57 protein-coding genes and 1 riboswitch (1 of these 58 cut by a window edge) are annotated in these 56335 nt (G+C 64.3%); of the genes, 36 read left to right on the top strand and 21 right to left on the bottom strand.

Annotated elements, in window-relative coordinates; all coding sequences use genetic code 11:
* A protein-coding gene (locus LCM4577_RS18935) for an RNA degradosome polyphosphate kinase (RefSeq protein WP_071072827.1) crosses the window boundary here: on the top strand, nucleotides 1-931 show its end. It extends 1265 nt beyond the left edge of the window; 931 of the gene's 2196 nt are visible here — the last part of the coding sequence; the start codon falls outside the window, past its left edge; the stop codon is at nucleotides 929-931.
* A complete protein-coding gene (gene ppx / locus LCM4577_RS18930; protein ID WP_071072825.1) occupies nucleotides 928-2463 on the top strand; it encodes an exopolyphosphatase in 1536 nt (511 codons plus the stop codon). The genes LCM4577_RS18935 and ppx overlap by 4 nt, the downstream gene beginning before the upstream one ends.
* Before the next feature lie 27 nt (nucleotides 2464-2490).
* On the opposite strand, the gene LCM4577_RS18925 is transcribed toward ppx, so the two are convergent.
* The 4 genes from LCM4577_RS18925 to betI all read right to left on the bottom strand — a co-directional run bounded on the left by LCM4577_RS18925 (nucleotide 2491) and on the right by betI (nucleotide 6177).
* The gene (locus LCM4577_RS18925) at nucleotides 2491-2913 is read right to left on the bottom strand and encodes a DoxX family protein (protein WP_071034991.1); all 423 of its coding nucleotides are present in this window, start codon (nucleotides 2911-2913) and stop codon (nucleotides 2491-2493) included.
* A gap of 122 nt (nucleotides 2914-3035) precedes the next feature.
* Nucleotides 3036-3458 (bottom strand): DoxX family protein, encoded by a 423-nt coding sequence (locus LCM4577_RS18920; protein ID WP_040980879.1) that lies wholly within the window; start codon nucleotides 3456-3458, stop codon nucleotides 3036-3038.
* Between the two features lie 405 nt (nucleotides 3459-3863).
* Nucleotides 3864-5261: a class II fumarate hydratase gene (fumC, locus tag LCM4577_RS18915; RefSeq protein ID WP_041012471.1), complete on the bottom strand. Its 1398-nt coding sequence runs from the start codon at nucleotides 5259-5261 to the stop codon at nucleotides 3864-3866.
* Nucleotides 5262-5526: 265 nt separating this feature from the next.
* The gene (betI, locus tag LCM4577_RS18910) at nucleotides 5527-6177 is read right to left on the bottom strand and encodes a choline-responsive transcriptional repressor BetI (protein ID WP_116390103.1); all 651 of its coding nucleotides are present in this window, start codon (nucleotides 6175-6177) and stop codon (nucleotides 5527-5529) included.
* Nucleotides 6178-6258: 81 nt separating this feature from the next.
* Here betI and choX point away from each other — a divergent pair, with 81 nt between their 5' ends.
* Nucleotides 6259-7197, top strand: a complete 939-nt coding sequence (choX, locus tag LCM4577_RS18905; RefSeq protein WP_071072823.1) for a choline ABC transporter substrate-binding protein — start codon at nucleotides 6259-6261, stop codon at nucleotides 7195-7197.
* Complete coding sequence (locus LCM4577_RS18900; RefSeq protein WP_244508372.1) at nucleotides 7194-8030, top strand: alpha/beta fold hydrolase; 837 nt, start codon at nucleotides 7194-7196, stop codon at nucleotides 8028-8030. Before choX ends, LCM4577_RS18900 begins: the two co-directional genes overlap by 4 nt.
* Here the strand turns inward: LCM4577_RS18900 and LCM4577_RS18895 are convergent, their stop codons facing one another.
* A complete protein-coding gene (locus tag LCM4577_RS18895; RefSeq protein WP_071034987.1) occupies nucleotides 8031-8789 on the bottom strand; it encodes an NIPSNAP family protein in 759 nt (252 codons plus the stop codon). It abuts the gene before it with no gap.
* Nucleotides 8790-8905: 116 nt separating this feature from the next.
* On the opposite strand from LCM4577_RS18895, the gene LCM4577_RS18890 reads away from it, so the two are divergent.
* Nucleotides 8906-9568: a TetR/AcrR family transcriptional regulator gene (locus tag LCM4577_RS18890; RefSeq protein ID WP_116390102.1), complete on the top strand. Its 663-nt coding sequence runs from the start codon at nucleotides 8906-8908 to the stop codon at nucleotides 9566-9568.
* Nucleotides 9569-9591: 23 nt separating this feature from the next.
* On the opposite strand, the gene LCM4577_RS18885 is transcribed toward LCM4577_RS18890, so the two are convergent.
* On the bottom strand, nucleotides 9592-10179 hold the full coding sequence (locus LCM4577_RS18885) for a hypothetical protein (protein ID WP_041012476.1): 588 nt from the start codon (nucleotides 10177-10179) through the stop codon (nucleotides 9592-9594).
* 140 nt (nucleotides 10180-10319) lie between these two features.
* Here LCM4577_RS18885 and LCM4577_RS18880 point away from each other — a divergent pair, with 140 nt between their 5' ends.
* Nucleotides 10320-11450: a metallophosphoesterase gene (locus tag LCM4577_RS18880; RefSeq protein ID WP_083354771.1), complete on the top strand. Its 1131-nt coding sequence runs from the start codon at nucleotides 10320-10322 to the stop codon at nucleotides 11448-11450.
* A 51-nt stretch (nucleotides 11451-11501) separates the two neighbouring features.
* Here the strand turns inward: LCM4577_RS18880 and LCM4577_RS18875 are convergent, their stop codons facing one another.
* On the bottom strand, nucleotides 11502-11681 hold the full coding sequence (locus tag LCM4577_RS18875; RefSeq protein WP_041012477.1) for a CsbD family protein: 180 nt from the start codon (nucleotides 11679-11681) through the stop codon (nucleotides 11502-11504).
* A gap of 216 nt (nucleotides 11682-11897) precedes the next feature.
* Between LCM4577_RS18875 and LCM4577_RS18870 the strand changes: the two genes are divergently transcribed.
* From LCM4577_RS18870 to LCM4577_RS18850, 5 genes are all read left to right on the top strand, one after another.
* A complete protein-coding gene (locus LCM4577_RS18870) occupies nucleotides 11898-13301 on the top strand; it encodes a patatin-like phospholipase family protein (protein ID WP_071072849.1) in 1404 nt (467 codons plus the stop codon).
* An 18-nt stretch (nucleotides 13302-13319) separates the two neighbouring features.
* Nucleotides 13320-13979: a glutathione S-transferase family protein gene (locus LCM4577_RS18865; protein WP_071072820.1), complete on the top strand. Its 660-nt coding sequence runs from the start codon at nucleotides 13320-13322 to the stop codon at nucleotides 13977-13979.
* Nucleotides 13980-14083: 104 nt separating this feature from the next.
* Complete coding sequence (locus LCM4577_RS18860; protein WP_071034985.1) at nucleotides 14084-14839, top strand: SDR family NAD(P)-dependent oxidoreductase; 756 nt, start codon at nucleotides 14084-14086, stop codon at nucleotides 14837-14839.
* Between the two features lie 238 nt (nucleotides 14840-15077).
* Nucleotides 15078-15482: a YkgJ family cysteine cluster protein gene (locus LCM4577_RS18855; RefSeq protein ID WP_083354774.1), complete on the top strand. Its 405-nt coding sequence runs from the start codon at nucleotides 15078-15080 to the stop codon at nucleotides 15480-15482.
* 160 nt (nucleotides 15483-15642) lie between these two features.
* Complete coding sequence (locus tag LCM4577_RS18850; RefSeq protein WP_071072818.1) at nucleotides 15643-16254, top strand: LysE family translocator; 612 nt, start codon at nucleotides 15643-15645, stop codon at nucleotides 16252-16254.
* Here the strand turns inward: LCM4577_RS18850 and LCM4577_RS18845 are convergent.
* Nucleotides 16251-17270, bottom strand: a complete 1020-nt coding sequence (locus LCM4577_RS18845) for an AraC family transcriptional regulator (RefSeq protein ID WP_071072817.1) — start codon at nucleotides 17268-17270, stop codon at nucleotides 16251-16253. The genes LCM4577_RS18850 and LCM4577_RS18845 overlap by 4 nt on opposite strands.
* Nucleotides 17271-17451: 181 nt before the next feature.
* Here LCM4577_RS18845 and LCM4577_RS18840 point away from each other — a divergent pair, with 181 nt between their 5' ends.
* Complete coding sequence (locus LCM4577_RS18840) at nucleotides 17452-17877, top strand: GFA family protein (RefSeq protein ID WP_041012482.1); 426 nt, start codon at nucleotides 17452-17454, stop codon at nucleotides 17875-17877.
* 56 nt (nucleotides 17878-17933) lie between these two features.
* On the top strand, nucleotides 17934-18449 hold the full coding sequence (locus LCM4577_RS18835) for an OsmC family protein (protein ID WP_071072815.1): 516 nt from the start codon (nucleotides 17934-17936) through the stop codon (nucleotides 18447-18449).
* 72 nt (nucleotides 18450-18521) lie between these two features.
* On the opposite strand, the gene LCM4577_RS18830 is transcribed toward LCM4577_RS18835, so the two are convergent.
* The 3 genes from LCM4577_RS18830 to LCM4577_RS18820 are packed head-to-tail and all read right to left on the bottom strand — an operon-like array spanning nucleotide 18522 to nucleotide 20411.
* Complete coding sequence (locus LCM4577_RS18830) at nucleotides 18522-18908, bottom strand: nuclear transport factor 2 family protein (RefSeq protein ID WP_071072813.1); 387 nt, start codon at nucleotides 18906-18908, stop codon at nucleotides 18522-18524.
* A gap of 18 nt (nucleotides 18909-18926) precedes the next feature.
* Entirely contained in the window at nucleotides 18927-19361 is a 435-nt protein-coding gene (locus LCM4577_RS18825) for an OsmC family protein (RefSeq protein WP_071072811.1), read from the bottom strand.
* A gap of 39 nt (nucleotides 19362-19400) precedes the next feature.
* Nucleotides 19401-20411: an NAD(P)-dependent alcohol dehydrogenase gene (locus tag LCM4577_RS18820; protein WP_071072810.1), complete on the bottom strand. Its 1011-nt coding sequence runs from the start codon at nucleotides 20409-20411 to the stop codon at nucleotides 19401-19403.
* A gap of 115 nt (nucleotides 20412-20526) precedes the next feature.
* On the opposite strand from LCM4577_RS18820, the gene LCM4577_RS18815 reads away from it, so the two are divergent.
* The 6 genes from LCM4577_RS18815 (at nucleotide 20527) to alc (ending at nucleotide 27278) form a co-directional block, all read left to right on the top strand.
* The gene (locus tag LCM4577_RS18815) at nucleotides 20527-21135 is read left to right on the top strand and encodes a TetR/AcrR family transcriptional regulator (protein WP_071072808.1); all 609 of its coding nucleotides are present in this window, start codon (nucleotides 20527-20529) and stop codon (nucleotides 21133-21135) included.
* Between the two features lie 93 nt (nucleotides 21136-21228).
* Nucleotides 21229-22179 carry a LysR family transcriptional regulator gene (locus LCM4577_RS18810; protein ID WP_071072807.1) on the top strand — a complete coding sequence of 317 codons (951 nt, stop codon included), beginning with the start codon at nucleotides 21229-21231 and terminating at the stop codon, nucleotides 22177-22179.
* 161 nt (nucleotides 22180-22340) lie between these two features.
* Nucleotides 22341-23795 carry a hypothetical protein gene (locus LCM4577_RS18805; protein ID WP_131803474.1) on the top strand — a complete coding sequence of 485 codons (1455 nt, stop codon included), beginning with the start codon at nucleotides 22341-22343 and terminating at the stop codon, nucleotides 23793-23795.
* A 90-nt stretch (nucleotides 23796-23885) separates the two neighbouring features.
* Nucleotides 23886-25268, top strand: a complete 1383-nt coding sequence (gene allB, locus LCM4577_RS18800; protein WP_071072803.1) for an allantoinase AllB — start codon at nucleotides 23886-23888, stop codon at nucleotides 25266-25268.
* A 1-nt stretch (nucleotide 25269) separates the two neighbouring features.
* Nucleotides 25270-26049, top strand: coding sequence for an aspartate/glutamate racemase family protein (locus LCM4577_RS18795; RefSeq protein WP_052457674.1), 780 nt, complete (start codon nucleotides 25270-25272; stop codon nucleotides 26047-26049).
* Complete coding sequence (gene alc / locus LCM4577_RS18790) at nucleotides 26046-27278, top strand: allantoicase (RefSeq protein WP_071034972.1); 1233 nt, start codon at nucleotides 26046-26048, stop codon at nucleotides 27276-27278. The genes LCM4577_RS18795 and alc overlap by 4 nt, the downstream gene beginning before the upstream one ends.
* A 298-nt stretch (nucleotides 27279-27576) precedes the next feature.
* On the opposite strand, the gene groL is transcribed toward alc, so the two are convergent.
* The 3 genes from groL to LCM4577_RS18775 all read right to left on the bottom strand — a co-directional run bounded on the left by groL (nucleotide 27577) and on the right by LCM4577_RS18775 (nucleotide 30618).
* Complete coding sequence (gene groL, locus LCM4577_RS18785; RefSeq protein WP_071034971.1) at nucleotides 27577-29229, bottom strand: chaperonin GroEL; 1653 nt, start codon at nucleotides 29227-29229, stop codon at nucleotides 27577-27579.
* Nucleotides 29230-29291: 62 nt separating this feature from the next.
* A complete protein-coding gene (groES, locus tag LCM4577_RS18780; protein ID WP_010915433.1) occupies nucleotides 29292-29588 on the bottom strand; it encodes a co-chaperone GroES in 297 nt (98 codons plus the stop codon).
* Nucleotides 29589-29817: 229 nt separating this feature from the next.
* Nucleotides 29818-30618, bottom strand: coding sequence for a methyltransferase type 11 (locus LCM4577_RS18775; RefSeq protein ID WP_071072848.1), 801 nt, complete (start codon nucleotides 30616-30618; stop codon nucleotides 29818-29820).
* Nucleotides 30619-30692: 74 nt separating this feature from the next.
* Here LCM4577_RS18775 and LCM4577_RS18770 point away from each other — a divergent pair, with 74 nt between their 5' ends.
* Nucleotides 30693-31544 carry a hypothetical protein gene (locus LCM4577_RS18770; RefSeq protein ID WP_071072801.1) on the top strand — a complete coding sequence of 284 codons (852 nt, stop codon included), beginning with the start codon at nucleotides 30693-30695 and terminating at the stop codon, nucleotides 31542-31544.
* Nucleotides 31545-31653: 109 nt separating this feature from the next.
* On the opposite strand, the gene LCM4577_RS18765 is transcribed toward LCM4577_RS18770, so the two are convergent.
* Entirely contained in the window at nucleotides 31654-32415 is a 762-nt protein-coding gene (locus tag LCM4577_RS18765; protein WP_071072799.1) for an SDR family NAD(P)-dependent oxidoreductase, read from the bottom strand.
* Nucleotides 32416-32521: 106 nt separating this feature from the next.
* On the opposite strand from LCM4577_RS18765, the gene LCM4577_RS18760 reads away from it, so the two are divergent.
* Nucleotides 32522-33418, top strand: a complete 897-nt coding sequence (locus LCM4577_RS18760; RefSeq protein ID WP_071034968.1) for a LysR family transcriptional regulator — start codon at nucleotides 32522-32524, stop codon at nucleotides 33416-33418.
* A gap of 6 nt (nucleotides 33419-33424) precedes the next feature.
* Here the strand turns inward: LCM4577_RS18760 and LCM4577_RS18755 are convergent, their stop codons facing one another.
* Entirely contained in the window at nucleotides 33425-34051 is a 627-nt protein-coding gene (locus LCM4577_RS18755; protein ID WP_071072797.1) for a TetR/AcrR family transcriptional regulator, read from the bottom strand.
* Nucleotides 34052-34165: 114 nt separating this feature from the next.
* Here LCM4577_RS18755 and LCM4577_RS18750 point away from each other — a divergent pair, with 114 nt between their 5' ends.
* The 12 genes from LCM4577_RS18750 (at nucleotide 34166) to LCM4577_RS18695 (ending at nucleotide 47302) form a co-directional block, all read left to right on the top strand.
* Entirely contained in the window at nucleotides 34166-35350 is a 1185-nt protein-coding gene (locus tag LCM4577_RS18750) for an MFS transporter (protein ID WP_071072795.1), read from the top strand.
* Nucleotides 35351-35363: 13 nt separating this feature from the next.
* Nucleotides 35364-36644, top strand: coding sequence for a D-arabinono-1,4-lactone oxidase (locus LCM4577_RS18745; protein ID WP_071035014.1), 1281 nt, complete (start codon nucleotides 35364-35366; stop codon nucleotides 36642-36644).
* Complete coding sequence (locus LCM4577_RS18740; RefSeq protein ID WP_071072793.1) at nucleotides 36641-37777, top strand: alanine racemase; 1137 nt, start codon at nucleotides 36641-36643, stop codon at nucleotides 37775-37777. Before LCM4577_RS18745 ends, LCM4577_RS18740 begins: the two co-directional genes overlap by 4 nt.
* An 80-nt stretch (nucleotides 37778-37857) precedes the next feature.
* Nucleotides 37858-38793: a helix-turn-helix domain-containing GNAT family N-acetyltransferase gene (locus LCM4577_RS18735; protein ID WP_071072791.1), complete on the top strand. Its 936-nt coding sequence runs from the start codon at nucleotides 37858-37860 to the stop codon at nucleotides 38791-38793.
* 335 nt (nucleotides 38794-39128) lie between these two features.
* Nucleotides 39129-39334, top strand: a riboswitch (cobalamin riboswitch).
* Between the two features lie 89 nt (nucleotides 39335-39423).
* The gene (locus LCM4577_RS18730; RefSeq protein WP_071072786.1) at nucleotides 39424-39804 is read left to right on the top strand and encodes a DUF1636 family protein; all 381 of its coding nucleotides are present in this window, start codon (nucleotides 39424-39426) and stop codon (nucleotides 39802-39804) included.
* On the top strand, nucleotides 39801-40589 hold the full coding sequence (locus LCM4577_RS18725; RefSeq protein ID WP_071034962.1) for an ABC transporter ATP-binding protein: 789 nt from the start codon (nucleotides 39801-39803) through the stop codon (nucleotides 40587-40589). The genes LCM4577_RS18730 and LCM4577_RS18725 overlap by 4 nt, the downstream gene beginning before the upstream one ends.
* A 31-nt stretch (nucleotides 40590-40620) precedes the next feature.
* Nucleotides 40621-41568 (top strand): ABC transporter substrate-binding protein, encoded by a 948-nt coding sequence (locus tag LCM4577_RS18720; RefSeq protein WP_071034961.1) that lies wholly within the window; start codon nucleotides 40621-40623, stop codon nucleotides 41566-41568.
* A 29-nt stretch (nucleotides 41569-41597) separates the two neighbouring features.
* Entirely contained in the window at nucleotides 41598-42584 is a 987-nt protein-coding gene (locus LCM4577_RS18715; protein WP_083354772.1) for an iron ABC transporter permease, read from the top strand.
* A 155-nt stretch (nucleotides 42585-42739) separates the two neighbouring features.
* Nucleotides 42740-43219, top strand: a complete 480-nt coding sequence (locus tag LCM4577_RS18710) for a MarR family winged helix-turn-helix transcriptional regulator (RefSeq protein WP_071034959.1) — start codon at nucleotides 42740-42742, stop codon at nucleotides 43217-43219.
* Entirely contained in the window at nucleotides 43216-44415 is a 1200-nt protein-coding gene (locus tag LCM4577_RS18705) for an HlyD family secretion protein (RefSeq protein WP_071072782.1), read from the top strand. The genes LCM4577_RS18710 and LCM4577_RS18705 overlap by 4 nt, the downstream gene beginning before the upstream one ends.
* A gap of 298 nt (nucleotides 44416-44713) precedes the next feature.
* Nucleotides 44714-46246, top strand: coding sequence for a DHA2 family efflux MFS transporter permease subunit (locus LCM4577_RS18700; RefSeq protein ID WP_071072780.1), 1533 nt, complete (start codon nucleotides 44714-44716; stop codon nucleotides 46244-46246).
* Nucleotides 46247-46324: 78 nt separating this feature from the next.
* The gene (locus tag LCM4577_RS18695; protein ID WP_198541060.1) at nucleotides 46325-47302 is read left to right on the top strand and encodes an isopenicillin N synthase family oxygenase; all 978 of its coding nucleotides are present in this window, start codon (nucleotides 46325-46327) and stop codon (nucleotides 47300-47302) included.
* A 15-nt stretch (nucleotides 47303-47317) separates the two neighbouring features.
* Here the strand turns inward: LCM4577_RS18695 and LCM4577_RS18690 are convergent, their stop codons facing one another.
* Entirely contained in the window at nucleotides 47318-47824 is a 507-nt protein-coding gene (locus tag LCM4577_RS18690) for a CAP domain-containing protein (RefSeq protein ID WP_071072777.1), read from the bottom strand.
* A gap of 238 nt (nucleotides 47825-48062) precedes the next feature.
* Between LCM4577_RS18690 and LCM4577_RS18685 the strand changes: the two genes are divergently transcribed.
* The gene (locus LCM4577_RS18685; RefSeq protein ID WP_040980935.1) at nucleotides 48063-48887 is read left to right on the top strand and encodes a DUF2189 domain-containing protein; all 825 of its coding nucleotides are present in this window, start codon (nucleotides 48063-48065) and stop codon (nucleotides 48885-48887) included.
* 22 nt (nucleotides 48888-48909) lie between these two features.
* On the opposite strand, the gene LCM4577_RS18680 is transcribed toward LCM4577_RS18685, so the two are convergent.
* The 3 genes from LCM4577_RS18680 to LCM4577_RS18670 all read right to left on the bottom strand — a co-directional run bounded on the left by LCM4577_RS18680 (nucleotide 48910) and on the right by LCM4577_RS18670 (nucleotide 53773).
* Nucleotides 48910-49542, bottom strand: a complete 633-nt coding sequence (locus LCM4577_RS18680; protein WP_041009656.1) for a LysE family translocator — start codon at nucleotides 49540-49542, stop codon at nucleotides 48910-48912.
* 157 nt (nucleotides 49543-49699) lie between these two features.
* Nucleotides 49700-51673 carry a pilus assembly protein gene (locus tag LCM4577_RS18675; protein WP_071072775.1) on the bottom strand — a complete coding sequence of 658 codons (1974 nt, stop codon included), beginning with the start codon at nucleotides 51671-51673 and terminating at the stop codon, nucleotides 49700-49702.
* A gap of 201 nt (nucleotides 51674-51874) precedes the next feature.
* Nucleotides 51875-53773, bottom strand: a complete 1899-nt coding sequence (locus LCM4577_RS18670; RefSeq protein WP_052469047.1) for a pilus assembly protein — start codon at nucleotides 53771-53773, stop codon at nucleotides 51875-51877.
* A gap of 293 nt (nucleotides 53774-54066) precedes the next feature.
* Here LCM4577_RS18670 and LCM4577_RS18665 point away from each other — a divergent pair, with 293 nt between their 5' ends.
* Nucleotides 54067-54927, top strand: coding sequence for a TIGR01459 family HAD-type hydrolase (locus LCM4577_RS18665; RefSeq protein WP_071034951.1), 861 nt, complete (start codon nucleotides 54067-54069; stop codon nucleotides 54925-54927).
* Nucleotides 54928-54959: 32 nt separating this feature from the next.
* Nucleotides 54960-55943, top strand: coding sequence for a bifunctional riboflavin kinase/FAD synthetase (locus tag LCM4577_RS18660; RefSeq protein ID WP_071034950.1), 984 nt, complete (start codon nucleotides 54960-54962; stop codon nucleotides 55941-55943).
* 105 nt (nucleotides 55944-56048) lie between these two features.
* Here the strand turns inward: LCM4577_RS18660 and LCM4577_RS18655 are convergent.
* On the bottom strand, nucleotides 56049-56335 hold a 287-nt coding region (locus tag LCM4577_RS18655; protein ID WP_131803473.1), incomplete at its 5' end, for a transposase.

Genomic DNA, 56335 nt, shown 5'->3' with positions numbered 1-56335 from the left:
GGAGGCCAACATCCGCTGGGCGCGCGACCTCGAACGCGCCGGCGTGCAGGTCGTGTTCGGCTTCCTCGAATTGAAGACGCACGCCAAGATGTCGCTGGTGGTGCGCCGCGAGGATGGCAAGCTGCGCAATTACGTGCACCTCGGCACCGGCAACTACCACCCGGTCACCGCCCGCATCTACACCGATCTGTCCTTCTTCACCACCGATCCCGCGATCGCGCGCGATGTCGCGCAAATCTTCAACTTCATCACCGGTTATGCCGAACCGGCCGAGGAGATGCGGCTTGCCGTGTCGCCTTTCACGCTGCGCAAGCGCATCCTCAAGCACATCGCCGAGGAAATCGTCCACGCGCGCGAAGGCCGGCCGGCGCGCATCTGGATGAAGATGAATGCGCTGGTCGATCCGATCGTCATCGATGCGCTTTACGACGCCAGCCGCGCAGGCGTCGAGATTGACCTCGTCGTGCGCGGCATCTGCTGCCTGAGGCCGCAGGTGCCGGGCCTTTCCGAGAACATAAGGGTCAAATCGATCGTCGGCCGTTTCCTCGAGCACAGCCGCATCTTCTGCTTCGGCAACGGCCACGGCCTGCCGTCGGACGAGGCGATCGTCTACATCTCGTCCGCCGACATGATGCCGCGCAATCTCGACCGCCGCGTCGAGACCCTGGTGCCGATCACCAATCCAACTGTGCATGAACAGGTGCTTGGTCAGATCATGCTGGGCAATGTCATGGACAACCAGCAAAGTTTCGACGTATTGGCTGACGGCACCTCCCGGCGCGTTGTGCTGGAAGAGGGTGAGGAACCGTTCAACGCGCAGGAATATTTCATGACCAATCCGAGCCTCTCCGGACGGGGCGACGCGCTGAAATCGCATGCGCCCAAGCGCATCGCCCAGTTCAAGCGCCGCAAGAAGAACGGCGCCGCGTGATCGCAGTTTCCCAGGGCCGGCTTCAGGACCGGCGACCGCTGTCGATCATCGATATCGGATCGAACTCGATCCGCCTTGTCGTCTATGAGGGGCTGGCGCGCTCGCCCACGCTTCTGTTCAACGAGAAGATGCTGGCCGGCCTCGGCCGCGGCATCGTTTCGACGGGCAAGCTCGACCCCGAGGCGGTGACGCGCTCGATGGAGGAATTCCGCCGGTTCCGCGCGCTGTCGGATCAAGCGGGCGCGGAGCACATCTATGTTCTGGCCACCGCCGCGGCGCGCGAGGCCGGCAACGGCCCCGATTTCATCCATCGCGCCGAGGATGTGCTGAAGACCGAGATCCGCGTGCTCACTGGCCGCCAGGAGGCTTATTATTCGGCACTCGGCGTCATTTCCGGCTTCCATCCGGCAAACGGCATCGCCGGCGACCTTGGCGGCGGCAGCCTTGAGCTGATCGACATCAATCGCGAGGCGATCGGCGACGGCATCACGCTGCCGCTCGGCGGTCTGCGCCTGCAGGACATGGCGAAGAACTCGCTGGCGCAGGCCCAGAAGATCGCGCGCCAGGAACTGGCGCGGGCAAAGCTGCTCAAGGGCGGGCAGGGCAGGGTCTTCTATGCCGTCGGCGGCACCTGGCGAAACCTCGCCAGGCTGCATATGGAGATGACCAACTATCCGCTCGGYGTCATGCATCACTACGAGATTTCGGCCGACAGCGCGCAGGCGTTCCTGAAGCAGGTGGCCAAGGGCGAGGTCGAGAAGGTGCGCGGCATCGAGGGCGTCTCCAAGAACCGCCGTTCGCTTCTGCCCTATGGCGCGGTGGTGCTCCAGGAGATCATGGCGGCGATGCAGCCCTCGAAGATCGTCGTTTCGGCGCAGGGCGTGCGCGAGGGCTTCCTCTATTCGCTGCTCGACGCCGAGGAGCAGAAAGCCGACCCGCTGATCTCGGCCGCCGAGGAACTGGCGCTGTTGCGCTCGCGCTCGGTACACCATGCGCACGATCTGGTCGAATGGACCGGAACGGCGTTCAAGGCCTTCGGCATCGACGAGACAGAGGACGAGGCGCGCTATCGCCATGCCGCCTGCCTGCTCGCCGATATCGGCTGGCGCGCGCACCCGGAATACCGTGGCAGGCAGTCGCTCAATATCATCGCGCATGCCTCCTTCATCGGCGTCGATCACCCCGGCCGCGCCTATCTGGCCCTGGCCAACGCCTATCGCCATGACGGCATCTTCAACGACGGCATCGCGCCGGAGATCAAGGCGCTGGCGCCGCCGCGTCTGCTCGAGCGCGCCCGCGTGCTGGCGGCGATGATGCGTGTGGTCTATCTCCTCACCGCTGCAATGCCGGGCGTCATGCCGAGGCTGAAATGGGAAAGCCGCGGCAACGGTGCGCTGGCGCTGGTGCTGCCTGCCTCGCTCGCCGACCTCTATGGCGAGCGGCCTGGGGGCCGGCTGGCGCAGCTCGCGCGCATCACCAACCGCCGCCTGGTGCTGGCGGTGGAGGGCGGACCAAGTGTCTCGGTAAAATAGGCGTTTCGGCGAAATAGGGCCGGCGCTTCAAGTCACCTCGGCGCCGATCCCGAAGCCACGCCCGTCAGCCGACCATGCGCCGGCGCCGGCCATGGCGAGCGCCAGGAAGCCGCCGGCAATGGCGATATCCTTCATCAGCATCTGCTGGTGCAGGAAGGCAAGCGTGGCGTCGTCGCCGCCCTGGCCATAATGGCCGATGAAACCCGCAACCACACAGAAAGCGGCAAGCAGCAGCGCCACGATCCGCGTCTGGAAACCGACGAGGATCAACAGCCCGGCAATCAGCTCGAACAGCCCTGTGCCCCAGGCTGCCAAAGCCGGCAGCGGCAGGCCGAGGCCGGCGAAATAGTTGATCGTGCCGCCGATATTGGTAAGCGCCTGGAAGCCCGATGGCACGAAGAGCGCGGCAAGAAGGAGCCGCGAGACCAGAAGCAACGCGTTGCGAAACATGGCCACCTCCCTTGCCGGCGCCCGGTCGGCATGACGCCGGCTGCCGGTGCAGTCTACGCCTGCAACGAAAAAGCGGCGCGAAAAATTCCGCGCCGCTTGCGTTCAGGGCTGGGAGGGAAGACTTAGGCGCGCTTGGCGTCGATCGAATAGGAGCCGGCGCCGGACGAGGCGAGCAGGATGAAGCCGCCGGTGATGGCGAGGTTCTTGAGGAACTGGATCATCTGCATCTGATCGGCCCAGCCGGTGTGCGCGACCAGCCCGGTGGCGATCGTGAAGATGGCCAGCACCCAGGCGGCGATGCGGGTCTGGAAGCCGAGGAGGATGGCAAGGCCGCCGAGCAGTTCGATCAGGCCGACGACGACGGCGGTTACGGTCGGCACCGGCAGGCCGAGAGCCCCGAAATAACCGGCGGTGCCGGAAATGGCGGTGAGCTTGCCGAAGCCGGAAAGCAGGAAGATGACGGCAAGCAGAATGCGGCCGAGCAGGATCGTGGTGGAGTTGTTGGATGCTGCGCCGTTGCCGGCGACGGAAGAGTTGATGGACATGGCGGTTCTCCGAACGGGGTTGAATGGCCCGTTAGATAAACGATGGAGACTGTTCACAAAAAGCCGCCTATGCGGCAACACATTGTTCACAGGACGTATGTTTTCGGGATTCGCGGGCAGGCGCGAAAATCATGTCGGTAGATGAGGTGAAGGAGGTAAATTGTACTGCCGCAAAATCCCGATCGCTTCTTCATCCACGGGCGGAGCAAGGAGCGAAGCGACGCGGCGCAGACCCGAGGATCCATGCCGTGACGTCAAAACAGCCGCTGCGGTGCAGGTTTTTGCTCCGTCGTGCTCCACGCCCGAAGTAACGGCATGGATTCCAGGGTCTCGGCGACGGAGCTTCGCTCCTGCTTCGCCCTGGAATGACGATCTCGCGAGGGTCTTGCCCTGCGTCGGGTCCTTTTACCCCGGATGCGTCATGTCCTCCGGGCGCACCAGGCGGTCGTAATCGGCTTCGCTGACCAGCCCGGTGGCGAGCGCTTCCTCGCGCAAGGTCGTGCCGTTCTTGTGCGCGGTCTTGGCGATTTTGGCGGCGTTGTCGTAGCCGATGGTCGGCGCCAGCGCCGTCACCAGCATCAGCGAGCGCTCGAGCGCGGCCTTGATGTTGTCTTCCCGCGCCTCGATGCCCACCACGCAATTGTCGGTGAAGGACACGGAAGCGTCGGCCAGCAACTGCACCGACTGCAGGAAGTTGTAGGCCATCAGCGGGTTGTAGACATTGAGCTCGAAATGGCCTTGGCTGCCGGCGAAGGTGAGCGCGGCATTGTTGCCGAACACCTGCACGCAGACCTGCGTCAGCGCCTCGCACTGGGTAGGATTGACCTTGCCGGGCATGATCGAGGAGCCGGGCTCGTTTTCCGGCAGCGACAGCTCGCCGAGGCCGGAGCGCGGGCCTGAGCCGAGCAGGCGGATGTCGTTGGCGATCTTGAAGAGGGCCGCGGCCGCGGCGTTGATCGCGCCATGCGAGAACACCATGGAGTCGTGTGCGGCGAGCGCCTCGAACTTGTTCGGCGCGGTGACGAAGGCGATGCCGGTGATCGAAGCGATGCGATCCGCCACCTTTTCCGCGAAGCCGACCGGCGCATTGAGGCCGGTGCCGACGGCGGTGCCGCCCTGCGCCAGCTCCTGCAAACCGGGCAGCGTCTGCTCGATACGCTTGATCGACGAGGCGACCTGCGCGGCATAGCCGGAAAATTCCTGGCCGAGCGTCAGCGGGGTGGCGTCCTGCGTGTGCGTGCGGCCGATCTTGATGATGTGGTTGAACGCGCGGGCCTTGGCGTCGAGCGCCTTGTGCAGATGATGCAGGGCCGGGATCAGATGGTTGACGACCCGCTCGGCGCAGGCGATGTGCATGGCCGTCGGATAGGTGTCGTTGGACGACTGGCTCATATTGACGTGGTCGTTCGGGTGCACCGGCTTCTTCGAGCCCATGATGCCGCCGAGCATCTCGATCGCCCGGTTGGAGATCACCTCATTGGCGTTCATGTTGGACTGCGTGCCCGAGCCCGTCTGCCACACCACCAGCGGGAAGTGATCGTTAAGCTTGCCGTCGATGACTTCCTGCGCGGCGTCCACGATCGCCTTTCCGATGGCGGGATCGAGCCGCTTCATCTCCATGTTCACTTCGGCAGCGGCGCGCTTGACTATGCCGAGCGCACGCACGATCGAAGCCGGCTGCTTCTCCCAGCCGATCTTGAAATTGCCCAGCGAACGCTGTGCCTGCGCGCCCCAATAGCGGTCGGCCGCCACTTCGATCGGGCCGAACGTATCGGTTTCTGTTCTGGTCTTCTCAGCGCTCACGGCAACTCTCCGATCTGTCGATTTGGGCAAGGGCGTATCGCGTTGCACAAACGGCATCAAGCGGAGATTGCGGGCAGGAAAGATGCAAATCGGTTGAAGAGAAGGCTCACCCCAGCGGCGGCCCGACAATGTCGATGCCGTTCTCGGCGCACAGTCTCGTCAGCCTCTCAAAGCTTGGGTTCAAGGACTGAGACAGCCTATTGAGCGGTCAATCTCACCCCGCCTAGCCGCCATCCACCCGGCGGGCTATCGCTCGATATGATCTTTATCCCGCCGAGGCCAGCCCGACGGGAGCGGGATGGCGTAGCGCCAGCCGCCCCGCGACGAAGTCCTTGACCTGACGCACCGCCTGCTCGCGCGTGACGCTGCCCGGCTGCAGGCCGAGCCTGAGCCACAGCCCGTCGATCAAAGCGGTGACGCCAAGCACGATCTCGTCGGCCAGTTCGGGCGAAGCGAGGCCGCGCAGGCCGGACAAGAGGTTCGAGCGCATGCGCGCGTGGATCACCTTCTGGATGCGCGCCAGCTTCTCGTCGCGCGGCACCTCGGCGCAGAGCGACAGCCAGGCATGGCAGAGTGGCGGCAGGAACAGGTGCTCCTCGAAATTGCCCTCGATCACGGCATCCAGCCGCTCCATCGGCGTGCGCGCCCGCTGCAGCCTGGCGACCACGGCGTGACAGAGCACGGCGTTGGCTTCGCGCATGGCGTGCTCGAACAGCTCCTGCTTGTTGCGGAAATAATGCAGCACGATGCCCTTCGAGGCGCCGGCCTGGGCCGCGACCTTTTCCAGCGTCGCGCCGGCGATGCCTTCGCGCTCCAGAACGGCGAACGCCGCCTGCCGCAACTCCTTGCGGCGTATGTCGCTGAGGCGCGTGAGTTTCAACGGACCGATCCATGCATGGCGAATCCATGTTGACATTTTCGTCCGATCAGATCAACGATTGACCAGTGGGACAATAAATCGACCAAAAGGTCAATTTCGACGATGAGGAGAACCGGAATGTTGCGCATGCTTGCGAATGGCGTCTGTCTCGCGGCCCTGATCATGGCTTCCCAGGCGGCCCGGGCCGCCGAGGCCGAAAGCTGTAAAGCGGTCCGCATGGCCGAGCCAGGCTGGAACGATCTCGCCTTCACCACCGGCGTGGCCAAGGTGTTGCTCCAGGCGCTCGGCTACGAGCCGCAGAGCGAGGTGCTCGGCATCAACGTCATCTACGAAGGGATGAAGAACAAAGACCTCGATCTGTTCCTCGGCTACTGGGACCCGGCGATGGTCACTTACTATGAGCCCTACAAGAAGGACGGCTCGATCGAGAATGTGAGGGTCAATCTGGTCGGCGCCAAATACACCTTCGCCGTGCCGACCTATGTCTGGGAGGCCGGAGTCAAGGATCTTTCCGACCTGCATAAGTTTGCCGACAAGTTCGGCAAGAAGATGTACGGCATCGAGCCCGGCTCCAACCAGCTGATGATGGACGCCATTGCCGATCCGCAGTTCCAGCTCGATGGCTGGCAGGTTGTCGAGTCGAGCGAGGCGGGCATGCTCTCGGAGGTCGGCTACGAGATCAAGGAGAAGCAGTTCATCATCTTCCAGGGCTGGGCGCCGCATCCGATGAACACGATGTACGACTTCAAGTACCTGACCGGCGGCGACAAGTTCTTCGGTCCGAATTTCGGCGCCGCCACCGTGACGACGCAGGTGCGCAAGGGTTTTCTGCAGGAATGCCCGAACGTGGCGCAATTCCTGAAGAACCTCGCCTTCGACATCGACATGGAAAATGTCGGCATGGGCTACCTCATCAATGACGGCATGAAGCCGGAGGACGGGGCGTTGAAGTCGATCACCTTGCACAAGGACCGCCTCGATACGTGGCTCGCCGGCGTCACCACCTTCGACGGCAAGCCCGGCCTTGCAGCGGTCAAGCAAAAGCTCGGACTGTGAGGCCGGCAGCTTTTGAGCTGGCGGATCAGGAGGCCGAGCAGGACGCCTGGGCCGGCCACAAGCGAAGCGTCGACGTCGGCGGTCTCGACCTTGCCTATGTCGAGGTCGCCGGCTCGGAGCCGCCGCTGCTCCTGGTTCATGGCTTCACCGACACCAGCCGCAGTTTCTCGCTGCTGACCCCGCATCTTCCGGGGCGCTGGCTGATCATGCCGGACCTGCGCGGCCACGGTGGCTCGCCAGCGGGCCAGGGTTTTGCTGTCGCCAGTTTCGCCGACGACATTGCTGGGCTGATCCGGCGCCTGCGACTAGACCGGCCGGTCGTTGTCGGGCATTCGCTGGGTGGCATGGTCTCGATCGCGCTGGCCGCCCGGTATCCAGAGCTGATCGGCGGGTTGGTGATCCTGGCCAGCACACTGAAGCCCGATTTCGGATCGGATCACCCGTTGATCGATGGCGTCACGGCTCTGCGGGATCCGATCTCGCCGTCCGATCCGTTCTATGACTGGTGGCATGCCTGCCAGCCGGTCGTGCCGCGGGCTTTTCTGGCAGGTCTGGCGAAGGACGCTTCGGCGATTCCCACAGCGCGCTGGCGCGCCATTCTCGAGGAAGTCCGCAGCACCGATCTGACCGCCGCGGCGCGGACCGTGCAGGTCCCGACGCTGATCATCGCCGGCGGGCGCGACCCGCTTTTCGGCCCCGCGCACCAGCAGTCGATGGCGGAGGCGATCGCCGGGTCGCGTCTGGTGTGGGCGCAGGATTGCGGCCATAACCCGCATTGGGAAGACCCGGCCTTTGTCGCCAACGCAACAGCGGGCATGTTTCCGGCCGCGTGACTACCGCAACAGCGACCGGCTCGTCGGTATCAGGCGCAACGTCTCGACCGGCTTTGTGGAAACAGCCGTCATGGTTTCGTGGGCCGCCTGCCATGCCGGCGAAGCGGCGAGGGCGGCTTGATGGCCGGCATGGACATCGACATCATCGAAACCGGTGACGATGACAAAGACATTTTCCGCGGCACGCACCGGCAGCCGCGGAAACGTGTTTTCGGCATGCTCGCTGATGAAGGCGCCGAGCAGCCGGGCGCCGTTTGCCGCAAGCAGCGGAGCCGCCTCCGCCCGGAAGCGCTCGGCAAAGCCAGCCTCGATGCCTGGCTGCAAATGATGAATCGAAATCTCAACAAAGCCTGACAAGCGGCTCTCATCGTTCGTAGTTTCAGCCTCGGTATCTGTCGGCCGAAGCAACCCCGAGAGGTTGAACGCCGCACCCGGCCAGGCCGGCTTCAGCAGCAGCACGTCGTCGGAATCGATCATCGTCGCATTGGCGGCATCGCGATGCGCGGCCCAGACTGGCCTGCAATAGAAAGCGCTCAGCGCGTCCTTCCTTGCCTCCATGTCCTCGAAGCCGCGCAGCCAGACGAACATGTCGGGACGGTCGAGGTCGCGGAACTGGCCGATGACGGTCATGCCCGTCGCTTCCTGCGTCTCGACGAACTCGCGGTCGAACAGCGCGATCAGCGTTTCGCGCTGCCCCGGCTTCAGCGCGTATTGCCGCAGGTCCACGACAGGCGAGGCAAGGCGGAAAGGCCGGTTCATGGTCGGAATCTCAAAACAGGGTGATCGTCCTGTTTTATAAACAGACCGGTTGTCCTGTTTTGTCAATCTGATATTTTCTTTTCCTTCTCCCACAACGCGAGAAGGGAAGGTCGCATATGGCTCGCAAAAAGCGCACCAACGATCCGGAAGGCATGCGCCGGCGAGTCCTCGACGTGGCGGAAGACGCCTTCCAGGCGCGCGGCTATCACGCCTCGAGCCTCGGCGATCTGATGGCGGCGGCCGGCGTCACGGGCGGCGCGCTGCACCACCATTTCCCGACCAAGAAGGCGCTGGCGCTGGCGGTGATCGAGGAACGGGTGGCGGCCGCGGTCCGGGAAACCTGGATCGACCCGGTGCTGGCGGCGCCGTCGGCCCGCCAAGGGGTGCGGGCCGTGTTCGAGGCGGTGGCCGCGGAGCTCGAACAGCAGGGCTATGTGCGCGGCTGCCCGCTCAACAACCTCGCGCATGAACTGTCGCTGGCCGACGATGAATTTCGCCTGGCGCTGGCCATGATCCTTGCCGATTGGCGCCAGGCGATCGCCGACAAGATCCGGGCCGACCAGCTGGGCGACGGGGAGGGTGGGACCGATCCGGAGCGTTTTGCGGCGCTCACCGTCGCTACCTATTCCGGCGCCATGTCGATGGCCAAGACATCCCAGGACGCCCGGGTGTTGCGGGAGTGCTTGCAGGGGTTGGAAAGTTTCGAGCTCTTGCCATCGCAGGGCGGATTGACGGCAAAGCACCGTCGTCGTGTGTTGCCACGGCCGAAAATCGGATAGTGCCTGCAGTCGACAATTACGCCTTACTCCTTCAGCGGCTTGATCGTCTCGAACCCCACCTCGCTCTGCGCGCTCGTTCCTTCGTCATAGCGCCGCGCCAGCACCGCCTGCAGGTCCGGCGAATACAGCGCGGTGAAGCTGTCGATGACCGCACCGGAATCCCCGGTGATCGTTTCGCCGACCACGAGCACATTGTATTTGCAGTCACCGAGCTTGTAGCTGTCCTTGCCCTTGACGGCCAAGGCCAAGGTCTCGGTGCCCTTCGGCGCCTTTTTCGAAGACAGGCGCACGAATTCGGTCTTGCTCTTGGCGCCGGCCTTCAGCGGGAACAGCTTCTTCAAGTCGCCGAGCGGGATCATCGACAGCCGCCCAGTGTCGCTGTCGCGGAACACTTCGATCAACCCGGCATAGAGATACTGCGTCTGCGGTGAATCCGATTCGTACTTGTTGGCGACCGCGATCATGCCGCCGGGCGCCGGCCGGAACTCGCTGCGGATACCGGGCTTTTCGAGCACGAAGCCGGCTTTCGCGGATTTGCCGTCGACGCAGTCGGCAGCCTGCGCGGTGCCGGCGAGCATGGCGAGCGTCATGCCGATTGTGAGGATTTTCATGCCTTCCTCCCCTGGATGCATGTTCCAAAGCAATGACAGACCACCGCTGTGCTGTCGACCAGGAGTCATTCACGATTGCACCGCGCGCGAAACGTCTTCACGGTGGACGAGCCGGCTCGAGGATGTTTAATCGAGTGACGATGAATCGCTCTTCGCCAGCACTCGTTTCGCGCCGCACCTTCATCGCCCGGATGGGAGGTCTCGCTGCCACCTGCGCCTTGCCTCGCGCGGCCGTCGGCCAGACCGGCAAGCGCATCCAGCCGATCGACGCCACCTTCCTCTTCATCGCCGATATCCATGCTTGCCGCATGGCGAGCGGGCTCAGCCCCAACTGCCGGCAGGAAGGCAAGACCGATGCAGCGCTTTTGCGCAATGTCGCGGCGCTAAACGCGATTGCAGACAAAAGGTGGCCGGCCGAGATCAACGGCGTCTCCACCGGCCTGCATTCGGCCGGCACCCGTATCGGCACGCCGCTCGGCCTCGTCACCGGCGGCGACATCACCGACGATGGCGGCGGCCAGGTCACCGAGCCCAGCGAAGGCACGCAGCTTCTGCAGTTCTCGCAGCGCTACCAGGAGGGCGTCGGGCCGGATCGCGTCCACATCCCGGTCTATGTCGGGCTCGGCAATCACGATCTCGACCAGAACGGCTCGCCGCCGCATGTCGACTGGTATCGCCGCGAATTGCGCGACTATGTCGAGGTCAATCATCGCCCAGGCGTGTTTTTCAAGCCGCCGGTGCCCGCAACCGAATATGATGTCGACACCGACTGCTATTCCTGGGACTGGGGCGGCCTGCATCTTATCCAGACGCACCGCTTCGCCGGGGACACCGGCCACGGCGTGCCGAGCAGCCTGCCCTGGCTGAAGCAGGACCTCGCCACCTATGCCGGCGACGGCCGTCCGGTCGTGCTGTTCCAGCATTATGGCTGGGACAGTTTCTCGACCGAGCGTTGGGACCCGGTGAAACGCACCTTTGACGACGATGGCACGGGCCGCCCGCATTGGTGGGGCGAGGCCGACCGCCAGGCGCTGCTGGCCGCGATCAGGGGTTACAACGTCATTGCCGTCTTCCACGGCCACCAGCATGAAGTGCCGATGATCTACCAGCGCGACGGGCTCGATATTCTCAAGCCGAAGGCGGCCTATATGGGCGGCTTCGCGCTGGCCAGGGTGACGGCCGACAACATGGATGTGGTGCTAGGCGAAGCAACTGGCGATCACGGCGAGATCGTCTTCACCAACGCCTTGGCCAAGCAATTCCAGACATGAAAAGGCCGCCCCACGGCGGCCTCCAAAGCCTTGTCGTCAACGGCTAAGAGATCAGAAAGTCTTCTTGACCTTGTCCTTCACGTCGCCATAGGCCTTCTGCACCTTGCCGGCGATCTTGTCGGCAACGCCTTCGACCTCTGTCCGCCGGTTGCCGGTGGCCTTGCCAGCCGCCTGCTTGACCGAACCCTTCATTTGCTTGGCAATGCCGGCGACCTGATCCCTGTTCACCATACGCGCATCTCCTGGGGTCTCGATGGGAGTTGGATGCGAGAACCGCATCCGGGTCTCATAACGTGCCGGAGCGGTTCAGGTTCCCGACCATGGCGACGTCTTTGTACCGGTGGTTGCATCGGGCAATACAATCCGGTTAGGTTCGCGGCGGCTGCGGGAGAGGCAGCCCTGGGGGAACCGGGTTTGCGTCTTCGTGTGGCTTTTGTCGCTATCCTGATGGCCCTGGCCGGCTGCGTTGCCGACGATGTCGGGCCGATCAATGTGCTGACCACGCAAGTCGGCCACCCGTCGCCCACCTACATCCCCGATCCCGCCGATGACGGCTCGACCGTCGTCGGGCTGGCCTTTTCCGGCGGGGGCACCCGCGCCGCGGCCTTTTCCTATGGCGTCTTGCGCGCGCTGGACGATATCGTCGTTGACCAGCAGCCGCGCCGGCGCACATTGGTCGACAACATCAGGATGATTTCCGGCGCCTCGGGCGGCGCGGTCGCTGCCGCTTATTTCGGTTATCGCGGCAGGGAAGGCTATGGCGATTTTCGCGAACGCTTTCTCATCCAGGACGCCGAGGCCGACCTCAGGACATCGCTGTCGCCGGTCAATTTCATCCGCGCCTATTATGGCGGCGTCAACGACCGCAGCGGTTTCGCCAGATGGCTGAACGACCATCTGTTCGACGGCGCCACATTCAAGGCCTTCCATCGGCCGAAGGGGCCGATCGTCTGGATCAATGCCTCCGACATCTACAATCGCACGCCGTTCCTCTTCACCTACGACACCTTCGCCGCATTGTGCAGCGACCTCGACAAGGTGCGGATTGCCGATGCGGTCGCGGCGTCGGCCGCCGTGCCGATCGTCTTCGCGCCGATCGTGGTCTCGGCGACCAGTCCCCATTGCGGTTACCGCAGGCCGCAATGGCTGAGCCTTGCGCTCGCGGATCGCAATGCCTCGCTGCGGCTCAAGGCCTATGCCAGCGCATTGGATTCCTACCAGAACGCCGACCCGCTCGACTATGTGAAGCTGCTCGATGGCGGCCTGACCGACAATATCGGCGTCACCGGCTTCACGCTCGAGCGCTCCGCCGCGGGCACGCCTTACGGGCCGCTGTCGCCCTCAGCGGCGGTGCGTCTGAACACGCTGATCTTCGTTGTCGCCGATGCCGGGAGCGACAGCGACGTGAGCTGGGCGAAGTCCCTGCACGGGCCAAAGGCTGCCGAACTCCTCGATGCGGTGACCAGCACCACGCTCGCCGCCTCGGTGCGCGACGAGTTCGATGCGCTGAAACTCGCCGTCTCGCAATGGAAGGGTGAGCTGGTGCGCTATCGTTGCGGGCTGCCGGCTTCCACCGTTTCCGCCTATCGCGGATCGGCGGCCGGCTGGAACTGCCGTGATGTCCGCCTTGTGGTCCAGCACCTGTCCTTCGCCGATGTCGATCCGGCGATGCAAGCGAAGCTCAACGAAATTCCGACCAGGCTGCGGCTGTCTGTCGATCAGGTGGACCTGACGATCGAGGCCGGCCGCAAGGCGATCGAGGTCAACCCCGACATAAAGGCGGCGGTCGCCGCGATCCAGGCCCGCGCTGGCGTCAGGCCATCGGCGATAACGACGGCCGAAGCGGATTGACATCATCGGGAGACGGTCTTGGCGGAGTTCACCCTCTACATCGGCAACAAGTGCTTTTCCTCCTGGTCGCTCCGGCCATGGGTGGCGATGAAGCACCTGGATATCCCTTTCGAGGAAGGGTTCGTGCGGCTGCGCACGCCGGAAACGGCGGCCAACCTTGCCAAGGTGTCGCCGACCGGGCTGGTGCCGGTGCTGATTCATAACGGCAGGATCGTCTGGGAAACCCTCGCAATCCTTGAATATCTGGCCGATCTCTACCCCGAGAAAAAGCTCTGGCCGGAGGACCTCGGCGCCCGTCAGTTGGCGCGTTCGGTGGCGACCGAGATGCACTCCGGCTTCCGTGAGGTTCGCTACGGCTGGCCGATGAATCTGCGCCGGCCGAAATCGCACAAGCCGCTCGATGCCGAGGGCGAGGCGCAGCGGGCGAGGATCGAGGCGATCTGGCGCCAGTGCCGCGAGCAATATGGCGAGGGCGGTCCCTTCCTGTTCGGCCATTTCACCGCGGCCGATGCCATGTATGCGCCGGTCGTCACGCGCTTCGACACTTATGGCGGCGAGCTGGCGCCCGTCACCCGCGCCTATGTCGATGCGGTGTTGGCGACACCAGCGATGCGTTGCTGGTACGCCGAAGCGGCGAAGGAACCGTGGCCCGAGCCGGGGCCACACGAACAGGATTGAGCGCGGGACGGCTCCCAAATCGCGTCAACTGGTCCGATGGCGGGCTTCACGCTTCGGCCGCGCGGCCTATGTGAAGGAACGGGCCGGGCATCTGGAGATTTCTCATGACATCCGCAAATTCAGCACTCACGGGCAAGGTAGCGCTCGTCACCGGCGCCTCGTCGGGCATCGGCGAGGCCACCGCCGCAGTTCTTGCCGCGGCCGGGGCGAAAGTCGCGGTCGCCGCCCGTCGCGCCGATCGCCTCGAAGCACTGGTTGCCCGCATCGAGAAGGCGGGTGGCGTCGCTCTCGCCATTGAAGCCGATATTGCCAAGGCCAGCGACATTGTCGCGATGGTCGACAAGGTCGTATCCGAATGGGGGCGACTCGACATCCTCGTCAACAATGCCGGCGTCATGCTGCTTGCCCCCGCGGCCGAAGCCGATCTCGACGACTGGCGACGAATGATCGAGCTCAACCTGATCGGCCTGATGGCCACCACCAAAGCGGCGCTGCCGCATCTCAAGGCCTCGAAGGGCCATATCGTCAACGTCTCCTCGGTCGCCGGCCGCGTTGCCAATCCGGGCGCGACTGGCTACGCGGCGACCAAGTTCGGGGTGGTGGCTTTTTCGGAATCGCTGCGCCGGGAGGTCTATGCCGACAAGGTGCGCGTCACCGTCATCGAGCCAGGCCTGGTGCGCACCGAGCTCGGCGACCACATCACCAACGCGCAATCGAAGGCCGGGCTTGAACATCGCCTCGCCACGATGGAAGCGCTGACCGCCGAGGATATCGCGAACGCTATTTTCTATGCCGTCAGCCAGCCGCCCAGGGTCAACGTCAACGAGATACTTATCCGCCCGACCGATCAAGAACGCTGAACAACGAAAAACGCCTCTCGCGCTTTTACACGCGGGAGGCGTCTTTTTGCCGTCAACCTTTCTCGATTGCTCTCGAACTGCTGACAGCAAGGATAAAACCGGTAGCCGGCGAAAGAGTTCCCCGCAAAAGCGAAAAAATCGTGCTGCCGAAAAAATTGCGTTGAAGGATGGACGAACGTCCCGATCCTGCGTCAAGACAAGGGACGCATGAGGAATTGCCTTGCCGCTCGACCCCGCCATCACCTTATCGCTTTCGCAAAGCGCCGCCTTCGATTGTCAGAGCTGCGGCGCCTGCTGTTCCTACGCGGCCGACTGGCCACGCTTTTCGACCGAGGAGGATGAGCAACTCGACCGCATTCCGGCGGAGCTGGTCGCGGCCGACCAGTCAGGAATGCGCTGCGAGGGCGCGCGGTGCGCGGCGCTCACCGGCGAGGTCGGCAAGCATACGGCCTGCGGCATCTATGATCTCCGTCCCGATGTCTGCCGCGCCTGCATGCCCGGCGGCGCCGACTGCCTTATGGCGCGGGCGGCGCACGGGCTGCAACTGCCAATCTCCCCCCTTGTGGGGGAGATGCCCGGCAGGGCAGAGGGGGGCGCTGTCCCGCCGGCGGTTCAGGCGAGCTTCGATCGGACATCCGAGTAGATTTCAAAAAGAGGAAACTGAGAGGCCGCATTCCTTCGCGCCCCCCTCTGGCCTGCCGGCCATCTCCCCCACAAGGGGGGAGATCACGCTCTCCCCCCGCTTGCCTCAACCCACGCCTCCCGATACCTTCCCCGGCCGGCAAGGGCCGCGGAGGAAATCCATGAGCATCGAATTCCTGTTGACGTCGCTGATCATCGTGGCCTCGCCCGGCACCGGCGTCCTCTACACGCTGAGCGCCGGCCTTTCGCGCGGCGCGCGCGCCTCGATCGTCGCCGCCTTCGCCTGCACGCTGGGCATCATCCCGCATATGGCGGCCGCCATCACCGGCCTCGCCGCTGTGCTGCACACAAGCGCCGTCGCCTTCGAGACGCTGAAATATCTCGGCGTCGCCTACCTGCTCTACATGGCCTGGAACACGCTGAAGGAGAAGGGCGGCTTGAGCATCGACGAGGATGCCGCGCCGCGCTCAACCGCAAGGACCATCACCACCGGGATCCTGGTCAACGTGCTCAACCCGAAACTGTCGATCTTCTTTTTCGCCTTCCTGCCGCAATTCGTCAGCACAACCGAGCCGCACGCGCTGCCCAAGATGCTGGAGCTCTCCGGCGTCTTCATGCTGATGACCTTTGTCATCTTCGCCGTCTACGGCGTGTTCGCGGCTTCGGTGCGCAGCCATATCGTGACGCGGCCGAAGGTGCTGACCTGGATGCGCCGCAGCTTCGCTGCCGCCTTCGTCATGCTCGGCGCCAAGCTGGCGCTGGCGGATCGCTAGATCTCTGATCCGGTTCCGGAAAGCTGATCGCTTCCAGAGCCGGCCGCGGCCCGGACGCCGAGCCGCCAGGCCGAAGGTGGGACGCCGATCATCTTCTTGAAGGCGCGGCTGAACGCGGCTTCGGACTCATAGCCGATGTCCGCCGCGATGCTGGCGACGTTGCTGTTGCCGGCGCTCAGCAGTTCCGAGGCGATTTGCATCCGCCATTTGGCGAGATAGTGCATCGGCGGCATGCCGACGATTTTGGTGAATCGCTCCGCCAGCACCGTGCGCGACAGCGCGGACTCCCTGGCCAGCGCCTCCACCGTCCAATTGTGGGCCGGACGGTCGTGGATCAGCGCCAGCGCCTTCGCCAGATGCGGATCGCGCAGGCCCGCCAGCCAGCCGGTTTGTTGCGGGGGTAGTGACTCCACATAGCGGCGCAGCACGTCGACGAACATCAGTTCGCTGAGCTTGGTCAGCACCGTTTCGCTGCCGGCCCGCTTCTCGGCCACTTCCGAGACCGCCAGCCTGATGAACTGGCCGAGCCAGCCGCCGTCACCTTCGACGTCTCCGGCCTTGATGACGGGCGGCAGCGCTTCGAGGAGCGGATTGAAGGGAAGGGCATGGCAGGCGAGATAGCCGCAGACCAGCCGTGCCGACAGCGGTCCGTCCTTCACGTAGTTGATCGGGAAGGGCGTCTGGCTTGCGGCCGCGATCTCCAGCACATCCGCCGCCGGCGGATCGGCCCGGAGATCGGGCGTGCTCGACATGATGTGCGGGTCGCTGTGGGTGAAGACCACGACCTCGCCGGCTTCCACCGGGATAGCCTCCTGGCCGACGATGCGGGCAAAGCAACGGCCGGACGTCAGCACGTGATAGGAAATCAGATGATCGGCGCCCGGGAGTATCCTCGGCAGTATCGAGGCGGGCGCAGGCGAGCACACCGCCCAAGGGTCCTGGGCCTCGATGTCGAAAAACGTCGCGCCGGTGAGGCGCACCGTTTTCAAAAGATCCGATAGAGCGTCCCCGGCCATTCCCCCCCTTTCTCGCGAGCTGCGCGGCATTCCATTCGAGTTCCGGACGCGCTGTCAACGAACGCGGACGCCCCGTCATTCCGTCTCCGGCCGGAAGCTTTAAATCCCAACCGGCGTCAGGAGCTGTCTTCTGTGGACGCTCCGCGCGATCGAACGCAACGAAAGAAAAAGGACGAAAGTCATGACGGTACATAAGGGCGGGTGTTTTTGCGGCGCCGTGGAAATAGAAGTCCATGGAACCGCCGAGGCGATGGGCTACTGCCATTGCAGTTCCTGCCGTTCGTGGTCGGCGTCTCCGGTGAACGCCTTCACGCTGTGGAAGCCCGGGAACGTCAAGGTCACCAAGGGCGCGGAGTTTCTGTCCGGCTTCGAGAAGTCCGCGATGAGCGACCGCCAGTTCTGCACCAAGTGTGGCGGCCATCTGATGACGGATCACCCGCCGCTCGGGCTGGTCGACGTCTATGCGGCCACCATACCGACGGTCGAATTCACGCCGGCGGTCCACGTCAACTACGCCGAGACGGTGCTGCCGATGAAGGACGGGCTGCCGAAGCTTCAGGATTTTCCCGCCGAGCTCGGCGGCTCAGGCATCGCCGTCCCGGAATAGGTCCGGACGATGGCCGACGATTTCAGAAAACCGCAATTCACGACAGGAGAATTTGAATGGATATCGCGACGTTTCGCGCCACGCAGGAACCGATCAAGGATCTTTATCGCAAGGACGCGCGGGCCGCGCTTCTTACCTTGAAGGCCAAGGGCAGTGCCGACGATTCCAAAGTGACCTGCAAGGTTGAGACCGGACGCGGGCTTGCGCTTGCCGGCATCCATCCGAAGGCGGGCGGCAGCGGCCGGGAGCTTTGTTCCGGCGACATGCTGCTGGAGGCGCTGATCGCGTGCGCCGGCGTCTCGATGCGGGCCGCGGCTGCCGTGCTCGAGATCCCGATCAAATCGGCGGAAATCTCCGCCGAGGGCGACGTCGACCTGCGCGGCACGCTCGGCRTCACCGAAGGCGTGCCGGTCGGCTTCAAGGAAATCCGCCTTCGCTTCGACATCGAGTCGGATGTCGAGCAAAGCCGGCTGACCCAGCTCATGGAGCTCACCGATCGCTACTGCGTGATCTTCCAGACCATCCAGCGCAGCCCAAAGACCTTCGTGAAGCTCAACAGAGTGGTCTCGTAAGACTTGCCCGGAACCGAGATCCTGACGGGCAGGTTCCGGGCTCGGCCTGAGCGTGGCTTTCCGCGCCAGGCCCTATCCCTTCACATAGCCCATCGCCTCGACGATTTTGCCATCCGCGACACGTATCAGATTGACGCCGCGCAGCGAATTGCCGTCGGCCGTCCAGAAGCGCCAGCGGATCGTGGCGCGGTCGCCGGCGACGAATGTTTCTTCGAGATCGAAGCGTGTTCCGGGCCCGGTGGCGATCGCCGACCACAATTCGACGCAAGCCGCCTTGCCGATGCGGCGAGCRCCGTCCGGCGCCGGCGTGGTGTTCTCGATCACGCAGTCCTGCGCCACCAATTCGTCCAGTGCCGCCGGATCGTGACGCTGGAACACGTTATTGTAGCGCCGCATGATTTCCGCCGTCTCGGCGGAGCGCTTGGCTGCGGCGATGTCGATGATCTGTTCCTGGGTCATTGGATTTCTCCGTTCGTTTCATTGAGCTATGAGGCTCGCCTTGAGCGTAATGGCTGCGACGCCGGCCAGCGCCCGCGAGACGAGGCAGGYGGCCTTGGCCTTTTGCGCCAGCCGCTCGAAATCCTCGGCCGATATGCCGGCGACGTCGGCCTCCGTTTCGAGCTCGATGCAGGTGATCGTCGGCCCGGCCGTGGTCGCACCGAGATGCACCTTGGCGATCGTGTGGATGCTCTCGGCCGTATGGCCCTCGCCGCCGAGTATGGCGCTGAGTGCCATTGAGAAGCAGCCGGCATGCGCGGCCGCGATGAGTTCTTCCGGGTTGGTGCCCGGGCCGTTTTCAAAACGGGATGGGAAGGAATAGGCGCCTTCGAACACGCCGCTGCCCAGCCGCAACCGGCCGGATCCCTCCTTGAGCGTGCCCTGCCATTCGGCCGAGGCTTCGCGGATTGTCATGGCTGATCTCCTTTCTGGTTTTGCGAAAAAATGCGGTGGTTATGCGCCATCGATGACGACCTTGCCGAAGACATCCCCCTGCTGGAAATGTCGGTAGGCCTCGCGCGCCTCGGYGAATGGAAAGACCTTGTCGATGACCGGTTTCAGCCGGTGGGTGGCGACGGCGGCGAGCATTGCCTCCAGCCCGTTGCGGCTGCCGACGAACAGGCGGCCGATGGTGACGAGGCTGCGCTGGTAGACGGCGCCTGGAATCTCAACCGATTTGCCGTTCTGGTCCTGCACGGTGAGCAGCACGATGCGCCCGTAGAGCGCGCTGGCGATCAGCGACTGCGCGAAGGTCGCCGGACCGCCGGTCTCGACGGCCAGGTCGATGCCACCGGTCGCTTCGCGCAGCTTCATACCCCATTCCGGCGTTTCGGCTGCGGCGATGACAAGGTCTGCGCCGAGCGCCCGCAACCTGTCGGCTTTCTCGGCGCGGGAGGTGACGGCGGCGACGCGGCAGCCCATGAGCTTGGCGAACTGCAGCGCAAACAGCGCAACGCCACCTGAACCGATCACCAGAACCCATTGTCCCGGCTTCGGAATTTCGGAACCCGTCAGCGCGCTCCAGGCGGTCAGCCCGGCGCAGGTGAAGGTCGCAGCTTCCTGCCATGAGAGATGGTCGGGCAGCCGCACCGCCCATTGCTCGTCGAGCAATGCATATTCGGAGAGCATGCCGTCCAGCGTGCAGCCCAGCTGGTCGACGATGCCCGGATGCATGCGGCCGTCGACCCAACGCGCGAAGTAGCTGCCGGTGACGCGGTCGCCGACAGCAAAGCGCGTCACGCCATCGCCCACGGCCACCACTTCGCCGGCGCCGTCGCTCAGCGGCACGATGCCCGCGCGTGGCGTGAGCGGATAGGTGCCGTTGAGGATCATCGTGTCGCGGCGGTTGAGCGAGGTGGCGCGAACACGCACCAGGATCTGGTTTGCCCCCGGCTCGGGCATTGGTATCTCGCGCATCGACAGCTTCTCGACGTCGCCGAATTCGTCGAGCCGATAAGTCCGCATTTTTTTGCCTCCGGAATATGTAGACCGATTTACATATTATGTAGACCGATTGTCATATTAACGGCAAGCCCTATAATGCGCACTCCTGACAGAGGTTGACATTCGAGAGGTCGAGGTGGCGACGGACACACGCACCCGCATGATCGAGGCGACGGCGCTGCTCATCCGGCAGCGCGGCTATCACGGCACGTCGCTGAACGACATCTTGAGCGCCAGCGGCGCGCCGCGCGGTTCGCTCTATTTCCACTTCCCCGGCGGCAAGGATCAGCTTGTCATTGAGGTGACGCGCGCCAGCGTGGCCGACGTGACCGAGCGGCTGGGCGCGGCGCTCTCGGAGGAAAGCGATCCCGCCGTTGCCGTCCGCCACATCTACCAGTCGGTCGCGCGCATGCTGGAGGAGAACGAATTCTCGCTCGGCTGCCCGGTGGCGCCGGTCGTGCTCGACGCGCCGAACGATGTTCCGGACCTGGCTGAAATCTGCCGCTCGGCCTTCGAGCAGTGGATCGGATTGCTGCGCCAGGCATTCGTCAGGGCAGGGGTGCCGGAGCGGCGCGCGCAGGCGCTGGCGCTGTTGGTCGAATCCTCGCTCGAAGGCCTGATGGTGATCGCCCGCGCCACCCGCGACCGTACCCCGGTCAGCGTTGTCGCCGATGAGGTGGCGGCGCTTGTCGAGCAGGCCGTGCTCGCCGGCAAGGTGGCGAAGCAAGCTGACGCTACCGTTTGAAGGCAAAGGGCTTTGCCGGCTCCGAAAATATCGGCTTAACTTGCCGGGTCTTGCCGCAACGGGCGGCCGGCGAAGTGGCTTCAGGAGCAGGCATTGGGGCGCAGACAGTCGGATCAGGCGGTTCGCGGACCGCAATTCGCCAGGAATCTCGACTGGAACCTGCTGAAGTTCTTCCATGAGATCGCCAATGCCCGCTCGGTGACCAAGGCGGCGCAGGAGCTTAACCGCAAGCAGCCGGCGCTGAGCCTCGCGCTGCGGCGCCTGGAGGAAAGGCTTGGCGTCACGCTCTGCCATCGTGGCCCGACCGGCTTCGAGCTGACGGAGGAGGGCCGCATTCTTGCCGAGCACTGCCGGGAATTCGCCGGCGCGATCCGTGAAATCCCGGCGAAGCTCTCGGACCTCAAGTCCGAGATACGCGGACATTTGCGAGTGATGTTGGTCTCCAACCTCGTCGCGCCGGCGCTTGATGAGGCGATCGCCGCTTTCCATGCCAAATATCCGGCTGTCGAGCTGATCGTCGAGGTCGCAGCCTGGACCGAAGTGGTCAACTCGCTCATCCAGCATAGGATCGACGTCGGCATCTCGCCTTCGCGGGTGAAGCGCGCGGAGCTAGCCTACCTTCACCTCTTCACCGAGATCCATCGCCCCTATTGCGGAAGGCCGCACAGGCTTTTTGGCAAGAGCATCGCCGATCCTGAGGATCTGGCGAAGGAAGCCTTCGTGCTGACCGGCGCCGACGAGGGCGACGAGCTCACTCAGTTTCGGCTCGAGCATGGGTTCGGCCGCAACATCGCCGGCATGTCCGATCATCTCGAGGAAGCCAAACGRCTAGCGATCCTCGGCATCGGCCTCTGCTTCCTGCCGGAAGGCTACGCGCAAACCGACGTCGAGGCCGGACGGTTGTGGCCGCTGATCGCCGGTGGCGACGTGCCTCGCAACGACATCTTCATCGTCACCGACCCGCAGAGCCCGGAACACATCGCGCGTGACCTTTTCATCGCCGAGATCGTCGAGCGGACGCAGCCGGTGGTAGGAAAGCATTGATCTGATTAATGCTTAACGTTCGATCTTTGGGCGTTGAAGGGAAGAAATCGGGGTTTCATGGTCACGCATGGCGACATTGCATCGGTTCCGTTGATGCTGCCGTAAGGCGAAGACGGGCTGGCATGTCGACCAGGGGAACACCTCGCAAAGGGGATACTGAGATGACCTTGCAAACACCGACTTCGCCCAGGCAGCCATTGCCGGGCGAGGCGCAGCCGGCGATTGCCGACAGCGTCGAGACGATCCTGTCCGTCACCGAGGCGGACCTTGCCGACTATACCGAATCCGTGGTGCCGCAGGCAAAGCGGCGTTCCAACWTCCGCATGCTGGCGCAGTTCCTGTCGATGCAGGCTGTGTTCGGCACCGTGCTGGTCGGTTATGGCGCGCGCTTCCAGGGATTGACGCTTTCCGAACTGACTGTGGCGATGCTGATCGCGGCGGCCGTCATGAGCCTCTATTGCATCGGCTCTGCCAATGCTGGCGCCGCCACTGGCCAGACTCATTCGGTGATGGCCCGCAGCATCTTCGGCACCATCGGCAGCGGCCTCGTCTCGCTGCTCCTGGTGGTCAACGGCATGGCCTTCTACCTGTTCACGGTGAAGTTCATCATCGACATCGCCGGAGGGCTGATGACGCTGCCGGCGGTCGGCATCATCACGGCGTTGCTGGCTATAGTGATGATCGTCAACACTTATTTCGGCTTCGAGGGCGTGCAGCGCTTCGCTCAGTTCGTCGCCGTGCCGGTTATCCTGGTCTGGGGCATCTTCGCCACCATCCTTGCCTTCACCACCGTCTCGCATGACGTGCTGGCGGCGGTGCCGCATGTCGACAACAAGACCGCCATGATCATGGTGATCGGCTCGATGGTCGGCCTGTCCACCTGGGGCAATGAGCCGGACTTCTTCCGCTACGCCAAGGTCGGCCGCGCCTCCTGGTGGAACATCCCGACCATCGTCATTTCCTATTTGGTTGGCGCGCTGCTCTTCCCGGTCATGGGCTACATGATCGCGGCGCTCTCCAACCAGCCCGATTTCGGCCCGAGCATCAGCTACTTCGTCAACTTCACCATGTTCGGCAGCGCGCTGCTCGGCATCGCCGTCATCGTCATCAACCAGTGGGCGGTGCAGGACGGCAACCTCTACATCGCCGTCAACGGCGCGCAGAACGTTCTCTCCGGCATCCGCGGCTGGAAGCGCCAGTACACCGTCGTCGGCCTCGGCCTCATCGCGGCCGTGCTCACCTTCTACTTGCCCAACCTGCAGGACACGTTCAACCTCGTCACCAGCATCGGCTCGACCACGGTTCCGGTCGCAAGCACGATCATGGCGATCGACCTTTTCCTGCTGCCCTGGCTGTTCGGCATCAAGCGGCCGATGTATCGCGTCGCCAACTGGAGCGAGCTCGGCATCGCCAACTGGYCGGGCGTGGTAGCCCTGGCCGCCGGCACGGTCGCCGGCGTCTACACCGCGGGCCTCATCCCGGCGATCAACAGCGACTATATCGGCTTCCCGGCTCTCCAGGCCTGGCTGACTGGCGCGGTCGTCTACCTGATCGGCGTGACGCTGGTCCACAAGCGGGCCGACGTGAAGGCCTTGCTCGGCTTCGCCCGCATCTGAGGCACAATCTGTCCGGAGGCTGCAGCCAGCCTCCGGACGGGGATCCAAGCTCCAGTGTCCGTCGCGGCAGGCCGCACGGGAGGAATTGCCATGACATCCCTCGATCTCCTCATCCGCGCCCCGCGCGCCATCTTGCCTGAAGGCGAGCGCGCCGTGTCGGTCGGCGCCGTCGGCGGCAAGATCGTCCGTGTCGCCGCGCTTGATGCTCCGGACAACGCCCGGGAAACCGTCACACTCGATGCCGATACCGTGCTGCTGCCCGGCCTAGTCGACAGCCACGTCCATATCTGCGAACCCGGCAACACCGGATGGGAAGGCTTTCTGACCGCGACCCGCGCGGCGGCGGCTGGCGGCATCACCACACTGGTCGACATGCCGTTGGACAGCGTACCGACCACCGTGACGCTCGAGGCATTTGCCGCCAAGCTCGAGGCCGCCGCCGGCCAATGCCATGTCGATGTCGGCTTCTGGGGCGGCGCCATCCCGTCGAACCTCGACGACCTGCCGAAGCTGCACGCCGCCGGCGTGCTCGGCTTCAAATCCTTCCTCTGCGATACCGGCACCGACGATTTTCCGGGTATCACGCCCGCGCATATGCGCAAGGTGATGGATGTCGTCGCCGGCCTCGGCTCGCTCTTCATCGTCCATGCAGAGAGCGCCGACGCGATGGCCGCGATGCCGGAGGTCCACACCCACCGCTATGCCGGCTACCTCGCCTCGCGCCCCAAAGGCATCGAGAACCTGGCGATCGCCGAGGTGATCGAGGCGGCCCGCGCCAGCGGCGCCCGCGCGCATATCCTTCATCTGTCCAGCGCCGACGCGCTGCCGATGATCGCTTCGGCGATCGCCGACGGCGTTAGGCTCAGCGTCGAGACCTGCCCGCACTACCTTGCGCTTTGCGCCGAGGAGATCGGCAAGGGCGCGACCGCCGCCAAGGTTGGCCCGCCGGTGCGCGAAGCTGTCAACCGTGAGAGGCTCTGGGGTGGCGTCGGGGACGGCACGATCAGCATGATCGTCTCGGACCATTCGCCCTGCACGCCTGAGATGAAGGAACTGGCCTCCGGCGATTTCGGCGCCGCCTGGGGCGGCATCTCCTCGCTGCAGCTCGGCCTGCCCGTGACCTGGAGTGAGGCGCGCAAGCGCGGCCATTCGCTGGCGGACGTCGCTCGCTGGATGGCTGAGCGCCCCGCCGCGCTCACCGGCTTGGCGCATAAGGGCCGCATCGCGACCGGCTGCGACGCCGMCTTCACACTGTTTTCACCCGATGCCGAATTCGTCGTCGATGCAGCCAGCCTGCACCACCGCCATCCGATTACCCCCTATGCCGGCAGGACGCTGAGCGGCGTGGTGCAGGGAACCTTCCTGCGCGGCCGGCGCATCGACCTTTTCGGCCACCCGATGGGTGAACTGATCGCCAGAAAAGCGCAGGCCGGAGAGGAAAGCCGGACACAAGAATTGAGAAGGAGTGCCTGAGATGAAGATCCTGGTCGTCAACGTCAACACCAGCCAGTCGATGTCCGATGTCATCGACGCGGCCGCCAAGACCGCCGCATCCCCCGGCACCGACATCGTCACGCTGACGCCCTTCTTCGGACCCGAAGCGGTGGACTGCAACTTCGAGAGCTACATTTCGGCCGTCGCCGTCATGGACCGCGTGCTTGCCTATGATGAGCCGTTCGATGCTGTGGTCATGGCCGGTTTCGGCGAGCATGGCCGCGATGGGCTGCAGGAACTGATCGAGCAGCCGGTCATCGAGATCTGCGAGGCCTCCGCCCATATGGCGATGATGATCGGCCGCAGCTATTCGGTCGTCACCACCTTGCGGCGTTCGGTGCCGCCGATCGAGGACCGACTGCGGCTTTCCGGCCTTGCCGACCGCTGCGCCTCGGTTCGCGCCAACGGCATGACCACGCTGGAGGTCGATCAGGATCCCGCCGGCGCCATGCGCTCCATCGTCGAGGAGGCGCGCAAGGCGGTCGAGCACGATCATGCCGAGGTGATCTGCCTTGGTTGCGCCGGAATGGCCGGCCTGGAGGAAGCGATCACATCCGAGCTCGGCGTGCCGGTCATCGACGGTGTGGCGGCCGCGGTGCGGCTGGCCGAGGCGGTCGTCGGCCTCGGGCTCAAGACCAGTAAGGTCTCGACCTACGCGAAGCCGGAGGCCAAGCGCATCGACGGCTGGCCGCTGTCGGAGGCGTTGGGATTGGGGCCACGTCCGCAAGGGTTGGCGCTGCGCGCGGGAGGCCGGCGATGAACATGATCGAGAAAGGCCCGGCGCATGATGCTTACGCCATGCCCGAGCTGAAGGAGGATTTCGCTGCGGAGGTCGATCTTGCCTCGCGCTGGCTGGGTGGCAGCGTGCTCGCCGCGAGCGATGAGTCCTTCGGCGAGAAGGAGAGCCTGCTTACGCCGACGCCATCCGCTTTCATCCCGGGCAATTATGGACCGCGCGGCGAGATCGTCGACGGCTGGGAGACGAAGCGGCGCCGCGAGCCCGGCCACGATTGGGCGCTGATCCGGCTGGGTGCTGCCGGCATCATCACCGGCATCGATGTCGATACGTCCTTCTTCACCGGCAATTTTCCGACCACATGCCGCATGGAGGCCTGCGGCGTCGAAGCCTATCCCAGCCCGAAGGCGCTGCAATCGGCCGAGACCGAATGGATCGAGATCGTGCCGCGTTCGCCGCTCAAGGGCGACGCGCACAATCGCTTCGACGTTTCCGACCGCCGTCGCTTCACCCATGTGCGCCTCTCCGCCTTTCCAGACGGCGGCATCGCCAGGCTGCGCGTCTACGGCCATGTCCTGCCTGACCCGCGGACGTTCGACGGTCTCACTATCGACCTCGCCAGCCAGGACCATGGCGGCCAGGTGGTGACCAGCAGCGACGGCTTCTACACCTCGGCCGCGATGCTCAACCGTCCCGACAAGGCCCGCAACATGGGCGACGGCTGGGAAACGCGCCGCCGTCGCGACGACGGCAATGACCATGCCATCATCCGCCTGGCGCTGCCGGGCCATGTCAGGCTGGTCGAGATCGACACCGCGCATTTCAAATACAATGCTTCCGCCGAGGTAGCGCTCTCCGGCGCGGGGGAGGCGCTGCCTGGCGACGATGGCTGGCAGCCGCTGCTTACGCGCCGGCTGCTTCAGCCGGACACACGCCATGTCTTCCGTGTGGCGGAAACGAGCGAGCCGGTTTCTTACGTCAGGCTCGATGCCTATCCCGATGGCGGCATCTCGCGGGTGAGGCTGTTGGGCAAGGTCGACCCCGCCGCGCGTCGCGTCGCCGGCTATCGCTGGTTCAACGCGCTGCCGGCGGGACAGGCCATGCAGGTGCTTGCGGAGCAGGGTGTGGCCCGCGACCTCGCGGAACGGCTGATCGCTGCACGACCTCTGGCGGAAGGGGGCATCGCTTCTTTCGCTGGTGTCGGTTCAGTCGGCGTGAAGTCCATGCTGGATGGACCGGGCGATGAAGCCTGAAGGAAAGCTGGCGCTCAGCCTGAAGGCGCTGCGGCGACTTATTTTCACGGCGATGCAATTTCGTTTCGGAATGCCGATCAAACGCTGATCGCGCTGGCAAATCCTTCGCAAACAAAAAGGGCGCCTTTCGGCGCCCTTTCCATATGCGTCAGCTGGATAGCCTGGACTAGAAGTCCATGCCGCCACTCAAGCCCGCTTGCGGGCTTGAGCAATGTTAGTTGATGGGCGTGCTTTATGGACTTCCGATTGCGAATGATCTTGTCCGAAAAGTCTGCAACTTTTCGGGATCATTCGTCAATTAGAAGTCCATGCCGCCCATGCCACCCATGCCGCCGCCGGGCATGCCGCCCGGCATGCCGCCGGCAGCTTCCTTCTTCGGAGCTTCGGCGATCATGGCTTCGGTGGTGACCAGCAGGCCGGCGACCGAGGCCGCGTCCTGGAGAGCCGTGCGCACGACCTTGACCGGGTCGACGATGCCCATGGCGATCATGTCGCCATAGTCGCCGGTCTGGGCGTTGTAGCCGTAGGTCTGCGCCTTGTTCTCGAGGATCTTGCCCGCGACGATCGAGGCTTCAGCACCGGCGTTCGAAGCGATCTGGCGGGCCGGAGCCTGCAGGGCGCGACGGACGATGGCGATGCCAGCGGCCTGGTCCGCATTGGCGCCGGTGGCCTTGACGTTGGCCGAGGCGCGCAGCAGCGCCACGCCACCGCCGGCGACGATGCCCTCTTCCACGGCCGCACGGGTCGCGTTGAGCGCGTCGTCAACGCGGTCCTTCTTTTCCTTCACTTCCACTTCGGTCGCACCGCCGACGCGGATCACGGCAACGCCGCCGGCGAGCTTCGCCAGACGTTCCTGCAGCTTCTCCTTGTCGTAGTCCGAGGTGGTTTCCTCGATCTGCTGCTTGATCTGGGCGACGCGGCCCTGGATCTCGGCCTTTTTGCCGGCGCCGTCGACGATGGTGGTGTTCTCCTTGGAGATCGACACCTTCTTGGCGCGGCCGAGCATGTTGAGGCCGACATTCTCGAGCTTGATGCCGAGGTCTTCCGAGATGACCTGGCCACCGGTCAGGATGGCGATGTCTTCCAGCATGGCCTTGCGGCGGTCACCGAAGCCCGGAGCCTTGACGGCGGCGATCTTCAGGCCGCCACGCAGCTTGTTGACGACCAGCGTGGCCAGGGCCTCGCCTTCGACGTCTTCGGAGATGATGAGCAGCGGCTTCGAGGTCTGAACGACGGCTTCCAGGACCGGCAGCATGGCCTGCAGGTTGGAGAGCTTCTTCTCGTGCAGCAGGATGTAGGCGTCTTCCAGATCGGCGACCATCTTGTCGGCGTTGGTGACGAAGTAGGGCGAGAGGTAGCCGCGGTCGAACTGCATGCCTTCGACGACTTCCAGCTCGGTCTCGGCGGTCTTGGCTTCCTCGACGGTGATGACGCCTTCGTTGCCGACCTTCTGCATCGCTTCCGCGATCATCTTGCCGACCGACTCGTCGCCATTGGCCGAGATCGTGCCGACCTGCGCGACTTCCTCGGAGGTCTTGATCTTCTTGGCGGCCTTGCCGAGAGCGGTGACGACTTCACCGACGGCGAGGTCGATGCCGCGCTTGAGGTCCATCGGGTTCATGCCGGCGGCAACGGCCTTGTTGCCTTCCTGGACGATCGCCTGGGCGAGAACGGTCGCGGTGGTCGTGCCGTCGCCGGCGATGTCGTTGGTCTTCGAAGCGACTTCGCGGACCATCTGGGCGCCCATGTTCTCGAACTTGTCCTCGAGTTCGATCTCCTTGGCGACGGTGACGCCGTCCTTGGTGATGCGCGGGGCCCCGAACGACTTGTCGATGACGACGTTGCGGCCCTTCGGACCGAGGGTGACCTTCACCGCGTCGGCGAGGATGTTGACACCGCGCAGCATGCGCTCACGGGCGTCGCGGGAGAATTTTACGTCTTTTGCAGCCATAGTTAGCTCCTGACAGGGGCTCGGGAAGAGCCCGAAAACTCAGTTGATGGAGAGGCCGATGATCAGCCGATGATGCCCATGATGTCGGATTCCTTCATGATCAGAAGGTCTTCGCCATTGAGCTTGACTTCAGTGCCCGACCACTTGCCGAACAGGATGCGGTCGCCGGCCTTGACGTCCAGGGGCACGAGCTTGCCGCTTTCGTCGCGAGCGCCGGAGCCGACGGCGATGATCTCGCCTTCCTGCGGCTTCTCCTTCGCCGTGTCCGGGATGATGATCCCGCCGGCGGTCTTGGATTCGGATTCGACCCGGCGAACGACCACGCGGTCATGAAGCGGGCGGAACTTGGACTTTGCCATGTTGTCTTCCTCGAATGAGAACGGTGAGAACTGTTCCTCCATCCGGCGAGGCCGCCGGACATCAGTTAGCACTCACCAATGGCGAGTGCTAACGTGGCGCTGAAATAGGCTGGAGCCGTGCCGGAGTCAAGGCGCGCGCGAGGGGCAAGCGGCGCGAAATTTTTCTGCGGCGGAGCCTTGGGCAGAAACCCGGTGGCTGCCGCCAAGCATGGGCGAGCAATCCTGCCCGTTAGCCCGGGCACTTCGGCGAGCGCAGCACCAGCAGCGGGCAGCGTTCGGCCAGACCGTATGTGCCGCTCGAGGCCAGCCGGACATCATCGAAGAAGGTCCGGGCTTCCTCGGTCAGCGCTGCCGCGGGGGCGAAACTGTAGACGACAGACGAGTTCCGGTAGACGTCGATGGTTCCGATGACCGGCAATTCCCATCCGGTTCGAGCCGACAACTCTTCGCGGTTGGGAAACATCCTGTCGAATTGCTCGAGGATGCCGGTAACCGGAATCGTGTAGTCGGGCGCGCCGGCGATCGCGGTCATGGCCACGCGCCATTTGAGGTCGTGGAAGGTCGAGACGCCGCCGGCCAGCGCAAGGGCGCGGACTTCCCTTGGATCGTCGGGCGTTTCGGGCGAAGCATAAAGTCTGATGGCAGCCCGCCCGTCTGCTCTCAGGGTACGCGCGACCGACGCAAGCAATTTGCGCCTGAAGTCGGCGGCGCCGATGACCGAGAGGCACCCGTCGCCGATCAGTGCCTCGACGCTTGCATCGCCGAACGGCAAATCGAACCAGTCGCCTAGCACCGCCTTGCGCGTGTCGGTGTCGCCCGGCCAAATGCCGGCGATCATGTCGCAAGACTCGTCGACCGACGTCGTCGTGGCGCCAAGCCCGGCGAGTTCGGGTGTCACGCCGAACATGACGACATGCGATCGGCCAAGCCCGAGCTCGCGGTCGTAAGCCTCGACGACTTCCGGCGGCGGCCTCAGCGGCGATCCGAGCAACTGCCAATGCCTGCGAATTGCATTCCAATGCTCCGTCATGCAAGCCCACCCGCTTAGCGCTTTGTATTCGATCGAATAATAGAGGATGCTGAACAAGCCAAGTGGGGGCAAGCATGGCGCGCATCGCGGTGATCACGCATGAGTTGGACCGGTTCCAGGGCCGGCGCGGGCTGCTGATGCGCCGTGACAGCCCCTACATGCTCTTCGACGTGCTGGAAGAACTGAAGCGCCGCGGCCATTCGGTGCAGATACTGAAGGGCATTTCGGCCAARCCGGCCGCCGACATCGCGGTGCTGCATCTCGATGTGACGGTGACACCGCCGGATTATGCCGAATATGCCCGCCGTTTTCCCTTCTGCCTCAACCTCGGCGCCACCGACATTTCGAAACGCCGCGTCAGCGGTGCAGCAATTGGCAGGGACGATCGCTGGGCGGGAAAGGTCATCGTCAAGAGCAGCCTCAACCATCGGGGAACGCCGGAGCAGCAGCTGAACCAGCGCGCGCGGCGTGCCGGCAAGCCGGAGCCGTTTGCGGGGGTCGAGCCGTTCGACCGGTACGAGGTCCATGCTTCGCTCGCCGACGTTCCGGCCGAAGTCTTCGCGCGCCGCGACCTGGTTGTTGAAAAGTTCATTCCCGAGCCGGAGCGCGACGGCTTCGGCGCCCGCTTTTGGACCTTCTGCGGCGAGCGCGAGCGCTGCACCCGCCATGTCTCGCCGCAGAGCCTCGTCAAGGGCGACGACACCATCCGCCGCGAGCCGGTTCCGGTACCGGACGAGCTTCGCGCGCTAAGACGCAAGCTCGGCTTCGATTACGGAAAATTCGATTTCGTCATGCATGAGGGCAAGGCGGTGCTGCTCGATGCCAACAAGACGCCCGGTCGCGCCCGCAATCTGTCGAGCTTCATCGCCGCCGGCAATGCCAACCTTGCCGACGGCTTCGAAGGACTGATCCGACAGGTTTCATAACCGATCGCCTAGGGCGCTTCACCGTTTCGCGGAAACGGTGAAGCGCCCTATCCGTTTGTTTTTACGCAATTCCGGACGGAAAACCGCTCACACTTTTCCTGGAATTGCTCTAGATGTTCATGCCGCCCGACACTTCGATCCGCTGGGCGTTGACCCAGCGATTGTCGTCGGAGAGCAGCGAGGCGATCATCGGCCCGATATCGTCGGCGACGCCGGCGCGGCCGAGCGCGGTGACGCCGGCCACCATGCGGTTGATCTCGGCATTGTCGCGCACATGGCCGCCGTTGAAGTCGGTGGCGATCGCGCCGGGCGCCACGGTGTTGGCGGTGATGCCGCGCTGCCCGAGTTCCTTGGCGAGGTAGCGCGTGAACACCTCGATGCCGCCCTTCATCATCGCATAGGCCGACGAACCGGGAGCGGCGAAGCGCGCCAGTCCGCTCGATATGTTGATGATGCGGCCGCCATCGTTGATCAGCGGCAGCAGCGCCTGGGTGAGGAAGAACACGCCTTTGAGATGGGTGTTCATCAGCGTGTCGAATTCCGCTTCGGTCGTCTCGGCGATCATCTTGCGCAGGCCGGTGCCGGCATTGTTGACGAGATAGTCGAAGCGGTCGCGCTGCCAGGTCTGGTGAAGCGTCTTCTTCAACGCTTCAACGAATGCCGGGAAGCTGGCGACGGCGCCCGCGTCGAGTTCAAGCGCGGCGGCGCGGCCGCCGGCGACCTCGATCTCGGCAATCGTCATCTTGGCCTCGTCGGCGCGCGAGCGATAGGTGATGATGACGTCGACGCCCTTGCGGGCGAGGTTGAGCGCCGTGTTGCGGCCGAGGCCGCGGCTGCCGCCGGTGATGAGGGCGATGGGGCGAGTGGTCATGGCGAAATCTCCTTCTGTGTGAATGGAGACGCATATACTCGCCTGAGTGGTTGATATAATCGGCTCTGCGTTGCCAACACTATTCAGTCTGTGCGAACAATCGGTCATGGACCGGTTCGACAGCATGCGGTTATTCACCCGGGTCGTGGAGCGGCGCAGCTTCACCGCCGCCGCGGCCGATCTTGGCCTGCCGCGCTCCAGCGCCACCGCCGCGATCAAGCAGCTCGAAGAGCGGCTCGGCGTGCAATTGCTCCGCCGCACCACACGCCATGTCACCACGACGCTTGACGGCGAAGCCTACTACCAGCGCTGCATCGGCATCCTCGCCGACATCGAGGACGCCGAGGGCGCCTTCGGCGCGCGCGAAGTGCGCGGCCGGCTCAGCGTCGACATCAACGGCAACATGGCCCGCACCTTCGTCATTCCGGAACTGCCGGCCCTGCTTGCCCGCTATCCAGGGCTCAGCGTGCATATCGGCGAGGGTGACCGCTTCGTCGACCTGGTGCGCGAGGGTGTCGATTGCGTGGTCCGCGCCGGCACGCTGCCCGACAGCGATATGATCGCGCGCCGCATCGGCATGGCGCGCGAGGCGACGGTTGCCAGCGCCGCCTATGTCGAGCGCCACGGACTGCCGCGCACCCTGGAGGAGCTTGCCGGGCACATGATGATCGGCTTCGTCTCGTCCCGCACCGGCCAGGTGATGCCGCTGGAATTCACCGTCGACGGCAAGACCCGCGAGATCGTGCTGCCGTCGCGCGTCACGGTTTCCAATTCCGACACCGCCGCCACGCTGGTGCGCCAGGGTTTCGGCCTCTACCAGGCGCCGCGCCGCCGCTTCGCCGCCGACATCGAAGCGGGCCGGCTGATCGAGGTGCTGCCGGACAATCCGCCGACGCCGACGCCGATCTCGGTGCTCTATCCGCCGAGCCGGCAATTATCGCCGCGGGTGAGGGTGTTCGTGGATTGGCTGGTGGAGATTCTGGGGCCGAAGCTGGATCCCTGATCGCGCTCAGAGAAACAACCGCAACTGCGCATGGATGATCGAGCGATAATCCTCGATCGTCATCCGTCCTTCCGCTTCGTCTTGCGTCAGCGCCAGCCGCACGACGCCGCCGGCGAGCTGGAAGATCAGGAACACGATCCGGGCGAAAGCCTCGCGTTGCTCAGGCTCGATCAACGGGACGACCGTTTCGCAGAACATCTCCGCTTGCCGCTTGGTCTCGGCGATATCGAGATTCTTGAGCGCCTTGTCGGCCTGGATCGCGTTCTGCAAATCCTGGATTGCCGGATCGCCGGCCACGCGGCCGCGATAATCATCGAGCAGTCGGTCAGCTGCCGGCATCACGTCCTTGCGTTCCCGCACATTCGCGACGATCTCGCGGAGCCGCGCCCGGCTTTCCTCGGAAAAGCGCTCGTAGAGCATCGCCAGGATCGCCGACTTCGACGGAAAATAATGATAGACGGTGGCGATCGGCCCTCCGGCCAGCGCGCCCACCTCCTTCATCGTCACCGCGTCGATGCCTTTTTCGCCGATCAGCCGCATGGTCGTGGCGAGGATCGCGTCGATGCGCTCGCGGCTGCGCTCCTGTTTGGGCTTGCGCCGCGGTTCCGTCGCTTTTCGCCTCATCTGCGTCATGCGCCAAATCACTCACGCGAATTCGCGGTTGACAAGAAACATGATCAAGTATCAGTTTCGCCAAATGCTGACAACTTGTCAGCTTTCCGACCGAGCTGCAAGGGAGAGCGCCTCGTGACCGCATCGCAAGCCGCGCAGGCGGAAAATGGCGATTGGCTTGTCGGCAATCCGACCGGGCTGCAACTGGCCTCGGCGCTGTGGATCGGCTCGGTCGGCCTGCTGATCCTCGGCTTGCAGCCGGTGCTGCTCGGCGCGCTCTACACCGAAGGCCACGTCACTGGCGACGAGCTCGCGCTGATGGCCACCGCCGAGATGATCGCGATCGCCATCGGCTCGGCGATCGTGGCGATGCTGCTTCCCGCCAGGAACATGCGCTGGAAGAGCGCGGTGCTGCTCGTGCTTTTGGCGTTCGCCAATGTCTGGACCGCTTACGCCGGCAGCCCCAATGCGCTGATCGGCGCACGCACGCTGGCTGGCCTCGCGGAGGGCGGGCTGGTCGCCGTGGCGACGGAGCTGATCGCCCGCTCGCGCCGGGCCGAGCGCATTGGCGGCTATTTCGTCACGCTGCAGACCTTGGCGCAATGCGCGCTGGCGCTGATCCTCGCGCTCTATGCCGTGCCGCGAGCAGGCTCGGCCGGCGGCTTCATCGCGCTCGGCATCGTCTGTCTGCTTTCGCTCGCCGTCGCCTGGACCGTGCCCGACGACTATGCCGACCTTCCCAAGGAAGAGCAGTTCGCCAATGTCGCGACCGTGCCGGCGATCACCGCGCTTTTGTCGATCTTCTGCTATTTCATGTTCTTCGGGGCCGTCTGGGCTTTTCTCGAGCCGATCGGCGCGCAGTTCGGCATCGACGGCCGCACCGTCGGCCTGATGGTTTCGGCAAGCCTTGCCGCGCAGGTGATCGGCGCCATGACCGCGACAATCTTCGAGGCGCGCATCGACTATCGCTTCGCCATCACGATCATCGGCATCGTCGCGGCGATCAGCTCGGTGCTGCTCGCGTCCGGCCCGGGTCTTTCGGTGTTCTGGGCAGTGGCTCTGGTGATGGGCTTCATCCTGCTCTTCATCGTGCCGTACCAGATCCGCCTCGCCATCACAGCCGACGAGACGCGCACCGCCGCCCTCCTGGTGCCGGCTGCCCAGCTCTTCGGCCTCGCCATCGGCCCGATCGCCGCCTCGCTTCTGATCGAAGGCGACAATTTCCGGCCGGTGCCGGAATTTGCCGCCGCCACCGCTTTGGCGAGCGTGCTTTTGCTCGGCGTCTTCGTGCTGGTCGCGCGCCGCCGCGGCCAGCCCTGAGAGGAGGATCATGATGGCAAAAGCCTGGAGCAACTGGTCCGGCTTCGTCACAGCCTCCCCGCAATCGATCGCGACGCCCGCCGACGCCGGCGAACTGGCCGAGCTGGTGCGCAAGGCGCCCGCACCGCTGCGCGTCGCCGGCGCCGGCCATTCCTTCACGCCGCTGGTGCAATCGGACGGCACTATCGTCTCGCTGGAGAAGATCGAAGGGCTGATCTCGCACGATACCGCGAACAACCGGGCGCGGGTGAGGGCGGGGACAAGGCTGGGCGCCCTGATGCATATCCTGCAGGACATCGGCCAGGGCCTGCCCAATATGGGCGACATCGACAAGCAGGCGATCGGCGGCGCGCTCGGCACGGCAACGCATGGCTCGGGTCCGACGCTCGGCGCCTATCACACGCAGCTCGAGGCGCTGCAGCTGGTGGATGGGCGAGGCAAGCTGCGCGATTATGGCCGGGCGAATGGTCAGGACATGATCCACGCCACCGGCGTCGCGCTGGGCGCTTTCGGCGTGCTGACCGAAGTGACGATGAACAACATTGCGACCTATCGGCTGCGCCGCCGCAAATGGGTGCTGCCGATCGCAGATATGCTGCGCGATTTCGAGGCGATGATGGCCGCGCACCGTTCGGCCGAATTCTACTACATTCCGTTTTCCGGCTACGCGCAGTTCATCGCCAGCGACCTGAGCGACGCCGCGCCGACGCCGCGGCCGACCGAGGACGACGAGGCGGGTCTGGCGACGCTGCGCAAGCTGCGGACGGTGCTGCGCTGGCTGCCATGGCTGCGCCGCGCCCTGATAATGGGCGCGGTCAGGAAAGTGCCGGCAGAGGATTATGTGCAGGACTGGCTCAATGTCTATGTCAGCGACCGTCGCACCAAATTCAACGAGATGGAGTACCACCTGCCTTACGAGGAAGGTCCAAAGGCATTGGCCGAGATCATCACGCTGACGGAGAAGCACTTCCCGGAAGTCTATTTCCCGATGGAGGTGCGTTCGGTGGCACCCGACGAATTCTGGCTTTCGCCCTTCTACAAGAGGCTGACCTGCTCGATCGCCATCCACCACGACGCGGCGAACGACCCATTGCCCTTCATGCGCGCCGCCGAGCCGATCTTCTTGAAGTATGGCGGCAGGCCGCATTGGGGAAAGATGCACAGCCTGAAGGCGGCGGACTTCAAGAAGCTTTATCCGCGCTGGGACGACGCGCTTGCCGTGCGGCGCGACATCGACCCGGACAACCGTTTCGTGTCGCCCTATATGGCCGGCCTGTTCGGTATTGAGCGATGAGAGACTATTTCGCCGCTCTGTCCGAGGCGCTGAAAGCCGCCGATATTTTCCGGCCCTGCCTTGTCCTTGACCGCGACCGGCTGGACGGCAACATCGCGCTGGTGAAGGAGAGGCTGGCGCCGGGCCTTGCCGTGCGGCTGGTCGACAAGTCGCTGCCCTGCTTGCCGCTGCTCTCGCACATCGCGCGAGCACTCGAAACCAACCGCTTCATGACCTTCCATCCGCCCGTGACGCAGGCGGTGCTCGACGCCTTTCCCGAGGGCGACCTGCTCTATGGCAAGCCTATGCCGGTCGGTGCCGCCAGGGTCGCGCTGACCAGAGGCGGCGCCGGCTGGTGGTCGCGTGTCTGCTGGCTGATCGACACGCCGGCGCGGCTGGCCGACTATGGCGCCTTGGCCGCCTCGCTCGACACCGAACTGCGCTTCGCCTTCGAGGTCGATGTCGGCCTGCATCGCGGCGGTTTTTTCAGCCCCGCCGAGATCAAGGCGCTGACGATACCGGAGCGGCTGCGCTGCGAAGGCATCATGGCCTACGAGGCGCATGCGCCGGAGATTCCCGGTTTGTTCGGCGGCGCGGCCAAGGCGCTGAAGCGGGCCTCCGCCAAGGCCGCCGAATTCATCGCCGCCCTCGATCCGGACCAGCGCCGTATCCTCAACATCGGCGGCTCCAAGACCGCGCTGCTGCATGGCGGCGGCGTCGTCAACGAAGTGTCGATCGGCTCGGCCTTCGTGCTTCCGGGGGATTTCGACACGCCCGGCCTCGGCGGCTTCCAGCCGGCGGCCTTCATCGCAACGCCGATCCTCAAGGCGCTCGATCCGATGCTGCCCGGTCCGCCGGYGGTTTCCAGGGCATTGCAGGCGCTCGGCCTCTTTCCGCGCAAGGGCTGCTATCTCTATGGCGGCAAGTGGATGGCCGAGCCGGCGTTTCCCGAAGGCATGAAGCCGAACGGCTTGATCGGGCTGTCGTCCAACCAGCAATTCATGGGCCTGCCGGCGGGCGCCGATGTGAAGCCCGGCGACTACGCCTTCCTGCGGCCGACGCAGAGCGAGGCGGTGCTGCAGCATTTCGGCGCGATTGCGGTGTTCGCCGGCGGGCGGATCGTGGAGTTCTGGCCGGTGCTGCCGATGGGGTGAGGGACGCACGAAGCCGTGATGATCATTTTATTGACTCAGTCAACTAAATGATTGATCCTGTCCACGACAGGAGGACTCCCATGACCATCCACGATCACCCCGGCAAGAAACGCGTCGATACGGTGCGCGCCTTCAATCGCTTCTACACCCGCCAGATCGGCCTGCTCGATGAGGGCCTGCTGAAGAGCGCTTTCTCGCTGACCGAGGCGCGGGTGCTTTATGAGCTTGCCAATCGCGACGGGCTGGTCGCCAGCGACCTGGTGCGCGACCTTGGCCTCGACCCCGGCTATGTCAGCCGGCTCCTGAAGAAATTCGAGGAGCGTGGCCTGGTCGAGCGCGAGGCAAGCGAGGCGGACGCGCGCCGGGCCTCGATCGCGCTGACGCCGGCCGGCAGGGAGGCCTTCGCGCCGCTCAACCGGGATTCGCACGACCAGGTGCGCGCGCTGCTCGACCGCCTGGCGCCCGTCGACCAGGAGAGGCTGGTCAAGGCCATGCGCACGGTGCAGGACCTGCTCGGCGACAGGCCCGAGCCGAAGGTGCCCTATATCCTGCGGCCGCTGCAGGTCGGCGACATCGGCTGGGTCACGCGTCGCCAGGGCATGCTCTACGCGCAGGAATATGGCTGGGACGAAACCTTCGAGGCGCTGGTCGCCGAGATCCTCGGCGAGTTCGTCAAGAATTTCGTCCCGCAATGGGAGCGCAGCTGGATCGCCGAGCGCGAAGGCGAGGTGGTGGGCTCGGTCTTCGTCATGCGCAAATCGCCCAAGGTGGCGAAGCTCAGGCTGCTCTATGTCGAACCGTCGGCGCGCGGCCTTGGTATTGGCCGGCGGCTCGTCGACGAATGCATCACCTTTGCTCGAGCCAAGGGCTACAAGACGCTGACGCTGTGGACCAACGACATTCTTGGCTCGGCCCGCCGCATTTACCAGGCCGCGGGCTTCAAGCTGGTCGACGAGGAACGCCATCATTCCTTCGGCAAGGACTTGGTCGGCCAGACCTGGAATTTGGAGCTTTAGCTCTCTTTCCCGTCTCCCCTTGCGGGCTCACGGGGGAGAAGGCTGATCGGCGCGCAGCGCCGAGACGGATAAGAGGTGTACCAGGAAATCCTGACGTTCCACCCCGCTGGAGCTCTTCAGCCGTCTCGACGCTGTGCCCATGTTCGAAACCCGAACGGTTTCTGAAAATTCTCCGATGTTGGTCGCGACGGCTGGAGAAGGGGGTTGACAAAAGCGCCTCCGCCAGCTGTATGTAACGTTATTACATATCAATCGGAAATGCATCTTTTCAGGCAGGTCGCTTCGAACGGTGACAAGGTTGCGCGGAAGCCCGTTGCGACTCGCGGCCGGACTACCTACGATCGTTACGTCATGGTCCCCGAACCGCAAGGCGAGGGGTGAAAAGGGAACACGGTGAGGCCTATCCGGGTCGAGGCCGTGRCTGCCCCCGCAACTGTGAGCGGCGAGCTCCATCCGAAACGCCACTGGCCGGCAAGGCTGGGAAGGCGGATGGCGCAACGACCCGCGAGCCAGGAGACCTGCCATCGACACGAGTTGACCGGACGGGGTGTGCCGGGAGGAGACGCGGGCACCGGCCTTTCGGCCGACTCGTCCGGCATCCTTCCGTCGCCATTTTGGGAAGTGACGGAAATGCTGGACACCGCATACCATCGTATCATCGTCTGTTCGCTATGCCGCGACACCGTGACCAGGCTGAGGTCCGGCGAGGATCTGTGCGCCGAACTGCGCTCCAGGCTTGCCGGGACTTTGGCGTCGTCTTTTGCTGTCGAGACCGTCGACTGCATGGCCGGCTGTTCGCGACCACTGACCGTCGCCTTCAACGCGCAAGGCAAGGCCAGCTATCTCTTCGGCTCGATCGACAGCGGCACCGATGCCGGCGCGCTAGTCGAGTTTGCCAGACTCTATGCCTCGTTGGCCGATGGCTGGTGCAGTTCCGACCAGCGCCCGGCAAGGCTCGCCGGCAAGATACTGGCGCGCATCCCGGCCGGGGGCAGGGAGCAGGTCCGGTGAGCGCGCCCCTGCTTGAAGCCCGCGCTCTTCGTGCCATGGCAAACGGCCGGACGCTGGTCGAGGATGTCGGCCTGTCGCTGGCGGCGGGTGAGCGGCTCGCGATCATCGGCCCCAACGGCGCCGGCAAGACGACGCTGCTGCGCATGCTATGCGGCGCGCTCCGGCCGAGCGCCGGCGAGGTTCGCCTTGCCGGACGCCGGCTGGACAGGATCACCGCGGCCGAGCGGGCGCTGAGCATTGCCGTCGTCGGCCAGACGGACCAGCCGGATCCACGGCTGGCGCTGATCGACTATGTCGAGCTCGGCCGCGTCCCGCATGCCGGCCTGAGGCGCCGGCACAACGATCGCGACATCGTCGTCGAAGCGCTGCGCCGGACCGGGCTATTGCCGTTACTCGCGCGCAGCATCGGTTCGCTCTCCGGTGGCGAACGCCAGCGCGCACAACTCGCCCGCGCCATCGCCCAGGAGCCGAAAATCCTGTTTCTCGACGAACCGACCAACCACCTGGATCCGCGCGCCCGCGGCGAGCTGCTCGAGCTGGTCGCCGCATTCAACATGACCGTGGTCGCCGTGCTGCACGATCTGGCCCTCGTAGCGCCCTTCGCCACGAGCGTCGCAGTGATGAGCAACGCCCGGCTGCGCGCGCTGGCGCCGCCACGCGACGCGCTGGCGCAGCCGCTCATCCGCGAGGTGTTCGGCATCGATGTGCTGCGCCTGCGGCACCCGACCGAGGACCGCGAGCTCACCGTCTTCGAGCTGCCCACGCGCGCTTCCTCGCCATCCTGAACCTGCCCAACACAAACAAGGAGCATGCCCCGTGAAACGCCTCGCTTTGTCGTTTGCCTTCTCGCTTGTCGCCTCGGCCGCCTTCGCCTTCCCGGTCACCGTCGACAGTTGCGGCAAGCCGCTTACCTTCGACGCGCCGCCGAAGCGCGCCGTCATCCAGGATCTCAACATGGCTGAGATGGCTTTCGCGCTTAAGCTGCAGCCGTCCATCGTCGGGCTCACCGGCATCACCGGCTGGTACAAGGTCGGGCCCGAGTTCAAGGCCGAGCAGGGCGCCATCCCCGAGCTGGCGCCGAAATATCCGACGCTCGAGAACCTCGTCGCCGTGCAGCCCGATTTCTTCTTCGCCGGCTGGTATTACGGCATGAAGCCGGGCGGCGAGGTGACGCCCGACACGCTCGCTCCGCACGGCATCAAGACGCTGGTGCTGACCGAGAGCTGTGTCCATCTCGACAAGAACCGTCCCGCCGCCTCGATGGACCTGCTCTATGGCGACGTCGAGAAGCTCGGCAAGATCTTCGGCAAGGAGGCGGAGGCCGAAAAGCTGGTCCACGGCTGGAAGGCCGAGCTCGCCGGCATCACCGCGAAAGTGGGCAACGCCAAGGGCACGCGCGTCTTCCTCTACGATTCCGGCGAGGACAAGCCCTTCACCGCCGGCAAATTCGCCATTCCCGACGCCATGATCGCTGCCGCGGGCGGTGAGAACATCATGGCAGACATGGCGACGAGCTGGGGCAACACCGACTGGGAGACGGTCGCCTCGCGCAATCCGCAGTTCCTCATCCTGCTCGATTACCAGGATGGCGGCGGCTACAGGAAACTGCTCGATTTCCTCAAAGCGCATCCGGCAATGAAGGAGACCGACGCGGTCAGGAACGAGCGCTTCGTGGCGCTCCGCTACGCCGAGCTGACGCCGGGGCCCGCCAATATCGAGGCGATCGGCAAGATCGCCAGGGCCATGCATCCGGAAGCGTTTTGAGACCGCGGCGCAAGCCATTCGTCCTGGCGATGGCGCTGGGCGCGATCCTGCTGGTCGCGCTCGCGCTGCTTTCGATCGCCTATGGCTCGACGCTGATCCCCTTGCGCGAGGTCGTCGGCGCGCTGGCGCATGCGGCGGGGCTCGACAGCCAGAGCCCGTCCGGCCCGGTCGGCGGCATCGTCGTCGACCTGAGGCTGCCACGCGCGCTCTTGGCGATCGCCGTCGGCGCCGGCCTCGGCGTCGTCGGCGCGCTGCTGCAGACGGTCACCCGCAACGACCTCGCCGACCCGTTCCTGTTCGGCCTCTCCTCGGGCGCGGCCGCCGGTGCAGTCTCCGTTATTACCGTATTCGGCGACACATTCGGCATCTGGACACTCCCGCTCGCCGCCTTCACCGGTGGCGTGCTGGCGGCGGCGATCGTGCTTCTCTTGGTGTCGCGAGTGAAGGGGCAGGGACCGGAGCGACTAATCCTTGCCGGCCTCGCCGTCTCCTTCCTGTTCACCGCTCTGACCAACTATCTCGTCTTCGCCGGCGACCAGCGCGCCGCGCACTCGGTGTTGTTCTGGACCATGGGTGGGCTCGGACTTGCCCGCTGGGACAATATCGGCCTCGCGGCGCTTGGTGCCGGCATCATCCTCGCCTACGGCCTGCGGAACCACCGCCGTTTCGATGCCTTCCTCGCCGGCGAAAGCGCCGCCGAGAGCCTCGGCGTTCCGGTGGCGAGGATGCGCCRCACGACATTCCTCGTCGCCGCCCTGGCGACCGCCATTCTCGTTGCCGTGGCCGGTGTCATCGGCTTCGTCGGCCTGATGATCCCGCATCTCGGCCGGCCGCTGGCCGGTCCGCTGCACCGGCCGCTGATAGCGACCTGCGCGCTCTTCGGCGCGATCTTGCTCTTGGCCAGCGATCTGCTTGCCCGTACGCTTTTGCCGCCGCAGGAACTGCCGATCGGAATCATCACGAGCTCGCTTGGCGCCTTCTTCGTCGTCACCATGCTGATGCGCCGCCGGCCGTGATATCCCGCGCCTTTGGTGCAGCCTGCCCGGCATCGACCCCGTATTTCATCGATCGCTAACCTTTCCGGGCGTTGCATGTCTGCCATGTCGCTTTGCCGGCTTCTGGAACAAAGCATCCTCTTGAATAGTAAGCACGCTTATTATATGTATCGCTCATGGTTTCTGATGGTATCGACAGATTGGGGTTTCTGATCCACGACGTGCAGCGCCTGATGCGCAAGCGTTTCGAGGCGCGCGCCAGCGGGTTGGGTCTTTCCTCGGCGCAATGGCGCCTGCTCGTCCGCGTCGCCAAGGAGGCGGGCGTCGCGCAGGCGCGGCTTGCCGAGCTCCTCGAAATCGAGCCGATCAGCGTCTCCCGCCTGGTCGACCGCATGGAGGAGGGCGGCTGGATCGAACGCCGCCAGGACGCGACCGACCGGCGCGTGCGCATGATCTTCCCGACCGAGAAGGCAAACGCGGCCTATGCCGACGTAAAGAGCCTGGCCGGCGAGGTCTATGAAGAATCCTTGACCGGCGTGTCGGCGGAGGAACGCCGCGTCCTGATCCGGGTGCTCGACACCATCGTGCAGAATCTGACGGACGGCGAGACGTCGTCCCTGGAAAAGATCAAGAATACAGAAGGGCAGGCAGCATGAACGCGGCAGCCAAGATAGAGGACGACAACGTCACCAAGTTCGCTTCGGCGCAGCCGGTCGCGGAAGCCCCGGCGCAGCCGGCGGCCGCTCCGGTTACGACGCCGCCTGAGCCCCAACCGGCCCCGGTCGCGCCCAAGAAGAAGCGCCGCCTTGGCCGCTTCCTGTTGATGGTCGCCCTGCCGCTGGCGCTGCTTGCCGGCGGCGCGTATGTCTGGGTGACGGGCGGCCGTTATCAGGAAACCGAGAACGCCAACCTGCAGCAGGCCAGGATTTCGGTCGCCTCCGACACGGCGGGCCGTATCGTCCAGGTCGGCATCGCCGACAACCAGCTGGTCAAGCAGGGCGACCTTCTCTTTGTCATCGACCCCGAGCCTTACAGGATCGCGCTCGCCCAGGCCGATGCGGCGGTCGCCGCCGCGCGCCTCAACGTCGAGCAACTGCGCGCCGCCTACAGCCAGGCGATGGCGCAGGAGAAGTCCGCCTCGAGCGAGGTCGACTATGCGCAGTCGCAATATAACCGTGCCGCCGATCTCGCGCAGAAGGGCATCAATGCCAAGTCCTCGCTCGACCAGGCCCGCAACGACCTCGACAAGGCCAAGCAGCAGCTGGCCGTCGCGGAGCAGGGCATCGTCAGCGCCAAGGCCGCGCTCGGCGGCAATCCGGACATCGCGACCGACCAGCATCCGACCGTGATGGCGGCGCTCGCCGCGCGCGACAAGGCCGCCTACGACCTGGCGCAGACCACGGTCAAGGCGCCGGCGGACGGCATCATCTACCAGGCCGCCTCCTTCAAGGTCGGCCAGTATGTTTCGGTCGGCACGCCGCTCTTCGCGCTGGTCGAGACCGGCGATACCTGGATCGACGCCAATTTCAAGGAGACCCAGCTCACCAACATGAAGCCGGGCCAGAAGGCCGAGATCGTCGTCGACACTTATCCGGGTCGCACCTTCGAGGCGACCGTCAAGGCGATCGGCGCCGGCACCGGCGCGGAGTTCTCGCTGCTGCCTGCGCAAAACGCCACCGGCAACTGGGTCAAGGTCACGCAGCGCATTCCCGTGCGCCTGGAGTTGACCGATCCCGATGCCAAGATGGCGCTGCGCACCGGCATGAGCGCGACCGTCACCGTCGACACCGGCGTGGCGCGCGGCCTGCCGTCGATCTTCGGCCACGCCACGGCAGGGGAGCACGCGCAGTAACAATACGCCCCCCGCGAATTCGGGGGCGGAGCAGGGGATTGGTCTGATGGGAGGAGTGGGAAGGACAAGCGTTTAAGATCAGCCGCTTGGCGGCGCGATCAAAACCGAAACCTTCGACACGGACCCGTCGGTCCTCAGGTTTCCGGGCGGCAGGCATCCGCTCCAACAGAGACTTTCGGTCGATGTAACCCCCACATCGATAGTCGCGTCCCACCGCGATGAGGGTCTCTCAACGGAAGGCTTTGCCGCCCGGAAGCCCAGTTTACACGTTTTTGTTACCTGCTGGAAGTTCAGCGTCATGAGCAAGCCCGAAGCCTTCAAGGAAGTGCCGCATCGCGGACTGATCACAGTCGCGCTGATGCTGGCGACGATCATGCAGGCGCTCGACACCACGATCGCCAATGTCGCGCTGCCGACCATGACCGGCGATCTCGGCGCGTCGCCCGACAACATCAACTGGGTGCTGACCTCCTATATCGTGGCCGCGGCGATCATGACGCCGGTCACCGGCTGGCTCGCCGACCGGCTCGGCCGCAAGGAACTGTTCCTCGCATCTGTCGTCGGATTCACCATCTTCTCCATGCTTTGCGGCCTCGCCTGGAGCCTCGAGACGATGGTGCTGTTCCGTCTGCTGCAGGGCGTGTTCGGCGCCGCCATCGTGCCGCTGTCGCAGACCTTTCTGCTCGACATCAACCCGAAGGAGCGCCATGGCCAGGCGATGGCGATCTGGGGCGCCGGCATCATGCTCGGGCCGATCCTGGGGCCGACGCTTGGCGGCTGGCTGACGGAGAACTTCAACTGGCGCTGGGTGTTCTTCATCAACCTGCCCGTCGGCATCCTCGCTTTCCTCGGCATGGCCGCCTATCTCCCCGTCATCGCCAAGCGCGTGCGGGGCTTCGACTTCTTCGGCTTCGCCATGCTCTCGCTCGGCGTCGGCGCGTTGCAGCTTCTGCTCGACCGCGGCGGCGAGGTCGACTGGTTCAACTCGGCCGAGATCTGGATCGAACTCGCTCTGTCGCTCACCGGCTTCTGGGTGTTCATCATCCACACCGTGACATCGGAGCATCCGTTCATCGATCCAAAGATCTTCCTCGATCGCAATTTCGTGACCGGGCTGGGCTTCATCTTCGTCATGGGCGTGCTGATCCTGGCCTCGATGTCGCTGTTGCCGCCGATGCTAGCCAACATCTTCGGCTATCCGACCGTGACGATCGGCGTCGTGCTGGGGCCGCGCGGCATCGGCACGATGATTTCCATGCTGGTCGTGGGCCGCATCATGCACAGGATCGACGCAAGGATCCTCGTCGCAATCGGCTTCCTGCTCACCGCGCAGTCGCTCTACACCATGGCGAGCTTCACGCCGCAGATGGACAACTGGCTGATCATCACCTCGGGTGTCATCCAGGGTCTCGGCATGGGCATGGTGTTCGTGCCGCTGTCGGCGGTCGCCTTCGCCACGCTCGACGCGCGCTACCGCACCGATGCCACCTCGCTGTTCAGCCTGGTGCGCAATCTGGGCTCCTCGATCGGCGTGTCGGTGGTCGCGGCGCTGATGGTGCGCAACACGCAGATCAACCACACCGAGCTTTCGACCTTCATCAACCCGTACAACCCGAACCTGTGGGCCGCGTCGCCGGCAGCCGCCGCCGGCGATCCCGCGGCGCTTTCGCAGGTCGACTTGGCCGTCAACGCCCAGGCGATGATGATCTCCTACATCAACGATTTCAAGCTCCTGATGGTGATGACGCTGGTCGCGATCCCGTTCGTCATCCTGCTGCGCAAGCCGAAAGCGGCGCCGGCGGGCGGGGCGCCCGCGGCGCACATGGACTAGGACCGCCGCGCCGGTTGGTCCTAGATCACAGCCGGGACAAGCTGCATCGTTCCAGCGTTGAGTGGTCGGATGAATGCGATGCAGACATTTCCCGTATTCGATCTTGGACAATTCGAGACTGCGAGCGCCGCGCAGAAGAAGGCGCTCGGCCGCGAGGTCGACCAGATCTGTCGCGGCACCGGTTTCCTGGCGATCAAGAACCACGGCGTTCCGCAGGCAGTGATCGACGCCGCCTGGTCGAAGGCGAAGGCTTTCTTCGACCTGCCACCCGAGGAAAAGCAGCGCTCGAAGGCGCCCTACAAGGGTTATCCCTACGGATATCTCGGCCCCGAGCTCGAGGCGCTGGCAAAATCCCGCAATGTCGACACGCCGCCGGATTTGAAGGAGAGCTTCAACGGCGGGCCCCTCCGCGTGCCGCCGGGCATGAAGGACCCGGAGGCGCTGGCCTTCTGCTATGCCGAGACGATCTGGCCGGCCGAGCCCGTGGGCTTCGTCGAAGCCTGGAAAGCGTATTACGCGGCTCTCGAGGACCTGGCGCTGCGCATCATGCGGGTCTTCGCCACCGCGCTTGGCCTGCCGGAAACCTATTTCGACGCTTTCCTCGATACGCCGATCAGCGCGCTGAGGGCGTTGAACTATCCAGAGCAGCATGTCGCGCCGAAGCCCGGCCAGATCCGCGCCGGCGCCCATACCGATTATGGCAGCCTCACCATCCTGCTGCCGCAGGCGGGTTCACGCGGACTTCAGATCGTCACGCCGGACGGCGAATGGGCCGAGGTGCCGCCGATTCCCGGCGCCTTCGTCATCAACATCGGCGACCTGATGGCGCGCTGGACCAACGACCGTTGGGTGTCCACCGTGCATCGCGTCGTCAACCCGCCGGCTGAGCAGGGCGGCAAGGATCGCCGGCAGTCGATGGCCTTCTTCCACCAGCCGAACTGGGATGCCGAGATCACGGTTCTGGACGCATGCCTAACCAAGGGCGAGGTGCCGAAATACGAGCCGGTGCGCTCCGGGCCATACCTGATGGGCAAGTTCAAGGCGACGACGAGATAGGGCCGGGCCGACGGCCTATCGGCCGAGCACCAGCGCCCAGTAGCGCAAGGCAGGATCGCGGCCGTCACGCACATAGGCCAGTCCGAAGCGGCTGAAGTCCGGATCGAGCATGTTGCGGCGATGGCCGTCCGAATGCATCCAGATGTCGAATAGCTTCTCAAGGTCGAAGCGGCCCTCGGCGATGTTTTCGGCCGCGGCGCCCCGCACGCCGTTGTCCTTCATGCGCGAGGCGAAATCCTTGCCCCAGCCTGTGGTGTGGCTCATGCGTTCGCGCGAGGCCATGTAGCCGGCCTGCTGCAGCGCCGCCTGTTCGAGCTGCGTGTCGGGGGTCAGCGCCGGCAGTCCGGCGGAGCTGCGAATACTGGCCAGTGTCGCCGTGGCGGACGAAGAGGCGCCGGCGCCTTCGCCGGTCGGCACCGTGACTGTGCTGCAGGCCGCGATGCCGGCAAGCGCCACCAGGCCGGCTGCCTTGAGCAGCATGCGGCGGTTGAGGTCGGGGAGGGCGGTGATCGAGATGCTCATCCGGCTCTCTGATACCGCCGATCGTGGCTTTTGCCGGGCAGGAGATGAAAGGCAAGGGATGAAAATCGCGTGAAGCGGCGACTTTTCCCGGAAGATCGGCTATGATGCGGTCGTTCTTGAAGTGGCAGCCAGGGGCGGCCACCGCAAGCGGTGACCGACCCGCGTTGATCTGGCGCATGATTGCGTGGCGAGAACCTCCTGGTTTTCGCGCACATGCACTGACAAACGGAGGACGGTTATGGCTGGTTTTCATGTCATGGCGGATGCGTATGGGATGCATGTGCAGCCTACGGTGCGCCGCATCTCCACCTCGGATCTTTGGGACGCGCTGAAGCTCGGCGCCGAGGATTTCTGGGCCAAGCCCTCGCATTACGTGTTCCTGTGCCTGGTCTATCCGATCGTCGGCCTGATCCTGACGCAATGGAGCTCGGGCTCGAACGCCATTCAGCTCGTCTATCCGCTGATGTCGGGTTTCGCGCTCATCGGCCCGTTCGCGGCCATCGGCCTTTATGAGATCAGCCGCCGGCGCGAGCTGGGCATGAACAGCCACTGGCGGCATGCGCTCGATGTCCGCCATTCGCCGGCGCTGCCGTCGATCGCGGTCATCGGCATCCTGCTCTTCGCGCTGTTCCTTTTGTGGCTGTTCACCGCGCAGTCGCTCTACACCAGCCTGTTCGGCGCCGAGCCGCCCGCTTCGGTCGGCGCTTTTGTGCGCGACGTGTTGACGACCGGCAAGGGCTGGACGCTGATCCTGGTCGGCAACGCCGTCGGCTTCGTTTTCGCCGTCGTCGTTTTGGCCACCACCGTCGTTGCCTTCCCGCTGCTGCTCGACCGCGACGTCGGCGCCGTTTCGGCGATCGAAACCTCGGCCCGCGCGGTGATGGCAAACCCGCTGACGATGGCGCTTTGGGGCCTGACCGTCGCCGTATTGCTGGTGGTCGGCTCGATCCCGCTGTTTGCCGGCCTTGCCGTCGTCATGCCGATCCTCGGCCACGCGACCTGGCATCTCTATCGCAAGGTGGTCGAGCCGGAACAGATCCGGCCGGTGCGCCGGCCGATGTAGGACGGCTGGTCCGGAGGGACGGCTATCTTTGCGCCTCGGTCGCCATCTTCAGCGCCAGCGCCGTCAGCACCGTGCCCATCATCCAGCGCTGGACGACCAGCCAGAACGGTCGTCCGGCAAGGAAAGTCGCGATCGAGCCGGCGGTCACCGCGATGATGGCGTTGACGGTGAGGCTGATCGAAATCTGCGTCACGCCGAGCACCAGAAGCTGCGATAGAACATGGCCCTTGGCCGGATTGATGAATTGGGGCAGCAGCGAAAGATAGAGCACGGCCACCTTCGGATTGAGCAGGTTGGTCATCAGCCCCATGACGAAAAGCTTGCGCGGCCGGTCCCTGGGCAACTCGCGCACCTGGAACGGAGAGCGCCCACCGGGCCGTAGCGCCTGCCAGGCGAGCCACAGCAGATAGAGCGCACCGGCGAAGCGAAGCGCGTCATAGGCGTAAGGCACGGCGAAGATGAGCGCGGTGATGCCGAAGGCTGCCGACACCACGTAGAACAGGAAGCCCAGCGCCACGCCGCCGAGAGAGATCAGCCCGGCTTTCGGCCCTTGCGACAGTGAGCGCGAGATCAGGTAGATCATGTTCGGGCCCGGTGTCAGCACCATGCCGAGGCAGATCAGCGCGAAGGTGAGGTGGTTGGCAGCGTCGGGCATTGGGGCTCCATTCGGCCAAGGACTCATCACGGCCGTCCACCGGCCGCAAGACCTTGACTGCGGCAGCTTTTGCGCCAGCGGTGATGATTGGCGAAATCGGCGAAGCGGCCAATCTCGCCCCTTGCGGGGGAGATCAGCAATTTCCACGCCGGCGTGCTTAACCCACCACCCGCAGGTTCGACAGCTCGTTGGCAATCTCCTTGAAATTGTCGGAGAGCGTCGCGCCGGTGGCGTTCCAGAACAGCTTGGCCGGCTTGCTGGGGTTGGTCGGATCCTTGCGGAAGCGGGAATCGGAAGAGCATGCCTTCAGCGCGGCCATCGCCTTCTGGTCGCTGGTATCGGTCGATGACATGTCGAGAGCGACCGTCATGACCATGATCTTGGCCGCCTTGGCATTGTCGCATAATTTCGCCATCTGCTCGTTCATCGCCGCGGTGTAGTTGCTCGACGAATAGTTGAACTGGCCGATGGCGCTCGACGTGCCGCCGAACAGGCGGGTGACCGAAGTGCCGTTATAGCCGACGCCGGTATAGCCATAGGCGGCATAGGTCGACTTGTTGCCGGCCGGGTCGGGATTGACCGTCGAATAGGTGTTCTCGCCGTCGGTGAGCACGATGACAACCTTGTCGTTGCCGCGCTCGGTTTCCGGCCGCCCCTCGGTGAAGGGGGGCGCGCTGGAGACGGTGCGCCAGCCCCAGGCCATGCCTTCGGGCACGTTGGTGTTGCCGTTGGGCTGCATCAGATCGACCGCCGCCTTGATGGCCGCCAGCCCGTCCGTGGTTGTGACGTCGGTGAGCGGCGTGATCGGCGTGGTGGTGCAGCTATAGTTCGGGCCGGCGCCTTTCGACAGCACCGGCGCATCGATTGGCCGGGGCATGAAATACTTGGCCATGTTCGACTGCCTGGTCTTGCCGGTGGTGCTCGAGGGATCGTCGTTCCACCAGCTGTTGGCCGCGCCATAGGTCACCGGCCTCGGCTCATCGGGGTCTTGGGTCACGTACCAGTGGTTGCCGGGTTCGTCCGGGGCGAACATCGGCACGAACATCGTCGCGGGGTTTCCGACGCCAATGCCGGTGTTGTTGGGGCCGCCGGAGGCCGGCGTGTCGTCGACATTATAGGGATAAGGCCGGACCTCGACGCAGCCTTGCCAGCTGGCGAACGGTCCGTAAGTGTCGATATAGTCGTATTCGTCGTGGCTGCGCTTGCAGGTGTGGTTGTCGCGATATTCGTCGCAGACGACGCGCTTGCTGCCGGCGATACGTTCGTGGCTGGTGACGACCTTCATGTCCCGATAGAGTTCGAAGCGAGTCAATATCTGACCCTCTTCCGTGCCCCAGCCGGTACCCTTTTTATACCAGATGCCGTTGGTCTTCTGGGCGTATTTGTCCGGCGCATTCAGCGTCGACCAGTCGAAATTCTCATTGGCGACCGGCGACAGCCCGTAGGTGTCCATCCAGGAGGCATTGTCGTTTTTCGGCCCCACATTGACCGAGGCCGCGAACGGCACGAGGCTGAACTGGACCGGCTTGTCGATCTGCTTGATCTGCGCCGCCTGCTGCGCCAGCGTGTCGACGAGCTGCTTGGCGGCCTGCTTGAGCAAGTCGATGCGCTTCTGTCCCGTGCCTGTGCCGGGCGTTGTCATGGAGCCCGAATTGTCGAGCACCATCGCCACTTCCAGCGTGTTCTTCAGCCGCACCTGGGAGTCCATGGCGAGAGTGATCGGCTTGTTCGCGTCGACCGTCGACGCGCCGACGAGCAGCGAGGAGGATGGATAGAAGTAAGGATGGTAGTTCAGCGTCGCGCTCATGGTGAGCAGGCCGCCGCCGGCCTGGTTGGTCGGCAGCGTGATGTTGAGCGAGATGTCGGCGGGGTCGATGTTGTTGAGGTTGGCGTTGAAGAAGTCGACCGCGTAGGCTCTGATCTGGTCGTCGGTGGCGCCTTCGGCAAGCCGCCGCGCGGCGGCAAAATTGGCGGCGTCGAGCGCGTTCAGCACCATCTGCTTCTGGCGATTGAGCTCGCTGAAATCGACAGCTATCGCCACCGCCCCCATCAGCGGCACCATGGCGATTGCCGTCATGAGCGCATAGTTGCCGCGGCGGTCACGGCAGAATTGATGCCAGAATTTGCGCATTGTACTTGAAGCGGCCCCCCGCCGACGGATTTTCGCCAGGCCACACTTCCACAAAACGCTGAAGGACCGGTTTGGCAAACCGCTCGATTGCTTAACGGAGGCTTCACCAAGCGCTAACCAAGCCAACTGACCGCGGCCATGCCGCGCGACGAAAAACGCCCGCCTTGCGAGCGGGCGTCGTCGATCATTTGTCCGAGCAGATCAGCTGACGATGCGAAGGTTCGACAATTCGTTGCCGATCGCCTTGAAGTCGTCCGACAGCGTTGCGCCGGTCGAATTCCAGAACAGCTTCGCTGGCTTGGTCGGGTCGGTCGGATCCTTGCGGAAACGCGAATCCGACGCGCAGGCCGTAAGCGCCGAGATTGCCTTCTTCTCGGCAGTTTTTTGATTGCTGAGATCAAGGGAAACAGTCATGACGATGATGTTATTAGCCTTGGCGTTGGCGCATAGCGTTTGCATCTGCTCGTCGAGAGCGGCGGTATAGTTGGCGTCCGTATAGGTGCTTTTGCCGACGGCTGAGCTGGTGTTCATGAACAGGCGGGTCACCGAGCCCGAACCGGGATATGCCAGCCCTGTATATCCATAAGCGGCATAGGTTGATCTGTTCTTGGCGTAGCTGCCATCGTTGACTGAACTATAGGTGTTGGCGCCATCCGTGAGCACGATGACAACCTTGTCGTTGCCTCTTTCGTTATTATCTCGGCCCTCGGTGAAAGGCTCATTGCTGGAAAGAGTCCTCCAGCCCCATGCGAGTCCCTCTGGCACGTTGGTGTTGCCCGTAGGCGTCATCGCATTTATGGCATTGAGGATTGTCTGCTTGCCGATAGTCGTCGTTACATCCTGCAACGGTGTGATCGGGCTTGTCGTGCAACCGGCGTTGGGGCCATCGTCTGCCGACACGGTCGAAGCGTTGTACGGTTTGGTTAGAAAATATTTCCGCATATCCGCTTGGCGCTTGGTCACTGTTAGACCGTCGCTCGAATCTATCCACCAGTTGTTGCTGTAGCCCCACGAATTCGTGCTGGTGCGCGTGCTGTCAGTCCACAGATTACCTGCTTCGTCGGGGGCGAACATGGGGACGAACAGCGTCGCGGGAGTGCCTGGGGCCGGAGTTGTGTCGTCAACATTGTAAGGGTAGGGCCGGGCCTCTACGCAGCCTCGCCAAGCCTCATAGGGAGCCGTCGTGTAAGTGTATGTCTGGCATGAACCGTTGCTGTTCTTTTTGGAGCAGGTTCGAGTAGTGGCCATGACATCGCCATAAAGACTGAAGCGCGTTGCCTTCGCATTTTGGCTTGCGCCCCAGCCGCTGCCGCGCTTGTAATAGATATCGCCGACTTTCTCGATGTACTTGTTCGGATCATAGCCGGACGCGTTCTTGTACATCTGTGACCAATCGAAATCCTCATGATGGATGGGCGAAATGCCATCCTGGTCCATCCAACTCTTGTCCTTGTTGGACGGGCCGACATTGACCGAGGCAGAAAACGGGACCAGCGAGAACTGCACGGGCTTGCTGACCTGCCGCATTAAATCGGCCTGTCCGGCCAGCGTGGTCACCAATTCGGTAGCGGCGGTCTTGAGGAGTTCGATTCGCTGTTGGCCGGTACCTGAACCGTTCAGGCTCATCGATCCGGAATTGTCGAGCACCAACGCTACTTCCAGCGTGTTCTTGAGCCGGATCTCGGATCTTGCCGAGAAGGCGAGGTTCGTTTGGCCGGCCGTTCCGCCAAGCAGCGCGACCGCGGCCGGCAGGAAATAGGGCTTGTATTTCAGGGCGGCTTCGAGCACCAGCGTGCCGCCGCCGGCATTGTTGTTGGGCAGCGTTACCGTCAGCGTCGTATTCGCCGGAAGGACGTGCCTGAGATTGGCCTCGAAGAAAGTTTTGGCGTAGGCCTTGGCGTCGGTGTCGCTGGCGCCGGCGACGATCTGTTGTGCCGTCGCGATGCCGGCCGCGTCCAGCGCGTTCAGCGTCTCCTGCCGCTCCCGCACCAATTCGGTATAGTCGACCGCCAATGCGATGCCGCCCATCAGCGGGATCATCGTGATGGCCGTCATCAAGGCGTAATTGCCACGCTTATCGCGAAAAAAATCGCGGATCATTGTGCTTACCCCCGCCAAGGATCCATATTGAGCTACGACGTTGGTCGTATACGGTCTGCTACCATGGTCATAAATCGTTAAATTTCAGCTTGCGCGAAACAATCAACCACGCACTGCCTTTTTGACGGCGCGTTAACCTTGTGCTTTGCGGGCTTGCGGGATGGACCGCGATGGTAGCGGCGGGGAAAGCTCGTGACAGGATGAAGCGCTTCGGTTATGCGGGACCTGCCGTGGCGACCCCTGAACCGAAGGGGCCGCAGCGGCCTTGCCAGGATCAAAACCAAGGACACGGCATGGCGGATTCGCCCGACATCATCGCTTCGCTCGACGATCTGGCGGGGCGCTACGCTGCCATCCTGTGCGACGTGTGGGGCGTCGTTCACAATGGTGAATGGCATTTTCCGGCCGCAGCCGCCGCGCTTGCCAGGGCGCGCGTGGCCAAGGTGCCTGTCGTGCTGATCACCAATTCGCCGCGTCGCAGCGCCGACGTCGTCGCCCAGATGAAGGTCATCGGGGTTCCCGCCGATGCCTGCGACCGGGTCGTCACCTCCGGCGATGTGACCCGCGACCTGATCGCAGAGGGACCCAGGAAGATCTTTCACATCGGTCCCGAGCGCGATTTCACCCTCTATGACGGGCTCGACGTCGATCTCGTCGAGGAGTTCGAGGCCTCCGGCATCGTCTGCACGGGCCTCTATGACGACGAGGTCGAGAAACCCGCCGACTATGCCGAGCTGCTGCAGCGGCTGCGTGCGCGCAATCTGCCGTTCATTTGCGCCAATCCGGATATCCTGGTGGAGCGCGGCGAGCGCACCATCTGGTGCGCCGGCGCGCTCGCGCGCGATTACGCCCAACTGGGCGGCCGCACGTTGATTGCCGGCAAGCCCTTCGCGCCGATCTACGATGTCGCCATGAAGGAGGTCGCCGGCCTTCTCGGCCGCGCCGTCGAGCGCAGCGAGGTTCTCGCCATCGGCGACGGCATGATGACCGATGTCAAGGGCGCGGCCGACAACGGTTTCGATGTGCTCTACGTCTCGGGCGGCATCCACGCTCGCGACTATGGCGATCCGCTGCGGCCCGATCCGGAAAGGCTGGCGGGCTTCCTTGAAAAGCACGGCTACCGGCCGGTCGCCGTCATTCCACGTCTGCAATAGGTTGGTGGTCTGGCCATGACGGGCGCTTCGACATGACGCAAGCCTTCGAACGTCTTTCGGCGGTCGCGCCGCTGCCCGCCCATCTGCGCGGCGGCGTTGTGGCGATCGGCAATTTCGACGGTGTCCATCGCGGCCACCAATCCGTCCTGGAGCGCGCGCTGGCTGAGGCCCGCCGCAATGGCGTGCCCGCCCTGGTGCTCACCTTCGAGCCGCATCCGCGCAAGGTTTTCCGGCCACAAGTGCCGCTCTTCGTGCTGACGCCGCCGCCGATGAAGGCGCGGCTGCTCGCCGGACTTGGCTTTGCCGCTTTGGTCGAGCAGCCGTTCACCCGCGATTTTGCCTCCCTTTCGCCCGAGGCTTTCGTGACCGACGTGCTGGAGAAGAACCTTGGCATCCGCCACGCCGTCACCGGTTTCGACTTTCATTTCGGTAAGGACCGCCAGGGCGGCCCGGCTTTTCTGATGGCGGCCGGAGAGCGGCACGGCTTCGGCGTGACGCTGGTCGACGCCTTCCGCGATGAAGGCGCCGAGGTGGTTTCGTCGAGCCGCATCCGGGAACTGCTTGCCGAAGGCAAGGTGGAGGAGGCCGCCGGACTGCTCGGCTACCGTTTCACCGTCGAGACCGAGGTGATCGGCGGCCAGCAGCTTGGTCGCACCCTCGGTTTCCCGACCGCCAATATGCGGCTTTCGCCGGAAGCGGCCTTGAAGGAAGGGATCTATGCCGTCCGTTTCCGTCGCGCCGACGGCACGCTTCATGACGGCGTCGCCAGCTTCGGTCGGCGTCCGACCGTTGATGACAATGGCGCGCCGCTGCTCGAAACATACGTCTTCGATTTTTCCGGCGATCTCTACGGAGAGACCTGCGAGGTGTCGTTCTTCGGCTTCCTGCGCCCCGAGCTCAAATTCGATGGTCTCGACGCGCTGGGGGCGCAGATGAAAAACGACGAGGCCGAGGCGAGGGCGCTGCTGGCGGGCGTTCGCCCGCTCTCGCAGCTGGACGCCGAGATCACGTTCTAGATCGTCTTCAGCCTACCGCTCAATCAAAAGGCTGACCCGCGTGGGTGAAGCATTTCACCGAATGCGGGTGTCCGATTGTGCGGAAAAAGCTAGAGCGGGATGAGATTAGCTCCGGTCATAGCCTGAGTTTGCAAAATAGTTTGAGCATTCGTGTGGAGTGACACGATTGAGGGTTTGGCCAATTGCATCGCAAACGGCTTCGACGGTTCGCTTTGCCGCTTTTCGCAGCCAGTGCTTGAGCTTGGCGAAGAGCTGTTCGATTGGATTGAGATCTGGCGAGTATTTGGGCAAGAAGAAGAGCCTCGCACCGGCTTTGCGAATGGCGCGCCGAACAGCCTTGCTTTTGTGAGAGCCGAGATTGTCCATCACAACGATGTCACCCGGCTGGAGGG

The organism is Mesorhizobium sp. LCM 4577 (genome assembly GCF_001854795.2).
Classification (GTDB): Bacteria; Pseudomonadota; Alphaproteobacteria; order Rhizobiales; family Rhizobiaceae; genus Mesorhizobium; species Mesorhizobium plurifarium.
Note: the sequence above shows the minus strand (reverse complement) of the source record. Positions and strands in the feature narration are given on the sequence as shown.

Excerpts from the sequence above, each read along its gene's own strand:
- LCM4577_RS18730 (WP_071072786.1), top strand. The coding sequence starts at position 39,424 with ATGCTGGACACCGCATACCATCGTATCATCGTCTGTTCGCTATGCCGC.
- LCM4577_RS18860 (WP_071034985.1), top strand. The coding sequence starts at position 14,084 with ATGACATCCGCAAATTCAGCACTCACGGGCAAGGTAGCGCTCGTCACC.
- LCM4577_RS18840 (WP_041012482.1), top strand. The coding sequence starts at position 17,452 with ATGACGGTACATAAGGGCGGGTGTTTTTGCGGCGCCGTGGAAATAGAA.
- groL (WP_071034971.1), bottom strand. The coding sequence starts at position 29,229 with ATGGCTGCAAAAGACGTAAAATTCTCCCGCGACGCCCGTGAGCGCATG.
- LCM4577_RS18875 (WP_041012477.1), bottom strand. The coding sequence starts at position 11,681 with ATGGTGAACAGGGATCAGGTCGCCGGCATTGCCAAGCAAATGAAGGGT.
- alc (WP_071034972.1), top strand. The coding sequence starts at position 26,046 with ATGAACATGATCGAGAAAGGCCCGGCGCATGATGCTTACGCCATGCCC.
- LCM4577_RS18895 (WP_071034987.1), bottom strand. The coding sequence starts at position 8,789 with ATGAACCGGCCTTTCCGCCTTGCCTCGCCTGTCGTGGACCTGCGGCAA.
- betI (WP_116390103.1), bottom strand. The coding sequence starts at position 6,177 with ATGTCAACATGGATTCGCCATGCATGGATCGGTCCGTTGAAACTCACG.
- LCM4577_RS18845 (WP_071072817.1), bottom strand. The coding sequence starts at position 17,270 with ATGGCCGGGGACGCTCTATCGGATCTTTTGAAAACGGTGCGCCTCACC.
- LCM4577_RS18755 (WP_071072797.1), bottom strand. The coding sequence starts at position 34,051 with ATGACGCAGATGAGGCGAAAAGCGACGGAACCGCGGCGCAAGCCCAAA.
- LCM4577_RS18670 (WP_052469047.1), bottom strand. The coding sequence starts at position 53,773 with ATGATCCGCGATTTTTTTCGCGATAAGCGTGGCAATTACGCCTTGATG.
- groES (WP_010915433.1), bottom strand. The coding sequence starts at position 29,588 with ATGGCAAAGTCCAAGTTCCGCCCGCTTCATGACCGCGTGGTCGTTCGC.
- LCM4577_RS18775 (WP_071072848.1), bottom strand. The coding sequence starts at position 30,618 with ATGACGGAGCATTGGAATGCAATTCGCAGGCATTGGCAGTTGCTCGGA.
- LCM4577_RS18920 (WP_040980879.1), bottom strand. The coding sequence starts at position 3,458 with ATGTCCATCAACTCTTCCGTCGCCGGCAACGGCGCAGCATCCAACAAC.
- LCM4577_RS18795 (WP_052457674.1), top strand. The coding sequence starts at position 25,270 with ATGAAGATCCTGGTCGTCAACGTCAACACCAGCCAGTCGATGTCCGAT.
- LCM4577_RS18685 (WP_040980935.1), top strand. The coding sequence starts at position 48,063 with ATGGCTGGTTTTCATGTCATGGCGGATGCGTATGGGATGCATGTGCAG.
- choX (WP_071072823.1), top strand. The coding sequence starts at position 6,259 with ATGTTGCGCATGCTTGCGAATGGCGTCTGTCTCGCGGCCCTGATCATG.
- LCM4577_RS18705 (WP_071072782.1), top strand. The coding sequence starts at position 43,216 with ATGAACGCGGCAGCCAAGATAGAGGACGACAACGTCACCAAGTTCGCT.
- LCM4577_RS18735 (WP_071072791.1), top strand. The coding sequence starts at position 37,858 with ATGACCATCCACGATCACCCCGGCAAGAAACGCGTCGATACGGTGCGC.
- LCM4577_RS18680 (WP_041009656.1), bottom strand. The coding sequence starts at position 49,542 with ATGCCCGACGCTGCCAACCACCTCACCTTCGCGCTGATCTGCCTCGGC.
- LCM4577_RS18710 (WP_071034959.1), top strand. The coding sequence starts at position 42,740 with ATGGTTTCTGATGGTATCGACAGATTGGGGTTTCTGATCCACGACGTG.
- LCM4577_RS18665 (WP_071034951.1), top strand. The coding sequence starts at position 54,067 with ATGGCGGATTCGCCCGACATCATCGCTTCGCTCGACGATCTGGCGGGG.
- LCM4577_RS18870 (WP_071072849.1), top strand. The coding sequence starts at position 11,898 with ATGGCCCTGGCCGGCTGCGTTGCCGACGATGTCGGGCCGATCAATGTG.
- LCM4577_RS18880 (WP_083354771.1), top strand. The coding sequence starts at position 10,320 with ATGAATCGCTCTTCGCCAGCACTCGTTTCGCGCCGCACCTTCATCGCC.
- LCM4577_RS18885 (WP_041012476.1), bottom strand. The coding sequence starts at position 10,179 with ATGAAAATCCTCACAATCGGCATGACGCTCGCCATGCTCGCCGGCACC.
- LCM4577_RS18675 (WP_071072775.1), bottom strand. The coding sequence starts at position 51,673 with ATGCGCAAATTCTGGCATCAATTCTGCCGTGACCGCCGCGGCAACTAT.
- LCM4577_RS18700 (WP_071072780.1), top strand. The coding sequence starts at position 44,714 with ATGAGCAAGCCCGAAGCCTTCAAGGAAGTGCCGCATCGCGGACTGATC.
- LCM4577_RS18890 (WP_116390102.1), top strand. The coding sequence starts at position 8,906 with ATGGCTCGCAAAAAGCGCACCAACGATCCGGAAGGCATGCGCCGGCGA.
- LCM4577_RS18850 (WP_071072818.1), top strand. The coding sequence starts at position 15,643 with ATGAGCATCGAATTCCTGTTGACGTCGCTGATCATCGTGGCCTCGCCC.
- LCM4577_RS18765 (WP_071072799.1), bottom strand. The coding sequence starts at position 32,415 with ATGACCACTCGCCCCATCGCCCTCATCACCGGCGGCAGCCGCGGCCTC.
- LCM4577_RS18695 (WP_198541060.1), top strand. The coding sequence starts at position 46,325 with ATGCAGACATTTCCCGTATTCGATCTTGGACAATTCGAGACTGCGAGC.
- LCM4577_RS18660 (WP_071034950.1), top strand. The coding sequence starts at position 54,960 with ATGACGCAAGCCTTCGAACGTCTTTCGGCGGTCGCGCCGCTGCCCGCC.
- LCM4577_RS18925 (WP_071034991.1), bottom strand. The coding sequence starts at position 2,913 with ATGTTTCGCAACGCGTTGCTTCTGGTCTCGCGGCTCCTTCTTGCCGCG.
- LCM4577_RS18745 (WP_071035014.1), top strand. The coding sequence starts at position 35,364 with ATGGCAAAAGCCTGGAGCAACTGGTCCGGCTTCGTCACAGCCTCCCCG.
- LCM4577_RS18760 (WP_071034968.1), top strand. The coding sequence starts at position 32,522 with ATGGACCGGTTCGACAGCATGCGGTTATTCACCCGGGTCGTGGAGCGG.
- LCM4577_RS18690 (WP_071072777.1), bottom strand. The coding sequence starts at position 47,824 with ATGAGCATCTCGATCACCGCCCTCCCCGACCTCAACCGCCGCATGCTG.